This is a genomic window from Pseudoteredinibacter isoporae (assembly GCF_011602085.1).
GTDB classification, from domain to species: domain Bacteria; phylum Pseudomonadota; class Gammaproteobacteria; order Pseudomonadales; family Cellvibrionaceae; genus Pseudoteredinibacter; species Pseudoteredinibacter isoporae.
The window spans coordinates 690337-747206 of the sequence record NZ_JAAONY010000002.1 but is presented as its reverse complement, the minus strand read 5'-3'; the positions used below and the strand labels follow the sequence as shown (position 1 = coordinate 747206).

Genomic DNA, 56870 nt, shown 5'->3' with positions numbered 1-56870 from the left:
GGCGAGTGATCAATGTCGCAACGGTAATAGTGGCCGGAGTATTTAGTGACCAGTTCAAACTCACCTTCCAAATCTTCATAGGCCGCAGTCGGATACTGAAAATCGCGATCGTTGGCGTAGCCATTGGCACCCACCGGGCCACGTTCGGGCAGCTCCAGCAGGGAGCCGTAGTTCTCACAGATGTAACCGCGCGCCGAACCCTCGGGCAGTTCGACTTTGAATTTCATGCCCCGTGGAATCACTGCGATGTAACCACTGGGCACGTGCAGCTTTCCGCATTCGGTAAACAGCAGCAGTGCTCCTTGTTGTGGAACGATCAGCAATTCGCCATCGGCATTGCAGAAGTAGCGCTTGTCCATATTCTGATTGGCGCAATAGGTGTGTACGCCGACACCGGTTTGACCCGCGGCGCTGCCGTTGCCCGCCATGGTGACCCAGCCATCGATAAAATCGGTGGGCGCTTCCGGCATAGCAGCGGCGTCCCAGCGCATCATGCTTGGAGGCGTTACCACCTCATCAATGGGCGCGGTGCGGACCTGCTGCTGGGCTTTGCAATCCAGTGCCTGATACTCACCTTGGGCAACTGAAGGGCGAATGCGGTACATCCAGGTGCGACGATTGTGCGCGCGCGGTGCGGTAAAAGCGGTGCTGCTGAATTGCTCGGCGTATAAACCGTAGGCTACTTTTTGCGGGCTAAAGCGCCCCTGGGGCAGTGCACCTGGCAGTGCTTCGGTTTCGTGTTCGTTTCCGAAACCGTGCAGGTAATCGAATTCTTGTGTTTGGCTCATAGTTGGCTGTCCTGTATAAGTCTCGACTGCTCGAATCTAAATCTCGACTGCTCGAAGTTACTGCTCAAGCTGAGCAGCGATGTCCAGGGCTTCGAAGAGTACTTGCTTGTCACCGATGTGATTGGCAAGCAATAAAATCAAGCGGGCGTTCAGGCGCTCGCTGTCTTCCGGCGTCAATTCCCGGTGGGCATCGGTCAGGGAAGCGTAAAAGGCATCGGCATCGCTAAAATGATTGTCGGTAATGAGCTTGCTCATTGGGCTTTCTCCAAATTAAATCCGAGCGCGCGCTTCATGGCGGCGCTGACATCGCTGACATTGGCCTGCTTGAATTTGGCCGCGATATATTGATCTGGACGAACTAAATAGGCATGTCCGCCAAGCAGTGCATAGCGCTTGGCAAATAATCCTTCCGGGTCTTCCAGAGTGCGGGAGTCGATCACTTCCAGATCATCGCTGATGGCCGCCAGCTTGGTCAATTCATCATCCGCCAGAGTTTCAGGATTTACCAGCAACACAAAACGATTACCAAGTTGTTCCAGCAGCCAGCTGTTCCGGCCATCAATTTTAATGGGGGCGTCCTGACAGACAAAGCCCACCTCCAGGCCGCCCTGGAACCCACTGTCGATGCTATTGAGTGTTGAGTTGCGGTAATCACAGGGCATGGACAGGCGCCCGCTGTTGACCAGGCTGCGCGCAAAAGGGTAATGCTTGGCCAGGCGCAAAGTCTCGTCCCGGAACACTCGCGAGATGTCGTTCTTGGGCGTAATAAAATCGGTGGCGCGGGTGGAGTTTAAAATGTTTTCCGTTGCACCGTGTTGGCGCTCGCTGTTGTAGCTCTCCAAAAGCATGGGGGAGGCTTCACCTTTTAAAATGCGTGCCAGCTTCCAGGCCAGATTCTCAACACTTTGTACACCGCCGTTTGCACCTCGCGCGCCGAAAGGGGAAACCTGATGTGCTGCATCGCCCATGAAGACCACGCGATTGTGAATGTAGTCGTCCATCTTGCGACACTGGAAGGTATAAACACTGGCCCATTCCAGCTCGAATTCCACGTCTTTGCCGAGCATGGCTTCAATGCGAGGGCGAATGTTTTCTTCTTTCTTTTCTTCTTCCGGATCGGCATCCCAGCCGAGCTGGAAGTCAATACGCCAGACATTGTCGGCTTGTTTGTGAAGCAATACGGATTGATTGCGGTGAAACTCCGGGTCAAACCAGAACCAGCGCTCAGTGGGGAAATCCGCTTTCATCACCACATCGGCAATCAGGAAGCGATCCTGAAAAACCTGGCCCTTGCTTTCCAGGCCAAGACCGCTACGAATTTTTGAGTTGGCACCGTCGGCGACCAGTAAGTAGTCGCAGCTCAAGTCATAAACACCGTCTTCGGTTTCAACCTTCAGCTGATTGCCGTCACCCTGGCTATCAAGTTCAACCAGCTTGTTTTTCCAGCGCAGGTCAATCAGCGGTTCCTTGTCGATCAGGTTTACCATGTACTCTTCAAAATAGTACTGCTGCAGGTTTATAAAGGCGGGCAGTTTATGGCCGCTTTCTGGCAGCAGATCAAATTCATAAACCTGTTCTTCTTTAAAGAAGACTTTTCCTTTCTGCCAGGTGACGCCTTTTTCCACCATGGGGGTGGCGCAGCCGTAGCGGTCCATGATTTCCAGTGTGCGCTTGGAGAAGCAAATGGCTCGCGAGCCCACGCTGACGGTATTGTTGTCGTCCAGAATCACGGATGCCTGGCCCTGTTTGGCGAGGTCCAGCGCGGCCGCCATGCCGCAGGGGCCTGCACCGATAATGATCACAGGGTGGTGTACCGCGCTGGCAGCATCTTGATCCGGGCTTTTACGGTAAGGGTAAATGGGATTGCTATAGGTTTTTTGCATTGTCTCGGCCACTGTCGTTGGGCGCGCGCCCTTATTATGCGTATGAGGCGATTGGCTCGGATTCAAATTATCGCTTAAGTACAACTTGATTTCGATCAATAGTCTCAGTTGAGACGAATATATCTCCGAAGGACGTGTTTATCAAGGTTTTTGCGGTTAAAAAATAGCTAATATTGTATTTATTGGTTGTTATTGAAACTATTTGTGTTATCTTTCGAATCCTGAGCAAGGCTTTTGCTGTCCCTGGCGGCTCGCTTTGCCCGATCTCGAGCACTTGGCTTCTGCCAGCCAAGCTTGCTAAACCAGTGATAACCGCAACAACGACAATCGATAAGGTGCAGCCATGGCTAAAAAACCCTTTGCCTCATCCGCCGACCTCGGCGTGAAAACAGAAACCCTCGAAGTATTGGCCGATGGCGTCTATGCCCTGACTGCCGAAGGTGATCCCAATGTTGGTGCTATTGAAGCCGAAGACTTTCTGATCGCCTTTGAGGCCCGCGCAACTCCTAAAGCTGCCAACGATTGGTTGGAGCAGCTGCGCGAACATACGAATAAGCCGGTGAAGTATCTGGTTCTGTCTCACTATCATGCGGTACGCGTACTGGGAGCCAGTGCTTATGGTGCTGAATCGGTTATCGCCCATGAGAAAACCAAATTTTTGATTGAAGAGCGCGGCATGCAGGATTGGGCCAGTGAGTTCGGTCGTATGCCTCGTTTGTTCCGCGAGCCTGATGGCATTCCCGGTTTGACCCACCCGGATCTGGTATTTAACGATCGTATGGTGATTCCTTTGGGGGGTGACCGCGGTGATCTGGTTCTGGAATATTGCGGTCGCGGTCATACCGCAGGTGACATTGTGGCCTGGTTGCCAAAACAAAAAGTATTGTTTGCCGGTGATCTGGTTGAGGCTGCGGCGGCTCTGTATACCGGTGATGCTTTCCACTTTGATTGGGCCAATGAAACTCTGGACAAAGTGAAGTCTTACGAAGCGGAAGTGTTGATTGGCGGTCGCGGTGCAGTTGCCCATGGTCGCGAAGCGGTTGATGCTGCGATCGAGCAGACTCGTGGCTTCCTGAATGGCATGATCGAAAAAGTTGGTGAGGTTCACAAACGTGGTGGAACGTTGAAAGAAGCATTCCTGGCGACTCATGAACATCTGGCGCCGAAGTTTGGTATGTGGCCAATCTTCGAGCATTGCCTGCCATTTGATGTTCAGCGTTTGTGGGACGAGTTCGACGGTATCGACTGGCCGCGCATCTGGACCGATGAGCGCGATCAGGAAGTTTGGGATCAGCTGCAGGATTAAGAGTCGCTCAGCCGATTCTGTAAAACCCTGTAAGGCTGCAGGGCCAAACAGTGACATAAAAACCCGGTATTCGATGCCGGGTTTTTTTATGCTGATAATCTCGCTACTTTGCTGATTGTTTGACTGTGTTATGTCTGCCTTTCTTGCGCGTTCCTCGTTTTACGAATACGTGTTTTTCAATACTTCTGAATTTTCCACAGCCTTGTTTTCACCCGGCTCGTATTTTTCATCTGAACCAAGACTGAATCGTTGAAAATTAAAGTCGCTAAACACTGCGTGAAAATGGCTTTTCATTTTGTCTGGATTAAGGTTTCCCCTCGTTATAATTGTATTCCTTGATACACATATTCGTACAGGCTGTGGTGGATGCAGAAAACACTTTTAATCCTATCGGGGAAAGCTGTTTCGCTGAACGTTGTGGGAGTGTCTGTGCCGGTTGTCGATTTGAGTCAGTTTCCTGGGGCCACTCGTCGTCGTGGCATGGATTTAGACAATGCGCCGGTGAATAGCTGCTACTCTGAACATAATGTCGCGTTGAAGAGATTGCCTGAACAAGTCGCAGGCTCATTGAGCGTGGCTCGGGATACTCGAAATGAGATTCCCGCCCAACATAAGGATGTTAAAAAACCTGTTCTGACCAGGGAGGGTTCCTATGTCTGACACGATATGTGTGAGAAATCTTTTAGCAAAGATTCTTTATTAAACCGTTGATACGTTTTGTTGAATCCAGGTGTCGTTTTAATGCGGCAAGGTTCCTGTTTGTCTCAAATTCTGAACGTCGACTAATGAAGGTTTTCTCAAGGGGCGTAAAGAGGCTTTTCATAGGTTTGAAAAGTCTCTGGTCAGACACTGTGAGTGGGCGCTTTGGGAAGTCGGGGTTCGGTACTGAAAAAATTGTCGTTTTGATTGCGGTTTAACGATCGACATATCAAAAGTATTGGGTGTGTCTGCCAAGTAAGCTCCCAGTGGGTTCTGTGTTTTGGAGCCGTAGCTCTGGTCCTTTATGGCCAGAGCTTTTTATTTCTTGTTGTTTTCCTTTCCGCGCTGGTGAAATTTGACTCTGCGTGCAAGCTGCATTTCTGAATAAGCGTTTAATTTCAATATAAATCAACTGTTTAGCAGCATTTTTCAAACAACCGTTCGTCAAAAATGCACAAATTCACACGTCAATTTTTCCCTTAGCGTCAATTTTTCTTTTCACTCTGGTGCAAGAAATGCCGTCTTGTCAGGGATTAAACTGCCTGACATGGTTGGGAAAGGGCGTAAAACATAATATCCAGTGCCTGTAATCAACCGTGACAATTTGCGCTCAGCAGCTATAACAACATGTGAGCTATTGTCTTTAAGCCGAGTCCAGTCATTCAAGCTACCGCCTGTGTTCTTCCTGGATTTTGCGAACAATCATAACAACACTTTGGGATTTGTGAGGAAGCTATGTTGAAATCAATTACCGCCAGTAGAGGGCGTCAATTTTCATTATCATTGTTGACGCTTGCCATTGCTGCCAGCAACAGCTCTGCGGCTGTTCTGGAAGAAGTTACCGTAACCGCGCAGAAGCGTGAGCAGAACCTGCAAGATGTTGGTGTATCTGTATCGGCATTCAGTGGTGATCAGATGAAAGCGCTCGGAGTGACAAACACTACCGAGATTACCCAGCAAGTTCCGGGTTTGCAGGTGAATACCTGGTCACCCACCATCACCACCTTTAACCTGCGTGGTGTTTCTCAGAACAACTTTACCGACAACCTTGAAGCGCCAGTGGCGGTTTATTCTGACGATGTATACATCGGTTCAATGAATGCGATTTCCGGTCAGTTGTTCGACGTTGAGCGTGTAGAAGTATTGCGTGGCCCACAGGGTACTCTGTTTGGTCGAAATGCTACCGGCGGTTTGATTCACTACGTTAGCCGTGATGCTTCCGATGACGAAACCAACGGTTATGTAGATTTTTCCGTATCTGAATACAGCACGCGCTCTATCGAAGGTGCGGTAGGCGGTGCCTTGAGCGATAACGTTCGCGGCCGTTTTTCGGCTCGCTGGGAAGAAGGTGACGGTTATGTAGAAGCGACCCAGCCAGGTGTTCGAGCGTTAGGTGGTCGCGATGGTTACGCTTTGCGTGGTCAATTGCAGATTGATGTGGACGAAGCGACGACTCTGGATTTGAGCGTTAAATACACCAAAGACGATGACGTACCGACCGGCGGTTATGTCGTTTACTCGGCAGGCGGAGCATCGGTTGATCCGCAAACCGGTTTGGGTGTGCGTGACAATACTGTGGTACGTCCTTTCGAACACGATTCCGAATACGAAGGTTACTTTGACCGTGAGGCCACCAGCGTCACGGCCAAGTTGACCAAAGAAGTCGGTGATGGCTTGGAATTTGTTTCCATCACTAACTATACCGAGATGGATAAGTTCTATACCGAAGATGGTGATGGTGCGCCAATCCTGGCGGTAAACTTTACCACGATTGCCGATTACGAGCAGTTCTCTCAGGAGTTCCGTTTGTCCGGTGAAAACGATACCCAGCGTTGGCAGGTTGGTGCTTATTATCTGGATATGCAGCAGTTTAACCGTGCGATTACCGCCGGTATTCCTGGCGCGGTAGGCGGTTGTGCGGCGGGTGCCATTGCGCCTCCAGCGTTGCCTGATGGAACGGTATTGGGTTGTGCCGATTGGGCACCTCCAGGTGTAGGTGCGCCAGACAGCATTGTTGTGCCACTGAATGCTGCAACGGATTACAGTGTTAATCTGGATTCCCGTAACTGGTCTGTATTCGGTCAGTTGGAAACGGATCTGAGTGAAGACCTGACCTTGATTACCGGTCTGCGTTGGTCACAAGACGATAAAGACATCGATTTTGTAAACACCTACGGCGATATCAACACGCCGAGCCAGACCATCTCTGTTGTGCGTGGTTTGCCCCAGAACACCATTGATTACGGTGACTATGCGGCGCGCGTTCAGTTGGATTGGCGCGCCTCTGATGAAACGTTGGTTTTTGCCAGTTATAACCGCGGTATTAAAGGCGGTAACTGGTCTGTAAATGCCGGTGTTTTGCCAAGCACACCAAACTTCCAGCACAAAGAAGAAACGCTGCACTCATATGAATTGGGTATTAAAACCGAGCTGACCGATTACGCGCGCTTGAACGCTACCGTGTTCTACTACGATTATCAGGATTATCAGGCGTTTGCTTTGACCGGTTTGACGCCTCAAGTTGATAACTCTGACGCAACCGTTAAAGGTGGTGAAGTTGAATTGTTCCTGACGCCAGGAGACAACTGGGACTTTATCTTTGGTTTGGCTCTGAATGATTCCGAAGTGGATACCGTATTCGACGCTAACGGTGGCCCAATTTCAGGAAACGAACTGCCAAATGCCCCTGACTACAGCGCAAACTTCCTGGGTCGTTACAACTGGGATATGGCCGGTGGCAACATGGCGATTCAGTTAGACGGTGCTGCCTACGGTGATCAGTATCTGGAAGTGACGAACTCCGACGTGTCCTTCGAGGAATCCTATTCAGTTTGGAACGCCAACATCTCTTACACCTCGGGTGATGAGAGTTGGAAAGTTGCGCTGTGGGCGAAGAACATCACGGATGAAGAATATCGTATCTACAACCTGGATCTGGGTGCTCTGGGTGCGACATCTTTCTATGCGCCACCACGTTGGTTTGGTGCAACCTTCAGCTACAACTTCTAAGCAAAAACACTAGCCCCGGCACTGCCGGGGCCTAGCATGAGTCAGCGCGGTGAATAAAAATATAATAGCGACAATAATCAAACGGGGCTGGCAGAAAGGCGATGTCGGCACTCGTCTGTTTGCGCGCATTTTAATTGTATTTTTGGCTTTGGGAATGAGTTATCAGGCCCAGGCAAATTCACCGCGCCCTAACATCCTGCTTGTGGTGGTCGACGATTTGGGTTTTGCTGATCTGGGATATCTGGGCAGTGAAATCAAAACACCGAATATCGATCGTCTGGCTGAGCAGGGTGTGCAGTTTACCGATTTTCATACGGCATTTACCTGTTCTCCTACACGCGCGATGCTATTGACCGGTGTAGACAGTCATTTGGCTGGCCTTGGCAATATGGCCGAGGAAATGGCCGATAATCAACGCGGTCAACCAGGTTACGAAGGTTACCTGAATCAGCGTGTTGAAAGTCTGGCGACAATATTGAAGTCCGCCGGTTACAACACTTATATGACCGGCAAATGGCATTTGGGTAAAGGCGAAGGGCAGGGGCCGGAGTCCCACGGTTTTGACCGTTCCTTTGTACTATTACCTGGTGGTGCCAGTCACTATGCGGATATGAAACCCGCTTACGCCCAGCATGAAGGGCAAAAGGCCGGCTATCGTGAAGATGGCGTTCTGTTAAAAACACTGCCTGAGCGTTTTCAATACTCATCCCAGTTCTATGTGGATCAATTGCTTGACTACATCCAGTCAGGAAAACAGAAACAATCTCAAAAACCGTTCTTTGCCTATCTGGCGTTTACTGCGCCGCATTGGCCTTTGCAAGCCTCTGAGCAGGCCATCGCTGAATATCAGGGGCGATACGACAAGGGTTATGAGCAATTACACAAAGAGCGTGCCGCCAAGCAGCGTGCCCTCGGATTAATCAGCGGTGAGCCTGCCGTCATGCCCCCAGGTAGTCGAAAGTGGGAAAGTTTATCCAGCGAAGAGAAAAGCCAATCTTCCCGCGCCATGGAAATTTACGCCGCCATGGTCAGTGAAATGGATAAGCATTTCGGTCGTTTGCTGAAGAGTTTGGAGCAACAGGGGGATTTGGAAAATACCCTGGTGATCTTTATGTCCGATAACGGGGCCGAAGGCCACGATGTAGATGCAACCTGGCCGAAAGATCAGTTTCCCAAAGTGTACAACTGGGTGATGAACAATCACGATTTCAGCCTGCGCGCCATGGGCAAAGTCGACAGCTATGTTTTTTATGGGCCTGAGTGGGCCTGGGCAGGCGCGCCGGGTTTTTATGGTTACAAGGGTTTCAGCAGCGAAGGTGGTTCCCATGTACCGGCCTTCTTAACGTACCCGAAAACGATCAAGGCGGGACGTGTGGATCAATTGGTTCGCGTAAAAGATATTGTGCCCACCATTCTGGATATTACTGGCATTAAAGGCAGGGCTAGCAAGAGCCCGTCCTCCGAAGAAAAGACCGCTTACCATCCTATTAGCGGACGTTCAATTTTGCCGGCATTGCAGGGCAAGGCCATGGCGCCGGTGAATTTTATTACCGAGTTATTTGGTAAGCGGGTAGTGCGCTCGGGTGATTGGAAAGCCATTTTAATGCCGATTCCTATGGGGAACGGCCAGTGGCAGCTTTTCAATATTCGTGATGATCGCGCCGAGCGAAAAAATTTAGCCTTAAAAAACCCTGACAAACTCAAAGAACTCATCACTTTATGGGATGACTACGCGCGCAGAAATAATGTCATTCTGCCGAATTGGGTGTCGGGTTATTAATGGATTCGAACCGACTGCGAGTCGGACGAAATGTGCAGTACAACAGCTGCCTTAGGTAGCAAAATATGACAGCAGCGGGAGATAGACAGTGTCAGATTATTCTTTGATTATTAATGGTGAAAAAGTAGCGGGAGCGGGAAGCTTTGACGTTATTAATCCGGCCACCGAAACCGTGCTGGCCAAGGCGCCGGATACTTCTGTAGAGCAATTGGATCAAGCGGTAGCTGCTGCCAAAGCGGCCTTCCCGGCCTGGGCAGCCACTGACAATGAAACGCGCAAGCAGGCTTGCTTGCAGCTGGCGGATTTGCTGGAAGCCAATATCGATGATTTGGCTCAGTTGATCACTCAGGAACAAGGCCGTCCGCTTCAGGCCTTTGGTGGCCAGGGTGCTTACTTTGAAGTGGGTGGCGCTGCTGTGTGGTGTCGTTCCAATGCGGAGCTGGAATTGCCCGTGGAAGTTTTACAGGATGATGATGAGGTGCGTGCAGAAGTGCATCGCAAACCTTTAGGTGTTGTGGGTTCAATCACTCCCTGGAACTGGCCATTGTTAATTGCCATCTGGCATGTGATTCCGGCAATCCGTGCGGGTAATACCGTTGTCATCAAGCCTTCCAGCTACACCCCATTGTCCACGATTAAATTTGTTGAGCTGGCTCAAAGTGTTTTGCCAGCAGGCGTTTTGAATGTGGTGACGGGCGAAGGCGAGATCGGTTCTGCCATGAGCACTCATCCGGACATCAGCAAGATTGTTTTCACAGGCTCTTCAGCGACCGGCCGCAAAATTATGCAGAGTGCTTCCGTTAACCTGAAGCGTTTGACTCTCGAATTGGGCGGTAACGATGCGGGCATTATTTTGCCGGATGTTGATGTTAAAACCATGGCGCCTCGTATTTTTGCTTCCGCGTTTACCAACAGTGGCCAAACCTGTGCAGCACTGAAGCGCCTTTATGTTCACGAAAGCATTCACGATGAGTTGGCCAGTGAGCTGGTTGCCATCGCTAAATCAGCAAAACTGGGTAACGGCCTGGAAGAGGGTATGGATTACGGTCCGGTGAACAATCGCGATCAGTTGGATAAAGTGATCAGTCTTGCTGAAGATGCCAAGGCCCAGGGCGCAGAATTTCTGGTCGGGGGTGAGAACCATGAGGGGCCTGGATATTTTTACCCACTGACGGTGGTAACGAATGTAAAAGATGGTATGCGTCTGGTGGATGAAGAACCCTTCGGCCCGATTCTGCCCATCGTTAAGTACAGCGATATCGAAGAAGTGATCAAGCTAGCCAATGATAATGAGAATGGTTTAGGTGGCTCGGTTTGGTCCAGCGATATTGAGAAGGCAACCGAGCTTGCCATGCGTTTGGAATCCGGCACGGCCTGGATTAATAACCATGCGGCCATTCAGCCGAACGTGCCCTTTGGCGGCGTTAAGCAATCCGGTTTCGGTGTGGAGTTTTCCACCCATGGTCTGGAAGAGTACACCAGTATTCAGTCCGTGATTATCAATAAAGGGTAATCCGTTTTTAAAGGTAAGTTGTAAAAACTGTAAGGTCTCCAGTGAAACGTACTGTGTAGTCGCGCTTTTTGAGTGCGGTGAGTCAGTGCAGAGCTTGTTGTGTCTCATTATCTAATGTGACTTGGCGGGCCCTTATCTCTTCATCGATAATGGGCCCGCATTTTTTCGTTCAACGGGCGCTTTGCACAGTCAGACAAGTTTTTGCTTCGCTTACAGACTAGATCCGTTTATCCCATGCCGGTATGTTATGGGGTATGATGTTGTTGGTGGCATGTTGTTATCCAAGTTGCAATATGACCCCAGCGAATAATAAACGATAAAAATGCCGTGGAATCGATTATGAAATCTCTAAGGAGCGCGCTCCGTCTGGGCGCTTGCAGTGTTCTGGCATCTTCAGTTTTGCTGTCATCCCTGGCCTTTGCGGCTGCCAAACAGGCGCCAGAGAAAGCCCCGCGTCCTGATTTGCCCCCGTTACCGATTGAAGAAACCGGCGCTGTGCGAACGTTGCCAGCCAATTTCCCGGAATCCTGGATGTATGTGGATGAAGCCGCTTTCTTCAGTATGTTTGGCGGTAAGATCATTCTTCTTGATGTTGATGAGAAGAATCCGACCAAGCGCATTAAAGCGATTGCGGACAAAAACCTTTTGGGTAACTTTAAGGCAGCCCAAAATCGCAATGAGTTCTATATCATGGAATCTTTCCATGCACGTGGCTCACGCGGCCCTCGTGAAGATGTATTGGCGATTTACGATAAAAACACCTTTAAAATTTTAAAGGAAATCGTTTGGGAAGATGCCACTCGCTTGACCGCATTGCCCGAGCGTTATTCTATGGGTTTGTCAAAAGACGAACGCTTTTTATACGTGGCGAACTTCAGCCCTGCGGCGTCTTTTTCCGTGGTCGATCTGGATACCCGTGAAGTTGTCGATGTAATCGGTACTCCCGGTTGTGTATTGACCTACCCAACAGGGGAGCGCAGCGTAACCTCACTGTGCAGCAACGGTGGTTTGTTGACCACAGTGCTGGACAAATCCGGTAAGAAGGCTTCACAGCAGCGCATCAAGCCATTCTTTGACACCGACAAAACCCCGATCTTTGAACGTCCGGCTATTATTGATGGCATGGCGTACTTCCCGGGCTTTGCTGGCAAGATGCATACCGTGGATCTGCGCGGTGAAGTGGCCAAATTTGTTGAAACCTGGGAGTTGGTGACTGCGGAAGAGCGCAAGACGAATTGGCGTCCAGGCGGCTTGGTGCTGAATGATAAAGATGATCAGGGCCTGATGTATATCATCGCCCATGAAAACGGCGCGGATGGTACACAGACCCATGGCGGCAGCCACGTTTGGATTATTGACCCGAAAACCAAGAAGCGTCTCCGCAAAATCAAATTGCCAGGTTGGGGCATTTCTATTGCTGTGACCCGCGGAAAACAACCTAAGTTGGTCGTGACCAATGGTGATTTGAATCTGGACATTATCGACCCGAAAGACGGCAGTCTGATCCAGACGATTTCCGATTTTGGTAATGTCACGCCACTGCTCGTGAACAAGGCCTACTGATGTTGGTTTCACTGCTGGCACAAGCGGTAGCGCTGTTTTTCGTTTGGCTGCTTTTACACGCGGCACGACATAAGTTGATGTCGGATAATCAGCGTTATTATGAAAATCTGATGCTGGATTATGCCTACGTACCAAAGCCCCTACAGGGCATTGCCATGGTGCGTGCCATTGCAGTGGTGGAAATTCTGATAGCCGTGGGCCTGCTGCTGCCGATCAGCAAAACCGTTGCCGCAATTGCCTGTGCAATACTGATGCTGACATATGGAGCGCTGCTCAGTGCCCAGTGGTTACAGGGCAAGCGTGATATGGATTGTGGTTGTTCCGGCCCGGCAGTGGGTTTGAAGATCAGTCCGGCATTGTTGTGGCGCAATCTGGTTTTGGCTTTGCTGGCTTTATTTGCCGCCAGCGAGCCCTATGTCATGGCTGCCGAGATGTGGCTGTCCCTGGCATTAGCTATTGTATTTAGTTTGGCTTACAGCTGTTGGGAAGGTCTGTTGGCCAATGCCCAACGCATAGAAGCAATGAGGTCTCGTTAATGGAATTTCTCGTCGTATCCAATATCGCTTTGTGGATTGGTCTGATTGTCATGGCGATTATCAATTATGCCCTGATTCGCCAGATCGGTGTGCTTTATGAGCGCGTTGCACCAGCGGGTGCGCTGGCGATGAATCAGAAGCTCGAAGTCGGTCAAAAGGCACCAGAGCTTTCCTTGCAGGCGTTAGCAAACCAGTTGGTGAACATCGGTGGCAGCCGCGACAAATCCCAACTGATTTTCTGGGTGTCCCCGGATTGCCCGATTTGTAAAACCCTCTTGCCGGCTCTGCGTTCCGCAGCGGCGGCCGAATCCGAGTGGTTGGATCTGGTTCTGGCCAGTGACGGCAAGCAGCACGATCATCAAGCTTTTGCGAAGGCCCAGGATCTTGGTGGCTTTCCGTATATTGTGTCTGAGTTGCTGGGCAAAACCTATGGTGTAGCGAAGCTTCCTTACGCGGTACTGATTGATGAGCAGGGCAATGTTGCATCCATGGGCATCGTGAATTCCCGCGAGCACCTGGACAGTTTATTCGAAGCCAAAGAGCGTGACGTGGCTTCCATCCAAGAGTATATGGCAGGGCGGTAAGCGCTCTCATAAGAACAACAGAGTAGAGGCTTGATTCATGTCCATATTCGATAAGTTATTTGAAAAAACAGCTCGTTCTGCGGCCCAAAAAGGTTCCCGTCGTGGTTTTATTCGCGGCTTGGGGGCGGCATTGGTCGGCGCGGGTTCCATACCTTTATTGCCAGTGGCGCGAGCCGCCGATGGTGGCCAGAAGTTGCCCCAGGATAATCGCTTGCCCCAGGACAGCGAAGCCGGTGATCCGGCCAGTTGTGACTACTGGCGTTACTGCGCGGTTGATGGCTTTCTATGCGAGTGCTGTGGTGGTACCTACAACACTTGTCCACCGGGCACGGAAATGTCGCCCATTACCTGGATCGGTACCTGCCGTAACCCGGTCGATGGTCGCAACTATGTAATTTCCTACAACGACTGTTGTGGCACTACTCAATGTGGTAGCTGTCTGTGTCAGCGAGACGAGGGTGATCGTCCTTTGTACCGTGCGGACAAATCGAACGATGTAAACTGGTGCCTGGGTGCAAACAGTTCGGTTTACCATTGTTCAACGGCGATTGTCGTTGGTTTGGCTTTCGAACAGTAGGGTAAAAAACATGCGAGTAGCAATGATGAAAACGCTCGCGCCCCTGCTGATTGCTGTATTGCCCACATCTTCTCTTTGGGCTGCAGAAACCAAGCCGCCTCTCACGGCTGAGCAGCGGGAACAACGCGCCGAGTTCAATTACAAAATGTTTTGCCGCGGCTGTCATGGCCCGGCTGGCGAAGGCGAGAAAGCCGTGCCTCACATGAATGGCTTCGTGGGTCATTTTTTAAAATTTGAGGCCGGACGAAACTATTTGGTGCAAGTGCCAGGTTCAGCCAATGCGGCTTTAAACGATGAGCAGCTGACGGAAGCCCTGAACTGGATTGTGATGAACATTTCCGGTGACAGTCTGCCGGAAAACTTCAAGCCCTACACGGTGGAAGAAGTGGCCAAGCTTCGCCAGGAACCGCTTTTTGAAGCCTTCGAGTTTCGTAAGAAACTGCTCAATGACATGTTGCAGAAAGGCATCATCAAAGAGCTGCCGGCGCAACCGCTTAAGTAATTGGCTGTATAAAATAAATTGGCGTTTGAACGCCATAACCGATGATTGGCTATATAGAGAATCAAGCTATGATGTTTTCCCTCTTTAAGCAAACGTCTTTCAGCAATGTGCGCCGCACAGCGATGGCCGTGCTGCTTTCGTTTTTTGCTTTTGACGCACTGGCTGTTGATATAAAACCGCAACTTCAAATGTGCGCGACCTGTCATGGTATGAAAGGGCAATCCAGCAATGAAATCTGGCCAAACCTGGCTGGACAAAAAGCCGGTTATCTTGCTCAGGAAATACGCCATATTCGAGATGGTGTTCGAATTGAACCGACCATGAAGCCTTTCGTGCAGTCGTTGACGAATAAGCAGATTGATGCGCTGGCTGAATACTATGCGTCTCAGCCACGTGCCAAAGCGAAGGTTGCTAAAAACACTCTTGAAATGCCGGGCGCCCATGTTCGTGCCCGATGTGTATCCTGTCACGGTATGCAGGGTGAAACCGTTGATGAGTTGTGGCCAAATCTTGCGGGACAGAAAGCCACCTATCTGCTGAAACAGCTGCGTGACTATCGCAGTGGCAAGCGTAAGCACCCAATCATGAAAGTAATTGCGGGTGAATTGACTGACGAGCAAAGCAAGGCCGTCGCAGAATACTACGCAGCTCAGTAGGTTCGTCAGTTCCTTCGAAAACCCCCTTCGATACTACAGTGACCATTGATACATGGTCACTGTTTTTCCTTCCGGATGTTGTACATTTTCAAGCGCCGAAAACCCCAAAGCCTGATGAAAGTGGTGAGAGTTAGGATTGGGCGGTGATTGATTCACTTCGCAAACCAGATTCTGAATATCGTTTTTCCGGCACCAGCTGGCGGCGGCTTCATATAGACGCTTGCCGATACCCTGGCTTCGAGCCCAGGGCGCCACGATGATACGATCGATGTACAGAAAACTGGCGGCGTTTTTTTGAAACCACTGAAAGTTGAAGCCCTGATAATCCTCATTCTGATCTTTAAACGCGACAAGAAAACCAAATATTTCTTCGTCGTCATCCTGCAAGCATTCGCAATAGTCGGCGGATTCCAGCAGTTGATAAAACGCTTCGGTTTCCAAATGATTCACATGGGGCACTTCCACATTGTTAATGGCAGTCATTTGAGTATAAGGGTATTGCTCGGCGGATTTATTGCTGGACATAGAGATCGATACTGTTGAAATAAAAAGGGTTCCTGAACACGCTAGGCGTATTCAGGGTGTTGTTGATCAACGTAATAATGCACGCTTTCGCCGCTGTCGGGAAGGCAGATATCATCCAGGCGTTTAAAACCAAGCTTGAGTAATAAATTTCCCGATCGTTCATTGTGCGAAGCGGTGATGGCTACAATGGGCTTGATGCCAAGTTGTTCGACACCATACTGGTATACACAGCGGCAGGCTTCGATGGCGTAACCCTTTCCGAACGCTTTTGGCAAAAAGGCGTAGCCAATATCCACGTGTTCCAGTGTCGGGCGATCGATAAAACCTACACTGCCAATAGCATCGCCATCGGCATCGCAAATCACGTACATGCCGAAGCCATTGTCCTGATACGACTTCAGAATATTATTTTGAATGTGGGCTTCGGCGTCGGCGAGCTTATAGATACCGCGGTCGCCAATATTTTCAAGCCAACCCTCAGAGGTCATCAGTTCCAGATAAAAGGCGGCATCTTCAATGCTGGCCTGGCGAATGGTGGTGCGTTCTGTTGAAAGTGGAAAGTGTTTTAGTGCAATCATTCTCAGTGTTGCGCTCCTGCTGATTTATTCCGTGGGGTAGTAGGGTTCCTGAGTGAGTCGTTTTGATACCCACCAGTAATTGCCAAAAGGGTCTTTAATCCCTCCCTGGCGGTCACCGTAGGGCATATCTTCGGCGTCGAACAAGCGCTCAGCGCCGGCCGCACAGGCTTGCTCCATGGTTTGGTCAACATCATCCACATAGAGATATTGGCTTTGTTGAAGCGGGCCAATCCCCGTCGCTTCACTCACCATAAAAGTGCAATCCCTTATTCGAAGCTGGGCATTGCGGATCAGGCCTTCTTCTTCCATACGGCCGAGTTCTTCGGCTGCAAAGGCTTTTTGTGTAAACTCAATAAACGCTTGGGCATTCTGCACAAAAAAATACGCGCAGATTCTGGGAGTATCAGTAGGTAAGACCATGGGCAAACCTCAGGGATATAAATAGTATCCGCAAGTCTCTAATGGGCTAGCCGTTAAGGTCAAGTTAATATTTCTGATTTAGCGTTGACTCGCAGCTTTGCTGAAATACGTTGATATTTTCAGGGCTAAGGCCCGGGAGGCGATTATGCTAAAGCGATTATCGACAATCTCACTGGCCCTGGTGGCAATGGGGCTTTCCAGTCAGCTGATAGCCCATGGCTATCACCAGCAGCAATCTAAAAAGGTTTACCAGCATGCGCCCAAGGTAAAGCAATTTGCGATTAAGGGGCATAAAGGTGCCAAGCATTGGCGGCGAGGTCGAGGGCATCAACACCGGCCCCACCATCACCACGACCATGGCCACAGCTATGGGCATAAGCACGGGCATTATCACAACGATCATGGACACCGTTACTACGTAGAGCATGCTCACAGTTACTGCCCAACCTCTCGTTACCGTTATTCCTCGGTGTACGGTACCTATTTCATTGTGGGCACTGGCAGTTACACGACCAAGGTCTACGTTCACAATGGTCAGCGCTACAATTATCAGCCGTACAACCACCATCATTACAAGCACAAAAAATACAAGCACCGGCCGTCAGGCAAGCTGCAGGTGACACTGGGTTTTTGATCAGTTTTATAAGCCTGATAAATTAAGCAATCCTGACGAGTAAGTTTCCGTGATGGGGCCAAGAGGGGATTTTTGATTAGAATCTATTTCTTGTGGAATGTCTCTTGACCTCGGAAAAGTAGTGGCGCATAGTCGGCTACCCATTTGAGAATTCCTGTGGCAAATGGGCAAAAAAAGATCTGTTATGGAAGCGGACTATGCGTTTGATGCACACAATGTTGCGGGTCGCCAATCTTGAGCGCTCGATTGCCTTTTATACAAAGGTTATGCAAATGCAGTTACTGCGCCTGCAGGAGTATCCCGAGGGCGAGTTTACCCTGGCGTTCCTGGGCTATGGTGATGAGGCAAGCAACACCGTTCTTGAATTGACCTATAACTGGGCGTCCGGAAACTACGATCTCGGCAATGCCTACGGCCATATTGCCATTGAGGTTGAGGACGTCTATCAGGCCTGTGAGCAGATTCGTGCCGCTGGTGGGCAGGTAACCCGCGAGGCTGGCCCAATGAAGGCGGGAACCTCGATTCTGGCCTTCTGTGAAGACCCGGATGGCTATGCTATTCAGCTGCTGGGCAAACGCGGCTTGCAATAGCCACAACGGATTCCTTTCTGATTTCGCTTCGGCCGGGCTCTAGCCCGGACTGTTCATTGGTTGCGCCTGCAAAACCTGTTAGAATCCGGCCCCTTTTCAGCCTTGGTCTACACTTCACTATCGAATCCGTAATGTACGGGCCCTATGAGGGTTCGCCCAGGCAATAGCAATGCACTCTGATAATTTGAGGCTCACATGTTTAATCTGATTCACGAAAAAGCGAATCAATATAATGTTAAAAATGATGTCCTGTCGGGCACCACGGTAGCGTTGGCGCTGGTTCCCGAAGCGGTAGCCTTTGCCTTTGTTGCGGGTGTTGAGCCGATGGTGGGCTTGTACGCGGCCTTCATGATGGGCTTGCTGACCGCTATCTTCGGTGGCCGTCCCGGAATGATCTCCGGTGCGACGGGTGCCACGGCGGTGGTTATGGTCTCACTGGTTGCTCAGCATGGCGTGCAATATCTGTTCGCCGCAGTACTGCTGGCCGGTGTGATTCAGATTCTCGCAGGTGTGCTGAAGCTGGGTAAGTTTATTCGCATGGTGCCGCACCCGGTCATGCTGGGCTTTGTTAATGGTCTGGCGATTGTTATTTTCCTGGCTCAGCTAGGCCAGTTTAAAGTGCAGGGCGCAGGTGGCATGGAGTGGATGCAGGGTGAAGCGCTGATGATTATGGTGGGGCTGATCGCTCTGACTATGGCCATTGTTCACTTTCTTCCTAAGCTGACAACGGCTGTACCGGCGGGTTTGGTCGCAATTATTGCCGTAACGATGATTGTGATAGGTCTCGATCTGGAAGCTCGCTCGGTGATCGACTTCGTTCGTGACAGCCTGCCCGCAGAAGAAGCCGCCACTGCAACTCTGAAAGGTGAGCTGCCCAGTTTTGCGATTCCGGCTGTTCCCATGACGCTGGAAACTCTGTGGATCATCCTGCCGTACGCCGCCATTATCGCCGCTATCGGCTTGATTGAATCGTTGCTGACGCTGAGCCTGATCGACGAAATTACCGAAACCCGCGGTCAGGGTAACCGCGAGTGCGTTGGCCAGGGCATTGCCAACAGCGTTAATGGTGTCTTCGGTGGCATGGGCGGCTGCGCCATGATCGGTCAGAGTATGATCAATATTAACAACGGTGGCCGTGGTCGTTTGTCGGGCATTACCGCAGCGCTGGTATTGCTGGCCTTTATCCTGTTCGGCGCCCAATACATTGAAATGATTCCGCTGGCCGCGTTGGTTGGCATCATGTTTATGGTGGTACTGGGTACTTTCGAATGGTCTTCTCTTCGCATCATACGCAAGATTCCACCATCCGATGCCTTTATCTTGATTCTGGTTTCCGGTGTCACTGTGATGTACGACCTGGCGATTGCCGTGATTATCGGTGTGATCGTTTCAGCCCTGGTGTTTGCCTGGAAGCACGCCAAACACATTATGGTGGATACCTATGTCGACGAGAACGGTTACAAGGTGTATGACCTGCGTGGTCCGATTTTCTTCGGTTCGGTGAGCCACTTCCGTGAGTTATTTGATCCAAAGAATGACCCTGAGCATGTGGTTATTGAATTCAAGCGCTCACGTGTCAGTGACCATTCCGGCATCGAAGCATTGGATGCACTGGCTCTGCGTTATCAGAAAGAAGGCAAGACGCTGCATCTGCGTCACTTGAGCCCTGAGTGCCGTAAACTATTGAAGAATGCGGGTGATCTTTGCGAAGTGAATGTACTGGAAGATCCAAACTACCGTGTTGCTACCGACGTTCTGGCCTAAGGCGGGAGCGTTCAATCAGGAGGTGGAAATCAATCACCTCCTGATATTCTTTTCTCATTTTCCCTTTTGATCGTTCTCAGAGCCTATGGTTCTGCGCGTGGTATTCAGCTGCAATCGCGGCTAACCAGCTTGTCTTGTCGAGCGATTGAGCGCTGCAAATAATCCAGAGTCTGCTCAGGAGCACCTTCCAGCTTGCGTTGCTGAAATTGGGTTTGCAGTTTGCTCATCCGCGTTCGACTGCTGGCGCAACGGCGGTGTTTTCGGCTGAGCTCCTTGAGGCGGGCCTGATCACTTTCACTCATGCTGCTACTGACTTCTTTTGGCTGCACGGTGGACTGTGGTGCTGGCTGAACGCTGACAATGTCACTGTCGTCTTCTGACTTACTGGCGATATCTTGCTGCAGTGCTTCCTTACCTTCGCCCTGGACAATATCGGTTTGCTGCTCCTGTTGCTGGGCGGGCAGGGCTTCCAGAACTTCGGCCGGTTTTTCCTCCGCTTCCTTGATCAGGGTAGCGCCGGGACGAGGTTTATCACTGTATTGAAACTTGCCGGATTCGTCCTGCCAGCGATATATCTGCGCCTGGGTTTCGAGGCTGGCGATAAACAAACTCAGGGCGCAAATGATATGGCCAAAGGGTCTGTGAAAGAATGCGGGGCTGGGGTGTTGCAGGGTTGCTGGGTTCATCCTGGTAAACCTTCGGATCTGACACTTTGTAGCCGGACTCACCACACCGGTTGATCAGATCATATTAGCATTATTGGGGAATGGAAACCTGTTAACCCCACCTCAAATCCATGGGCACTTAAAACCGTTCAATCGGTAGATTGAACCGTTCAGGTGCACATTCGGGAAACATTATTTTTCTATTGGGCTGAAGAGGCGCTGAATATGGCGTTGCAGGGTGCTCTCGGCGAGTTGCCAGTTCTCGGGACAGTTCTCGACCACGAGCAGGTATTCCAGCCACTGGATAATGCCATGCAGTGAATGGGCATCGGCTTCGGGAGCATCGTTACCCAGCAGTTCGAGAAATTGCTGAATGGCCTGTAAGATTTCTCCGCGCAGTACCTGATACTTCTCTTCCAGACTGCGGTTGTGGAGGGTTTCGTTGAGAAAAGCATGTTCCAGGCGGCGGGACTGAACATCGTCCACCTGACGGCGAATATGCTCCAGCACCAGAGTGGACGCATCGATAGACAAGCTTTCAAGCAGTTCGGGGGACAGCGTGTTTTCGCCCCGGGTTGCCAGCTTGTTCTGGTAGAGAGCGAAGGTTTGTTCTTTTAGCCAGGCATTGCGTACCTGGCTCTCTTCAATAAAGAGACCGAAGGCATCGTTAATCAGATCTTTGATGTCTTTGAAGTAGTAGGTCGTCGCCGAAAGGGGGACTTCAGCTTCTTTGGCAATGGCGCGATGGCGAACAGAACGAATACCATCGCGGGCGATGATCCGCAGAGTCGCTTCGAGAATTTCCCGGCGACGATGTCGACTGTTTGCCCGTCGAGGCTGGCGGCCTTTGATCTCAATCGCCAGATCTTGTTTTTCGCTGTCTTTTTCACCTGCCATGATGAGTGAGTCCGCCTTCACTGAGCTATATGTATTTTCGCTAATAAGTTTAGCTAATATGCCCGGTGGTGCGAACCCGTCGGCTGCCTGTAGTTTTGGGTGCTTGCTTGGCTTTGGCCTTTTCTTGCTGGTAGTGATCTACCGCGTTTTTGGCGGCAATCAAAAAGCCAGTCACAATAAAGGCACCGGGTGGCAGCAAGGCGACGAGTAAGCCAGGGTATTCCTGGCCAAACACCGAGATTTCCCAATCCGCTGCGAGCGGGCCCAAGAGAAGGTCCATGCCCGCAAACAAGGTACCGGACCCGAGTAATTCGCGAGCCGCGCCCAAAAGCAGCAAAACAATCAGAAAACCCAGGCCCATCATAATGGCATCGACGGTTGAGGCGAGCACACCGTTTTTACTGGCGAAGGCGTCAGCGCGACCTAGAATGGTGCAATTGGTAACGATCAGTGGAATAAAAATCCCCAGAATCTGATACAGCTCGTAGGTGAACGCCTGCATCAGTAGCTCGGTAGCGGTGGTGAAAGAGGCGATAATCATCACGAAGGCCGGCAATCGCACGGCATCGCTCACTGCGTGGCGAATCAGGGACACGCTGATATTGGAACCAAGCAATACCAGTAGGGTTGCCAGCCCCAGGCCAAGAGCATTCACCACTGAGCCGGTAACAGCAAGCAGCGGGCACAAGCCCAGTAGCTGGACCAGTGCAGGGTTATTGGTCCAGAGGCCGTTCTTGCTGATGTCAGCGTAGTTTACGGTTTTATCACTCATGGCTCGATTCTACTTTGGCGATGGAATGTTCGCGTTGATCGTCAGCGTCTTTGGTTTTCAGCCACTGGCTGAATGCCTGTACCGAAGCTTTAACCTGATTTACCACAGCGCGGGGGGTAATGGTTGCTCCCGTAAACTGGTCGAAATCACCACCATCTTTTTTCACGGCCCAGGTGCTTTCGTTCTCAGGTGTCAAGCTGCGACCGGTGAAGCTTAAAATCCAGTCACTCTTCTTCAGTTCGACTTTGTCACCCAGGCCAGGTGTTTCTTTGTGGGCCAGAACTCGCACACCGGTGACAAGGCCGTTGGGCGTAATGCCGATCAGAATTTTAATGTCGCCACTGTATCCATCCGGTGCAATGGCTGGAACAAGGTAGGCCAAAACCTGCTCGCCTTTTTTGGCGATATACACTTTTTCAGCGTCTCGCCAGGACAAGCTTTCCTGCAGGCTTTTGGGAATGTCGAGAGATTCGGCCAGCATATCGTTGTCGTGTTTTTCCGGCAGGCTGGAGATAATTTCCAGCAGAGCTTGCTCGGCGGCTTTACGCTGTTCCGCGGCAATGCGATCTTTGGTCAACAATTGAGTCCCAGCCAGCACGGCTGCGGTCAGCAGGGCAAAGGCGCCGAGAATAATGGCGTTTCTTCCAATGGAATTGCCTAAGGTCATGGCTCTTGCTTCTCCGTCGCCCGGCGCGCTTTATCGTGACCGTAGCTGCGCGGTACGGTGTAGTAATCAATAAACGGTGCGGCGAAATTCATCAGCAGAACGGCGAAGGCAACCGCATCCGGATAGTTGCCCAACACGCGAATGATATAGACCAGTACGCCAATGGCGGCACCAAAAATAATGCGCCCGCGAGTCGATACCGTTGAGCTGACCGGGTCTGTAATAATAAAGAATGCCCCGAGCATAGTGGCGCCACTGAACAAATGCAGAGCCAGTGAGCCTCCGGATTGGGAACTGCCGGAATCGTAACCGAGCAATGCGCAAAGGCTGAGTGCGGCGAGCATGCTGAGCGGCGCATGCCAGGTAAATACTTTTTTATAGAGCAGGTATAAACCACCCATTAAAAAGCCGAGGTTGACCCATTCCCAGCCGGCGCCTGCGAGGGCACCCTCTCGAAGCAAGGCATTGTCCGCGTAAACCTGATTCATCAGCTGGCTATTGTTTTGCTTCACGATGTCCAATGCGGTGGCGCTGGTGTAGGCATCAAGGCCTTCACTGCTAAAGACTTGTTGCAGGGCAGCACCCACTGACGGCAGTTGTTCGGCCAGCGGGAGCGGAGTAGGCCATTGACTCATTTGCAGCGGGAATGAAATCAATACCACCACATAGCCCACCATGGCGGGGTTAAAGGGGTTGTAACCCATGCCGCCATAAAGCTGTTTGGCGAGAACGATGGCGCTCAAACTGGCGACCATGACCACCCACCAGGGGCAATAGGGGGGCAGCGCCAAGCCAAGCAGTACGGCGGTGACCGCAGCGCTGTAATCGCGCAGGTAAAAGCCAAGAGGGCGCTTGCGCAGTTTTAAAATGGCAGCCTCAGCACCCAGGCAAAAAATAAGTGCCAGGGTGATGTTGATTAAACTGCCGATACCAAAGAAGTAAGTCAGTGCCGCAAGCCCGGGTAGAGTTCCCAGAATAACGGTACGCATAACCGATTGAGTATCCACTCGGCCGTGGGCATGTGGCGAACTGGCGCGCAGGAAAGACATTATTCGGCCTCCAATTCGGCAAGTTTGTTTTGCAGCTTTTCAAGCCCCAGCTTGAACGCATCAATATTATCACTGTTTTCGGCAAGCGCATTATCCAGACGAAGCTGGGCTTTATCGATTCGCTGTTTCAGAGAATCTATCTGCGCCTGCTGTTTTTCTTCCGGGCTCATGTTGGCCTGGGCAGCAGCCTTTTCTTTCGCCTTGGCGATTGCGGCTGCAGCGGCATCTTCCACAGCTGAGACCACTTCGGGTTCCGGCGTGTTTTCTTTGCCAGCATTTTCAGCCGACTCTGCTTCGCTGATTTCCTGTTTTACGGTAGCAATCTTGTCCTGCAACTTGGCGACGGCCGCTTCCAGTGCAGAACGTTGATCATCGGTCGCAGCGGCCAGCTTTTCTTCGCTTTTGCTCAAGCGGGCTTCCAGGGATTTCAGGCTGCTCTGCAGTTTTTCAGTTGGCGACATCGTCAGGCGCTGCATGGCCTTGGCTTTCGCCCGCTCAATAGGGTCTTCAATGCTGTCAGGATCAACGGCAGACTGTTTTTCAGGGGCAGGGGCAGGGGCAGGGGCAGGGGCAGGGGCAGGGGCAGGGGCAGGGGCCGCTGCTTGCAGCTCATTGATTTCCTGTTCCAGATCGCAGATTTTCTGCTTGAGTTTATCAACCACTGAATCCATTGCTGCTTTTTTGTCTTCGTCGGCTTCCGCAGCTTTTTGTTCCGCTTTTTTCAAGCGCTCGCCCATGGCTTCCAGATTTTTCCGGGCTTTCTCCAGTGGCGACATACTCAGTCGTTGCTGGGCTTTTGCTTTTGCCCGTTCGATTGGATCTTCGATGCTGTCCGGGTCGACGGCATTTGCCTCCGGCACGGTGGTGCTGGCTTGCAGGTCTTTGAGTTCTTGTTCGGCGGCTTCAATTTTCTGCTTCAGCTTATCGCTTGCTGCATTCAAGGCATCGCGTTTGTCATCGTCGGCTTCAGCGGCTTTTTGTTCCGCTTTTTTCAGGCGTTCTTGCAGGGTTTCCAGATTCTTCCGGGCTTTTTCCAATGGCGACATACTCAGGCGCTGCTGAGCTTTTGCTTTGGCGCGTTCGATCGGATCATCGCTGTCTACAGACGCACTTGTCGATTGTTGCTTCTGTTTGAATTCGGTCAGTTTGGCTTCGGCATCTTTCATGCGCACTTGAGCCTGCTTGAAGCGAGCCTCAAGCTTGGCTTTCTGGTCGTCTGCCTCGGCTTGCTGCCATTTTTCTTCAGCGCTTTTGGCACGATTGGTGGCGTTGTTGAAGGCGCGTTCCAGTTTTGCCAATTGCTCGGCCGGATCATCCTGCTGGGCTTGTACGCGGGCCATCGCGGCGGCCACTGGGTCGGAAGGGGCGGTTCCCGGAGCCGGTTTGGCCGCGGCTTTGGCCGCTTCGGCGGCTTTTTTGCGAGCCAGGCGCTTGGCTTCTTTTTCGGCCTCGGCGGCTTCAATACGTTTTTGACGGAACTCAAAACGCTGACGGGAGCGATCTGATTTTTCTTTATCAATGGCGGCCTGGCGAATTTCGCCTTTTGAAGCGCGGTAATATTGCACCAGAGGAATACTGCTTGGGCAAACATAGGCGCAGGCACCGCATTCGATACAATCCATCAGGTTGTGGGCTTGCAGGCGATCGTGATCTTTAGCTTGCGCATACCAGTACAACTGCTGGGGCAGAAGACTTGCCGGGCAGGCTTCTGCGCAATGGCCACAACGAATGCAGGCTTGCGCCGGTTCCGGGTCAGGCATTTCCTGATGGCTTGGGGCCAGCAGACAGTTGCTGGTTTTGACAATCGGAGCGTTGATGTCGGGCAGGCTAAAGCCCATCATCGGTCCGCCGGCAATCAGGCGAGCGCAATCTTGTTCACTGAAACCAAACTGTTTGAGTACAAAGTCGCTGGGGGTGCCGATTCGCACCAGGGTATTGCCTTGTTGCTGCAGACTTTCGCCGACCACGGTGGTGATTCGTTCGGTGAGTGGCTTGCCAAATTTGATGGCTTCCCAGATTGCAACAGTGGTGCCGACATTTTGCAGCACAATGCCAATGTGAGCTGGCAGGCCGCCACTGGGCACTTCCTTGCCTGTTAGGATTTGAATCAATTGCTTTTCGCCACCGGAAGGGTATTTGGTGGGAAAGCTGACCACTTGAATGTGATCGATGCCGGGAACTTCACTGGCATCCAGATTCTTCAGCGATTGTTCCAGCGCAGCAATGGCCTTGGGCTTGTTGTCTTCAACACCAATCAGGATATTGTCCGGCTCACCAAGAATGTGGGCGAGGAGTGCACAGCCACGAATTATATCGTCGCTACGTTCTTGCATCAGAACATCGTCGGCGGTGATGTAAGGCTCGCACTCGGTGCCATTAATAATCAACGTATCGATTGGGCTGGTGGCTGGTGGTCGCAGTTTTACGGCAGTAGGAAAACCTGCACCGCCCATACCGGCGATTCCAGCCAGGCGAATGCGGTGCAATAAATCATCGGCTTCCAGCGCGTATGGGTTTTCGGTTTCCTGTAATGGAACCCAGCGATCTTCGCCATCGCAGCGAATCACGATGCAGTCGCCCCACAATCCCGAGCTGTGTGGAATCGGGCGCGGTTCGATGGCAATAACTTCGCCGGAACTGCTGGCGTGTATCGCCGCGCTGAACGGGCCGTTCGGCTCAGCGATCATTTGTCCGCGCAGCACCTTGTCACCTACCTCGACAATGGCTTCGGCCGGTGCACCGATATGTTGGCCCAGAGGCAAAACCAGTTCCTCGGGAATAGCACTGTGTTGCAGTTCAATTTGCAGGGACTGGGCTTTATTTTCCGGTGGGTGAACACCGCCACGCAATGGGTAAATTAACTGGCTCATGCGGCATCGCCCTCAACTTTGGGAGAACGATCGGTGGCGATAATACCTTGCTGGCTTACGCCATCCAGAGGGGAGGGCAGCTGCCACTTCCAACTGCTCAAAGTAACTTCTACATCGCGCATTTCAATACAATCTACCGGACAGGGTTCAACGCATAAGTCACAGCCGGTGCATTCGTCGACAATCACCGTGTGCATATGTTTGGCAGAACCAAGGATGGCATCCATCGGACATGCCTGAATGCACTTGGTGCAACCGATGCACTCGTCCTCTCGAATATAGGCCACTTGGGGAACATCGGATTCGGCGCCGTGCTCAGCATCCAGCTCGGGGGCATCAACGCCGAGTAAATCGGCGATGGCATTAATGGTTTCCTGGCCGCCGGGAGGGCATTTATTAATTTCCTCGCCGTTGGCAATGCCTTCGGCGTAGGGGCGACAACCGGGATGACCACACTGACCGCACTGCGTTTGCGGTAGCAGATTATCAACCTGATCAACAATCGGATTGCCTTCGATTTTATAGCGCACTGCGGCGAAGCCGAGAATAGCACCAAACACAATGGCCAGACCGCCAAGTACCAATAATGCTAATAACAGAGGGTGTAAATTACTCAGATCCATGGGCTAATTCGGTTTAAACCAATCCTCCAAAACCCATGAACGCCAGCGACATTAAACCGGCCGTTACCATGCCAATGGCGGCGCCTTGAAAGGGCGCGGGCACATCGGCCACGGCCAGGCGTTCGCGCATTGCAGAAAACAAAACCAGCACCAGAGAAAATCCAATCGCGGCGCCAAAGCCGTAAAATGTAGATTCCATAAAGTTGTGGTTTTTATTGGTGTTCTGCAAAGCCACACCAAGTACGGCGCAGTTGGTGGTGATCAGTGGCAGGAAAATACCCAGCACCCGGTAAAGCAGCGGGCTGGTTTTTTCGATAAACATTTTTGCGAACTGTACCACTACTGCAATCACCAGAATAAAAGCGATGGTGCGGAGGTAATCCAGTCCGAGGGGCGCCAATAAATAATTATTCACAAGGTAGCTACAGATGCTGGCCAGGGTCAGCACAAAAGTGGTTGCGCCACCCATGCCAATTGCGGTCTCGAGTTTATTGGATACGCCCATAAAGGGGCACAGTCCGAGAAACTGTACCAGAACAAAATTGTTCACCAGTATGGTGCTGATCAAAATAATGGCAAAGTCAGCCATCGTCGCTCCACTATCTGTAATCACTCCGATTCCTGAGAATCGGTATTGCTATAGGTTGCTCAATATCATTGCGGTACGCCGTATACGATATGAGCTGGCGAGCTTTTTTCTTGGGAGGGGCAGCTCGCCTGATCTTTTTACATCACCCTTTGGCCTGGTTTGGCACCGCTGTGGGGCTCAAGCAGGTAAATTTCTTTGTCGCCTGGCCCGGCGGCCAGCACCATACCTTCGGACATGCCGAACTTCATTTTACGAGGCGCCAGATTGGCCACCATGACGGTGAGCTTGCCTTGCAGGTCTTCAGGCGCGTAGGCGCTTTTGATGCCGGAGAATACCTGACGTGTTTCGCCACCGAGATCCAGTGTCAGCTTCAAAAGCTTTTTGGCACCATCAACATGTTCAGCCTGTTTGATCAGGGCAACACGTAAATCAACTTTCGCAAAATCATCAAAGTTAATTTCCTCGGCGATGGGCTCTTCGGCCAGGGGGCCACTGGCGGCAGGTGTTGCAGCAGCCTGCATGGCTTCGGCAGCGGCTTGTTTGCTGTCTTCTACCATAGCGGCAACCTTGTCCGATTCAATGCGCATCATGAGAGGTTTAAACTTGTTGATGGCACCCGCGCGATAATTCAGCTTGTCTTCCCAGCTCAGTGTTTCACCCAAAAAGATTTCCGCTTTTTCGGCGGTTGCAGGCAAAACCGGCTTCAGGAAACGCATCAGGGCGCGGAACATATTCACACCCAGGCTGCAGATGTCGAGAACCTTCTGTTCGTTGCCTTCTTCTTTCGCCAAACTCCAGGGCGCCTGTGCGGCAATATACTCATTGGCGGCGTCGGCCAGCGCCATGATTTCGCGCATGGCTTTGCTGTATTCACGCTGTTCATAGAGTTCAGCGATGTTGTCTTCAGCATCGATGAACTTCTGCCACAGTTCGGTATCGGCGACATCACTGGACAATTCACCACCGGCTTTTTGAACAAACTTGGCGGTGCGACTGGCAATGTTTACCACTTTGCCGACCAGATCGGAGTTCACGCGTTGTACAAAATCTTCCAAATTCAAATCCAGATCGTCGACGCTGGCTGTCAGTTTGGCAGCGAAATAATAGCGCAGATATTCCGGATCGAGATGACTCAGGTAAGCCGCGGCATTGATAAAGGTGCCGCGTGACTTGGACATCTTTTTTCCATCGACGGTCAGAAAACCGTGAACGTTAACGGCGGTCGGTTTGCGATAACCTGCCGAATGCAACATGGAGGGCCAGAACAGGGCGTGGAAGTTGACGATGTCCTTGCCGATAAAGTGGTAAAGCTCGGCTTCGCTGTCCGCTTTCCAGTATTCGTCCCAGTCCAGGTTTTCCCGGTCACAGAGGTTTTTAAAACTGGCCATGTAGCCGATAGGTGCGTCCAGCCATACGTAAAAATATTTTCCACTCTGGCCGGGAATTTCAAAACCAAAATAGGGCGCGTCGCGAGAGATGTCCCATTCCTGCAAACCGGCATCCAACCATTCGGCCAGCTTGTTCGCGACCTCGGGTTGCAGGGTTCCGCTGCGAGTCCAGTCTTTCAGAAAATCGGTAAATTCCGGCAGTTTGAAGAAAAAGTGTTCGGAATCTTTAGATATTGGTGTGGCACCGGAAATGGCTGACTTCGGGTTAATCAGCTCTGTGGGCGAATAGGTGGCGGAACACACTTCACAGTTGTCGCCGTACTGGTCTTCCGCCTTGCATTTGGGGCAAGTGCCTTTGATGTAACGATCGGCCAGAAACAGTTCTTTTTCCGGGTCATAGGCCTGGGTGATCGTGCGGCTGGCAATGTGGCCGTTTTCCTGCAACCGTTTGTAAATCATTTCGGAGTACTGACGATTTTCTTCCGAATGGGTAGAGCCGTAGTTATCAAATGCGATATGGAAACCGGCAAAATCTTTTTCGTGATCCGCTTTAACATTGGCAATCTGCTCTTCGGCGGTGATGCCAAGCTGTTCCGCTTTTAACATGATAGCGGTGCCGTGAGCGTCGTCGGCGCAAACATAGTGACAGTCGTGGCCACGCAGTTTTTGGAAGCGCACCCAAATATCGGTTTGAATATATTCGACCAGGTGGCCAAGGTGGATAGGACCATTGGCATAGGGCAGTGCGCTGGTGACCAAAATTTTACGGCGCTGACTCATTGACAGAAACTCGCTCTCATTAACGTGCCCACGGTGGGCGGTTCAAACAGGATAATCTTGTGTGCATGTTCTCCAACAGGTATTGAACCAGTTGCAGGGCAGCAAAACCCGCCGATTATAGCACCCTAATTTGTTGCTAAATACTCCGAAGCCCCTTTTATTTAGGCATAAGCTTAGTCTTTGCCACCTATCAAAGCGCTTGCGAATCGAGCTGGATTCCCAGAGGTTGATTATTTCCTGAGCGATCCGTGGCTCAAGGCGTCTTGTAAGTGTCTTGCCGTTAGATTGAAAGGGGATATTTACCGAGTGAATGCCGGCAATTTGCGCGCCCAAGCATTGTCATTTGCACTGGCCGTCCCCATCATGGAAATACATTCCAAACGATCCCCAAGAGAAAGATTATGAATCCCGAGCTGAGTCAACTGAGCGAAGAGTTATTAACGCGAGTACTGGACCCCGTGCTTCATAAGGAACTTAGCGCCTTAAATTGTTTGCAGTCACAGCTTGTTGAGGGAGAGCGTTTAACGCTTAAGCTGCATTTCCCTTATCCGATTAAGGCTTATCAATGGTCATTGGAGCAGCAATTACAGCAGGCTTTTAGTTTGCTTATTCAGGAAGATCCCCAAATCCCGGTAAAAGAGTTGAAGGTTGATTTCACTTGGTCTGCATTGCGTTGCCTGCCTGAAGGTATTGAAGGTCTGGAAAGCGTTGCCAACGTGATCGCTGTCGCGTCGGGCAAGGGTGGGGTAGGGAAATCCAGCACCACTGTGAACCTGGCTTTGGCTTTGGCTTCAGCCGGTGCCAGGGTCGGCATTCTTGATGCCGATATTTATGGTCCCAGTCAAAGCCATATGTTGGGGCTCGACGGCCAGAGGCCCCGAGTCAAAGCCGAAAAGCAAATGTATCCGCTGGAAGCGTATGGCATGGCGGTGATGTCCATGGCGAATCTGGTGACGGATAAAACCCCCATGGTTTGGCGTGGTCCGATGGCCGCCGGTGCCTTGCAGCAACTGCTGCTGCAAACCGCCTGGCCTGAGCTCGATTATCTTTTGATCGATATGCCCCCGGGTACGGGCGATATTCAGTTAAGCCTGTCCCAGAAAATCCCGCTCAGCGGCGCGTTGATTGTAACTACGCCCCAGGATATTGCTCTGATCGATGCCCTGAAGGGTATTGAGATGTTTAATAAGGTGAATGTGCCGATCCTGGGAGTGCTTGAGAACATGAGCAGTCATGTGTGCAGCAATTGCGGCCATAAAGAGGCCATTTTCGGTGAGGGTGGTGGCGAACGCATTGCTCGCCAATATGGCATCGAAGTACTGGCTCAGCTGCCGATCGACAAACAGCTGCGTGAGGATCTGGATTCTGGAACGCCCACGGTTGTTAAATCGCCCACTTCCCCTCTGGCTATGGCCTACAGTGAGGCGGGCTCCAAGCTGGCTGCGCAACTGTATTTGCAGGCCCAGCAGAGCAGTGGTGGCCCGGAGCTGGTCTTCAGCGACGATTAACCACGGTGTAATGCTGGCGGGCTCGGGATTCTTTATTGGCTCCTCGACTCGGCTTCCGGGGGCCATTTCCCAAACCCCTTCAAGCCCTTGAAAACGGTTCGCTTTTCCCCGTGCCTAAAACACTATATGATTCGGCCCACTTTTTCGCCCGGTGAAGGCCGGGCCGTTGAACGTTAACAGGAAATAGGAAAGAGGCAGTTTATGTCCATCAAGTCTGACAAATGGATGTGCCGTATGGCTGAAGAGCACGGCATGATCGAACCGTTTGAGCGCGAGCAAGTGCGTTACAACAGTCAAGGGCAGCGCCTGGTTTCCTACGGTACTTCGAGCTATGGCTACGATGTACGCTGTGCGGATGAGTTCAAGATCTTCACCAATGTGCACTCTACCATTGTGGATCCGAAGAACTTTGATGAAAACAGCTTCGTGGACATCAAAAGCGATGTCTGTGTGATTCCACCGAATTCTTTTGCCCTGGCGCGTACTGTGGAGTACTTCCGTATTCCCCGTAATGTGTTGACGGTGTGCCTGGGTAAATCCACTTATGCACGCTGTGGCATTATCGTGAATGTGACGCCCCTGGAACCTGAATGGGAAGGGCATGTGACTTTGGAATTCTCGAATACCACGCCGTTGCCTGCGAAGATCTATGCCAACGAAGGTGTGGCGCAGATGTTGTTTTTCGAATCGGATGAAATTTGCGAAACCTCCTATAAAGATCGTGGCGGAAAGTACCAGGGGCAACGTGGTGTGACTCTGCCACGCACCTGATTCACCGCTCCCAAATTCCAAATTTGTACATAATTTGCTCACTCGCCGGCTGGCGGGTGAGGCGATCCTCCGAAAATCATACTTTTTATTCCATAAATCCCGCCTTTCTGCTTCCTTTAAAACTATACAGTCCTACACAAAACTGCTTATTCATCATATAGTTAGCGGCGACTGTTGATATTATTTGTACTTTATCTGCATCTGGTACAGTCAAATACTGGACGATTTTCCTATCCCTCTACTATGATTGTTGTTGGGTGCCGGTAAATCGGAGCTGTCTGGTGACTGTGTGAAGAAAATGGCAGTCGAATTCTGAAAATGAGAGTACGTTCGGACAGTATTAAGTTTAGCGAGCTACAATGTCAGCGGTGAACAACTGATAAGATCGCTGGCAGCTTTGGTATCTAGCCGCCAATAAGCACCTTACCCACGTTGAAAGGTCCGTATTAAGGACTGCAAGTTGAGAAGAATAAATCAACGTTTTGGGTTAGGGCAGAGATATAGCCCAGTGCAATATGATGCTGGGAGTGAGCAGTTTTTCGGGGAATAGAAAGTGAAACGACGGGATTTATTGCTGGGTTTTGTTGCGGGTGCAGGTGTAACTGGAACAGGCTCTTACTTATTGCAATCACTGACCAAAGAGGCCGTGGATGAGTTCCCGGCGCAGGCGCAGTTAGGCGACATCGATCCAATTCCTCTCGATCCTCCGAGCGATGCCGAATTTGTCATGCCGCACCCTGCGGATGAAATTTCCCCATTAGCCAAATCATCAAGTCCGATTCCCCAGAATGCGGCTACTCAAAGCCCGCTCGAAGGTGACTTGTTCGGTGGTCAATCACTGACAGGAACCGTTATTCGCGATCAGAAGGTTGAGCAAGCGCCGGTACAACTTGATGCGAAAAGCGCCGAGCTGGAAAGAGCAATTGAGGCCCCGACTGAGACCCAGCCTGTTCAGGCTCAGGTGAGTCAGGATCGTGAACAGATTATCGTCCTGGATCCGAATGCCGAAGAGCAGGGTGTAAACCTGGAAAAGGTTCGCCTGTTTGAAAACGACTTCCATGATGATGTATTTCTACCGCCCGAGCAGCGACGCACATTGCTGTCTGTGGCATTGCGTTTGGGGCGTGTACAGAAGATTGTTGGCCACGGTAACTTTAATGTGTTGGGCTTTGATGAGGCGATTCGCTTCAGCAAAAAATACAGCAAGATTGGCCGCTTCACCGATGAAGAGCTGGCCTTTATGGAAATGATTTTTGAAACCCAAGCCAGTGAGTATGGCTTTTTTGGTGAAAAGGTTTCTGAAAGTCTGAGCGATCGTATCGCCAAAAAAGATATCGTCAAAGTACCGTATTCCGGGCACTACCTGTTCGCTGGCGATTCACTGAATTACTACAACAAATTGACGAAAGACGTTGGCAAAAACATTATCCTCACATCTGGTATTCGCAGCAATGTGAAGCAAATGATGCTGTTTTTGAACAAGGCTGTTGAATCCGAGTTTAACCTTTCCAAGGCATCCCGTTCCCTTGCGCCTCCGGGCCACTCTTTCCATGGAATTGGTGACTTTGATGTGGGCCGCATTGGTTGGGGCGCAAAAAACTTCACGGATCAATTTGCCGAAACCCGTGAATTCAAAAAAATGGAAGATCTGGGTTATGTACAAATCCGCTACACCTCTGACAATCGTCTGGGTGTCCGTTATGAGCCTTGGCACATCAAGGTCGTATAAAAGCTTGTATCACGTATAGCATGGGCGACGTCCTACCATTCAAACGCAAAACCGCTGCTGAAAAGCACAAGGGCAAAAGCCTGTGCCGCAGCGGATTCCACAAGTGGAAAATTTGTTCAGCCAAGCAATTCGATGTGAAGCAGGGTAAATTAGTTACCCGCTATCGCTGCGAACGTTGTGGTGCCGAGAAGGTTGAGGCCCATTAAGCTTCTCAAATGCCTGTTCAAGCTGACTATTTCACCCTTTCCCCAGGCCGCTGTTTATATCACTGTCATTTAAAGCTGGTATAGTGTCCTATTGAACAAAAACCGATTTACCTATTAGGGAGTTATCTGTGAGTACCATCCGCCGTACCAAAATCGTTGCCACCCTCGGTCCATCTACCGACGCCCCAGGCGTACTGGAGCGAATTATTAAGGCCGGAGTCAATGTTGTGCGGATGAACTTTTCTCACGGTAGCCATGATGATCATCGCTTGCGTGCTCAGCAGGTTCGTAAAATTGCGCGCAAGCTGCATCGTACCGTTGCGATTCTGGGAGATTTACAAGGCCCCAAAATCCGAATTGCCCGTTTCAGTGATGGCCCTATCGAGTTGGCTTTAGGTGACGCTTTTGCGCTTGACTCCAGTCTTGAGCGTGACGCAGGGAATCAACAGGAAGTTGGCATCGACTATTCCGATTTGCCAAAAGATGTTTCTGCGGGTGATCGCCTGTTATTAGACGATGGGCGCGTGGTGCTCGAAGTCACCGGCGTTGATGGCACCCGAATCGAAACCAAAACCGTGGTTGCCGGAAAGCTGTCGAACAACAAGGGTATCAATCGTGAGGGTGGCGGCTTGTCCGCTGAAGCGCTGACAGAAAAAGACCGTGCCGATATTAAATTGGCCACTGAAATCAAAGTCGATTATCTGGCCGTTTCTTTTGTACGCAGTGCCGATGATATGAATCTTGCGCGCCGTTTAATGACTGAGGCCGGTGGCGAAGCCAGCTTGGTCGCCAAAGTTGAGCGAGCCGAAGCCGTTGCTGACAAAGAAGTGCTTGATGGCATTATTCAGGCATCCGAATGTGTGATGGTTGCGCGTGGTGACCTGGGTGTGGAAATTGGCGATGCTGAATTGATCGGCGTGCAAAAAGACTTGATCAGTCGCACTCGCAAACAAAATCGTTTGGTGATTACTGCGACTCAAATGATGGAGTCCATGATCGACAGTCAGTTGCCCACTCGCGCAGAAGTGTTTGATGTGGCTAACGCGGTGTTGGATGGTACCGATGCGGTCATGCTGTCGGGTGAGACCGCCGCAGGGCAGTTTCCGGTTGAGACCGTGGAGGCCATGGCTCGCATCATTATTGGTGCTGAACGTAGTCCGGAGATTCAGCAGTCCCATCACCGTTTGCATCAGCAGTTTGATGCCGTGGATGAATCGATTGCGATGGCGGTTATGTATACCGCGAATCACCTGGAAGGTGTGAAAGCCATTATCAGTCTGACCGAAACGGGCAAGACACCACTCTGGATGTCCCGTATCAGCTCCAGCCTTCCGATTTTCGCGTTCACGGCGCAACAGGATGCCGAAAATCGTATGGCCATGTTCCGTGGCGTGGTGCCGGTCACCTTCAATACCTTAATTGTGCCGCCGGAAGAAATGAATCAAGCCGTGGTGAATGAATTGCATCGTCGTGCTGTGGTTGAAGTAGGTGATTTGGTGATTCTTTCAAAAGGCGACTACATCAATGTTCATGGTGGCACCAATACCATGAAGATTGTTCGTGTTGGCGATGCGATTGCCTAGTTCGTTTGCCATTGAAACAAGCAGCGCCTGCCCGGGAAATGGACAGGCGTCATGCTGAAAATTTCGAATAATGTTTTCCTTGCGGATGAAGAGATTGAACTCAAGGCCATCCGCAGTCAGGGCAGTGGTGGTCAGAACGTCAATAAGGTGTCTTCGGCCATCCATTTGCGCTTTGATATTCATAAATCCAGTTTGCCGGAATTCTACCGGGAGCGCTTGTTAACACTTCAAGACCAGCGTATCAGCAAAGACGGGATTATTGTGATCAAGGCGCAGGAGTACCGCAGCCAGGATAAGAACCGAGTGGCCGCGCTGGAACGTTTACAGAGTTTAATTCGCTCGGTTTCCTATACCCAAAAGAAGCGCCGGGCCACTCAGCCCAGTCGCGCGGCAAAAAAGAGACGTCTGGATAGCAAAAACAAGCGCGGACAGATTAAAGCCAACCGCGCCAAGCCAACGTTTTAGGCCAGTACCAATCGATAGTTGTTGAATGCTACGGGCTTCGAAATGGTCAAATCCAGTGGATTCTGCCCCTCATTGAAGTTTGCCAGATACGCCCCAAGCTGATGTTGTTCAGTGTCGCTCATGGACTGATAATGCTGCAGAATTCTTTGCAGCATCCATTGGCCATAGCTCAAGCTCATCTGCTGTTCGTTCACATCGCCAATGGTAAAATCTTGCATGCCTAGCATACGAGGCACCGCTTCTCCCGGCGTTTTATCCGCCGCCCATTTACCGAGGTTTTGGCTGCTGCGCAGCAGAGAAGGCCAAAATTCCTTAAACAATCGATTCAGAATACGTTCAAGTATTTCAGGAATCTCATCATTCGCCAGAAACTCACCTTCGACAGTGGCGGATTGATTCATGCGTTCTACCCACTCGGCAACTTTGGGAGCTTTGGTACGCATCAATTTGCCAGGATAGGGGTCACGATACAGGTGAGCATACAAAGGCCCCATCAAACCGAAGTCCCCCAGGCTGGGGCAGCTGCCCAGCAGAAAGTCCTGTTGGCTGAACAGTTCATTTAACTGCCCAAGAAATTCTTCGTACCAGGCTTCGATTTCGGGAATGCTCTTTTCGGTAATACCCAGGGGTGCAACATAGCCGGAAAATTTTTCGACGACCTTTTTGCCCAGCCAGCGTTGGATAAACTTGGGCCAGCCGGGTGCGACGCTGGAGCCGAATTCACCTTTGATGAATTCCAGATTGTCATCGGGAAAATTCCAGCGATAATGCATGGCGGGCAGTCTCAGCCATTCGTCACCATACAACTCAAAGAGCAGGGCAACCATCTTCTGTTTAGGAGACTGCGGCAGGATAGCTTTTGCTGGAAATCGCTGCTCGCAATAATCCAGAATCAGGCTACTGTCCTGCCAGTATTCATTTTCCGGTGTTTTCACAACAGGAATCATGCCGACGCCGGTTTGGGGCAGAATAATTTTCTTATACACCTTCATTGACGAAATTTCTTCCTGATAGGGGATGCCTTTGTAATTCAGGTAGGCGCGCACTTTGCCGGTGTACAGGGATGCCGGGGAGCCATACAAGGTGTAGTGTTCGGTCATTTGGATATCCAGGTGGCTGTGTTATTGCTTTTATCTAGCGTAATGCCAGCCATTATAGGGGCAGAACACGGATTTTCCGATGGTCAAAGTTGCCCTGGCTTGGGTAGAAATTAACGCTTTGAAATATTCAGTAACCAAGGAACATCAGATTTTCTACTGAAGTAAGCGGAAAGTTTTTGAAAGAAGGCGAAGGACTAAAAATTGCCAGGCCTTGCGGCCTGGCACTCGGCAGGGTTGCGTTTACACGCTAATTCGAATGGTGTTGTCGACAAAGCTTAGCAGCTTGCCGGAATCGATCAGTTCGGCGGCTTGTTCGATGTCTGGGGCGAAATAACGATCTTTATCGTAAAAGGAAACCAAAGCACGCAATTCGGTTTTGGCCTGCTCCAGAGTTTTGGAACTCTTCAGTGGTGCGCGGAAATCCAGGCCCTGACAGGCCGCCAGGAATTCCACTGCCAGAATGCCGGCACAGTTTTCGGTCATATCCTGCAAGCGGCGTGCGGCGAAGGTGGCCATGGAAACATGATCTTCCTGGTTGGCGGAGGTTGGCAAGCTGTCAACCGATGCCGGATGGGCGAGGGTTTTGTTTTCGCTCGCCAGAGCAGCCGAAGTTACCTGGGCAATCATGAAGCCGGAGTTTACGCCGCCGTTGTTAACCAGAAACGGTGGCAGGCCACTCAGTTTGGAATCAATCAACAAGGCCATACGACGCTCGGACAGGGCACCGATTTCAGCGATTGCGATGGCCAGATTATCGGCCGCCATGGCAATCGGTTCGGCGTGGAAGTTGCCACCGGAGATAATGTCATCGTCGGCCTGGAAAACCAGAGGGTTATCAGAAACCGCATTACATTCGGTCAGAATAATGTCCGCTGAATTGCGAATTTGCTGCAAACAAGCGCCCATCACCTGGGGCTGGCAGCGCAAGGAGTATGGGTCTTGTACTTTCTCGCAGTTTTCGTGGCTCTCTTCAATCTCGGAATGATCCAACAGCGCACGATAAGCCATGGCCATATCGATTTGGGTTTGATGGCCGCGTACAGCGTGGATGCGATGATCGAAAGGTTTGCGAGAACCCTGTGCTGCGTCAACACACAACGCGCCGATAACCGTGCCTGCAGCCAACATGTTTTCAGCAGCAAACAAACCTTGCAGTGCCAGTGCGGTAGACGCCTGGGTGCCGTTCAGCAGCGCCAGGCCTTCTTTTGGAGCGAGAACCAGTGGCTCAAGGCCGGCCAGTTCCAAAGCCACCTTGGAAGAAATCACCTGGCCTTGATAAAGCGCTTCGCCTTCGCCCAGCAGTACACAACTCATGTGGGCAAGCGGAGCCAAATCACCACTGGCACCAACGGACCCTTTTACCGGGATACAAGGATAAATTTCCTTGTTCAGCAGGGTGATCAAGGCTTGAATCACTTCCAGACGAATGCCTGAAAAGCCGCGTGCCAGAGAGTTAATTTTCAATACCATCAGCAAGCGTACGGTGGCTTCACTCATGAAGTCGCCTATACCGGCGGCGTGGGAAAGTACGATACTTTTTTGCAGCACTTCCAACTCTGAAGCGTCGATGCGCGTGTTAGCCAGCAAACCGAAACCGGTATTAATTCCGTAAACCACGCGATCTTCCTCAATCACTTTGGCAACGGTGGCGGCCGATTTTTCGATGTCGGCAAAACAGCTTGGGTCCAACACGATATTGTGTGGTACCAGATCCAGTTTCTTCAGTTGGGTCAAATTTAATTGGCCCGGTACGATACGTAATTCTTGCATGCTCGTTTCTTACCTCGCTTTATTGATCCAACATGGGAAGATTCAGGCCGTTTTCTTTGGCGCAATTAATGGCAATGTCGTAACCGGCATCGGCGTGACGCATCACACCGGTAGCGGGATCGTTCCACAGCACCCGGCCAAGGCGTTGCTCCGCAGCATCGGTTCCATCGGCAACAATGACAACACCTGCGTGCTGGCTGAAGCCCATGCCAACACCGCCACCGTGGTGCAAGCTTACCCAGGTTGCGCCACCAGCCGTGCTCAACAAAGCGTTCAGCAGTGGCCAATCGGATACGGCATCGGAGCCATCTTTCATGCTTTCGGTTTCGCGGTTTGGGGACGCAACGGAGCCGGAATCCAGATGATCACGGCCGATCACGATAGGCGCTTTCAGTTCGCCGTTTTTCACCATCTCATTAAAAGCTTTTGCCAAACGAGCGCGATCTTTTAAACCCACCCAGCAAATACGCGCCGGTAAGCCCTGGAATTCAATGCGTTCGCGAGCCATGTCCAGCCAGTTGTGCAGATGGGCGTCATCTGGAATCAATTCTTTCACTTTGGCGTCGGTTTTATAAATGTCTTCCGGGTCGCCGCTCAAGGCTGCCCAGCGGAAGGGGCCAATACCTTCGCAGAACAGGGGACGAATGTAGGCCGGCACAAAACCCGGGAAATCAAAAGCGTTTTCCACGCCGACTTCCTTGGCCATCTGGCGAATGTTGTTGCCGTAATCCAGTGTGGCGGCACCGCGCTCTTGCAAAGTCAGCATGGCTTGAACTTGTACAGCCATGGATTCTTTTGCGGCTTGTACCACGGCCGCTTCGTCTTGCCTGCGCATCTCGGCGGCTTTTTCCATGCTCCAGTTTTGGGGCAGGTAGCCATTGAGAGGGTCGTGTGCACTGGTCTGATCGGTAACAACGTCTGGAGTGATATTGCGCTCTACCAGTTCAGGGAAAATGTCAGCAGCGTTGCCCAACAAACCAATCGAGATCGCCTGGCCGTCTTGCTTGGCTTCTTCGATCATGGCCAGCGCTTCGTCGAGGCTGCGGGCTTTTTTATCGAGGTAACGGTTGGACAGACGAAAATCGATGCGACTCTCATCGCACTCAACAGCGATCATGGAAAAGCCGGCCATGGTTGCGGCCAATGGCTGAGCGCCACCCATGCCGCCCAAGCCGCCAGTCAACACCCACTTGCCACTGGCATCGCCATCAAAGTGTTGGCGAGCAACCGCACCAAAAGTTTCATAAGTGCCCTGAACAATGCCCTGGGAACCGATGTAAATCCAGGAGCCGGCGGTCATTTGGCCGTACATCATCAGGCCTTTTTTATCCAACTCGTTGAAGTGTTCCCAGTTGCCCCAGTGAGGAACCAGGTTGGAGTTGGCGATCAATACGCGAGGCGCATCGGCGTGGGTTTTGAAAACACCAACAGGCTTACCGCTCTGAACCAACAACGATTCGTCGTCTTCCAAATTAGTCAGTACTTCGACAATTTTATCGTAGCAAGCCCAATCGCGGGCCGCGCGGCCAATGCCACCGTACACCACCAAATTGGCGGGGTGCTCGGCCACTTCCGGGTCGAGGTTATTCATCAACATGCGCAGGGCGGCTTCGGTCAACCAGCTTTTGGCGGTTTTTTCGCTACCGGTCGCGGCTTTAATTACGCGCTTTGGATCATGACGAGAGTCAGTGTTCATAAATCACCTATTATCTGCATGGCCGTCGCCGGCCAAATGTCATCGGGCTTGTGACCCGCTTGTATCAATTTTTTGTGTTAAAGAGCGGTGGTTGAGCTACCGCAGGAGCCAAGAGAAATTGTTTACTGTTTTACGTGACCGCCCAGGCAATAACGATCGCCGGGATGAATCAAACCTGCCAGGCTGACCACGCCTTTGGCAGACCAGGTACGGCGACTGACCTTTAAGCAGGGCGCGGTTAAATCAATGCCGAGTGCAGACGCCACCTGCGCATCCACCAAAACTGCTTCGATTTTGTGGCTGGCTTCAGTCAGCGGCGCAACCTGGCTGAGATAGGCATTGGGTGTGCTCTGGCTGAAATCCTGCTGCAAGTATTCCGGAGCCATTGCCGGATTCACCAGGCGGTCTTCCCATTGCAGGGGCACATCGTCTTCATAATGCACAATCACACTGTGAAAGAGTTTGCTGCCGGGCGCCACGTTCAACAGCCAGGCCTGTTGGTCATCGGCCTCGCAGCTTTCCATTTTCAGAATTTCGGCACGGTAGCGATGACCGCGCTGCTGAACTTCATCGGCAATATTGCGAACTTCCATCATGGAAGCGATTGGGCGCTGCTCAGCAACAAAGCTGCCCAGGCCTGGGGTGCGCACAAGCAAACCGGCTTCTGTCAGGGCCTGCAGGGCTCGGCGAGCGGTCATACGGCTGACATCAAACTGCTCACAGAGCTGATTCTCCGAAGGCACACGGTCACCTGGGCGAAGGTCGCCCTGGTTAATACGAGATTCGATATGTGCCTTGATGGTTTCAAACCGCGGTGTTGCCATAAATATTCCCTGCGCAGCAGCTTTTACAAGGCTGCGCTTTGCGTTCAATCGTTCTGTAATCCAGCTTAGGATTAGCTTGTCTATGGTTGTATATACAACTAGAATGCCATTAACTTGTCAATGCTGGCAAGACATAATGTGAATAATCTTCGTGCGGTCTCCTTGGCCGGCGACCGTAAAAGGCCTGAATATGCTGGAACAGCTGATTGAAAATGTTCATTTGATTACCCTGGACCCCGAGCGAGAAGGGGCCTATGGCCTGTTGCCGAATGCCTGGTTGGGCATTCAAGAGGGCAAAATCCACAGCCTCGGTCAGGGCGACGCGCCTGAGGCCGAGATGACGGTGGATGGCCAGGGGCAGTTTCTGAGCCCGGGACTGATCGACTGTCATAACCACCTGATCTGGGGAGGCAATCGGGCTGAAGAATTCGAATGGCGTTTGCAGGGACGCAGCTATCAGGAAATTGCCCAGGCGGGCGGTGGCATTGCCAGTACTGTAAAAGCGACCCGTGACGCCAGTGATGAAGAGCTTTATCAAGGCGCCGCTGAGCGTTTACAGACCTTGCTGGACGAAGGTGTAACCACCGTTGAAGTGAAGTCCGGTTATGGGCTCAGCCTTGAACATGAACTGAGAGTGTTGCGAATTGCCAAACAGCTGGGCGAGGCGTTTCCAGTGCAGATCAGTACCACCTTACTGGCTGCCCACGCGCTGCCACCGGAATTCAAGGATAACAGCGACGCTTATATCGATCTTGTTTGTGAGGAAATCATTCCCGCTGCGGCCGGTGAAAATCTGGCAGATTGCGTGGATGTGTTTTGTGAGGGGGTAGGGTTTTCTCCGGAGCAGTGCCGACGTGTTTTTGAAAGCGCAAGGGCTCACCGCCTGCCTGTGAAGGGACACGTTGAGCAGCTCAGCGATTTGGGTGGTGCCAAACTGGTGGCGGAGTTTCATGGTTGGTCGGTAGACCATATCGAATATTTGCGTCCGGAGGACGTGCCCAGTCTCAAGCCATCGGGAACGGTTGCGGTATTGTTGCCTGGCGCCTTTTATTCGTTAAAAGAGACACAGATGCCGCCTATCCAAGCGTTGCGCGAGGCAGGTGTGCCAATGGCCGTTGCGACCGATTTGAATCCGGGCACATCGCCTCTGGCCTCCTTGCGTTTGGCTATGAACCAGGCGTGTGTGTTATTTGGTTTGACGCCGGAAGAAAGTTTGCGTGGCGTGAGCCAATATGCCGCTCAGGCTTTGGGTTTGGGTAAACAAAAGGGAATATTGCGCATTGGTTTTGACGCTGATCTGGTGCTGTGGAACATCAAGCATCCGAGCGAACTCAGCTACGGTTTCAATCTGGTGAAGCCTGCGGCCGTTCTGCGAAACGGTGCCTGGATATAAGCGTCGCAGAAACCGACATAAAACCATGAGAACGAACACAGGTGATTTAAAAGAGGTGCTCGATGTACACGCCTTTTCAGTCTGAATTATGGCAAGGCCGAACCGATACAGAAGAAGATCGCCCGGCTCCGCGCTGGCATGAAGTGGTCAAAGCATTTGATGAAGATCTTAAGGGGTTGCAACAGGCGCCGGTGGTGCTGGGCTTTTCCTGTGATGAGGGCGTACGCCGTAACAAAGGCCGTACGGGTGCCGCTGATGGCCCCGACGCTTTGCGCAAGGCCCTGGCCGGATTGAGTTGGCAGCCCATTACTTATCTGGGCGCGGAACTGCATGATCACTTGTACGATGCCGGCACAGTGAACTGTGTTGCTGAAGATATGGAAGCGGCGCAACTGGAATATGCTCACCGTCTGGCTCATATCGTTCAGCGAGGTGGCTTGCCAATTGGATTGGGCGGAGGTCATGAAATTGCTTGGGCGAGTTACAGTGGATTGGAAGCGGCCCTGCGTCAACAGGGCAAAGACGTTGCAAACCTGGCCGTATTGAATATTGATGCCCATCTGGATTTGCGCAAACCCGCAGAGCAGGGTTCTTCCGGTACGCCGTTCCGCCAAATCGCCGAGCATCGTGAGTCTCACGGTTGGGAAGTGAACTATGGTTGTTTGGGAGTGAACCCAAGCGCCAATACTCGTGCCTTGTTTGATTTCGCAGCAGACAAAGATGTGTATTGGCGAGCGGATCTGGACTGCACCGAATTGGATTTGCCGGCTATCGATCTGGCTTTACGCGATTTCTTGAGTGATAAATCCGGCTTGTACCTGACGATCTGCCTGGACGCCATTTCCGCGCCTTTTGCACCAGGAGTGAGTGCACCGTCTGCATTGGGCCTATCGCCGAATGTGGTGCTGCGAATCATTCACCAGCTGCGCCAAATGTGCGATGAATTATCTGTGCCGCTGTATCTGGTGGATGTGGCAGAAATGAATCCACGTTTTGATATTGATGGTCGCACCGCCAAATTGGCCGCGCGATTGATTCAGGCCTGTGTAGAGTAAAGAGCAAATCGCTTTAAACGGGAGTTTGCTGCTCGTCAGCGAACTCCTGATTATTCATTCCTTTTTTGACTATTCATTCTCGTCTTCTGGGTAGTCTTCTTCTTCGTCCTCTTCATCATCATCACCATCGGGAATGGCAGCATCAACTACCGCAACTGTACCTTTTACCGCGACTTTACCCACACCAACGACGGTGGAGGCCGCGGCATCGGCAATGGCGACAACGGTACAGCCCTGTATCAGAGAAATGTGAACGAAGAATAAAATAAGCAATAAAAATCGGGAGCGAGTAAACATCATTAAAAGCGCGTAAACCGGTGCAAAAATAGGCCGCTAATACTGGCAGCAACGCAAAGGAAAAACAATGGCCAGATATTAACCTGGCTGTTGCTATCGGCCATTAACTGGCCAATAAAAAAAGTACCCAGACCACCACCAAGAATCATTGCTGTTCCATTGAATATTCCCGAGCCCTGGGCGACCAGATGTTGGGGGAAGAGCGTTTGAACAATCGGGTGTTCACAGGCGGTAAACGCCGTAATGCAGCATACACCCAGTGTAAACCCCATCATCGTGACAAACAGAGAGGCCTGATTAAAAGACAGGAAGAGCGTTAGCCCCCCGAGAAAAAAGCAGATGGCGGCATTGCGTGAACGGCGGCTGGTGCGATCACCGAGCCAGGAAAAGAACAGCAAAGCCAGCAGGGAAAAGACATAAGGAATCGTATTCAAATAGGCCAGATCAGAATACTCCACATCCTGTCGGCTGGAAAGGTAACTGGGCATCCAGTTGCTGATTCCGACGGCAAGCATATTATTGAAAATGCCCATGCATTGTGCCGCGATATAGGCCGGGCTGCGAATTACCTGCCAGAGGGCCTGGCGCTGTTGTGCGCCGGTATTGTCGAAGGCATTTTGCTCCGCTTGCTTTGGCGGATGATCCTGTACGATGAAATACACCAGAGGCAAGCTGAGTACCAATCCTGCAATGGCCAACAGATGAAAACCGCTGCGCCAACCCAATTGGTGCATGACCGGCACGAGCAGGAGTGGGCCGGTCAGAATTGCCATAAACAATCCGGCCATCCAAATTCCTGTCGCGCGACTGCGTTCACGATCCTCGAACCAGTTTTTGGTCAGCTGATTCATCATCGGCACATGAGTACCCTCAGACACGCCCAACAAAATTCGACTGGCAACAAATAACAACAGAATATGACTGAATATTGCGCCGAGAGAGGTAAAAATTGACCATAAAACAATAATGATCAATAAGCTTCGACGAGGACCGAGTTTGGCCGCGAATGGCGTCAGGAATAAATTGGCGAGCCCATAGGCCAGATAAAAACAACTCATCAACAAGCCGCCATAGTACTGCTTGTCGCTCAGGCTCCACTGCATTTCTTCAGCGATCAGGGGCAGAGCCAAACTGATGTTCATACGGTCGAGATAACCGATGTACATCGTAATCATTAAAACAAGAGGAATCCGCCAACGCCCTGGGGATACTGCCTGGGTGGGCAGGGCTGTGCAATTATCTGTAGGGGGAATCTGGGGTGCAGGCATAATGCAGCATCTCAATCGGCAATCCCGCCGGATTTATTGTTATAGGTATTCTATCGACACGCTCTGTTTCTGATCGTTCAAAAGCCCGAGAAATTTACCGAAGTAAATCTCTCAAGCAATTGCGAAGGGCTAAACTGTAATCTTTATCCCGCCAAATGTTAAGTGCTAAACATGCGGTTTACGAATTCGGTGATCAGTTGATCACGAATCTGATGGGGCATCGCATTGAGAAGATTATTGACCTCGTCCATATTTTCCGGTGCCTCAGTGCCATCACCGCCAAACATGGCGGCCAGGTCGCTGAACAACTGCGGACTGGGGTTTTCGAACAGAGCTGCGATTTCTTCGGGCAAATCCACCATCGCCGTTTGCGCATCGTCGGTGTCCAGCTCGGCAACGCAGGCCCGCAGATCCGAAAGGAATTCCCGGAAGCCTGCTAAATTCCCGTGACTGATGGTCAGATGAATATTCGCTGGCGACGCACCAAAGGCAAACTGAGGTTGAATATACCAATTGCGTTTCTTCATTCGTTCGGCAAGCTTGAAGACATCAATTTTATCTGAACTGAACGCCAGCAGATTCATTTTCGAATCCCCCAGTAATTTCAGTTGCGGGATATCGGCAATGGCGCTGCGAATTTCCTCAGAGGCTGACTGGGTTTTCTGCACCAGATCCAGATACCCTTGCTTGCCCAGCTTATTCATAATGGCCCAGCAGGCGGCCACTGGACCGGCGCTCTTGGTCGACATGACGGTCGGGTTAATCACCGAATAGCCACTCCATCCCGACCAGGCGAAATATTGATGGCGGCGCATTAACTGACCGTGCTTATACAAAATGGCCGATGCGCCCTTCGCGGCATACCCGAGCTTGTGAAAGTCCATGGAAATTTGCGTAACGCCGGGAACCGACAAATCAAAGTCACCGGTATCAAAACCCAGCTCATTGGCGAAAGGCAGATACATCCCTCCAACACAGCAGTCAACATGGAAAAGCAGATCATGCTTTAAGGCAATTTCGCCCAACTCACGTATTGGGTCGATGACCCCGTGGGCGTATGAAGGGGCTGACGCGACCATCATAATCGTATTCGCAGTAACGGCTTCTGCCATCGCAACGGGATCGGCTGTAAAACTCACCGGGTCGACCGGGATGACTACGGGTTTAACATCGAAATAATGGCAGGCTTTAAAGAACGAGGCATGCGCCGTCTCAGGAAGCAGCAACTCTGGCAGGCTAATCTCAGGTTTATTTTCACGGGCATAGTCACGCGCGGTCTTCACCGACAGCAGCAGACTTTCTGTACCGCCACTGGTAAATGTCCCTTCGGCTTCTTCACCACCGTTCATGAGCTCAATGGCCATGCGCAGAACATCTTTCTCCAGCTCCATGGCAGACGGGAAGGTGGTTGGGTCCAGACCATTTTCGGTCAGGTACATATTGAAAGCGTCCTTGAGCAACGCCATCGCTTCTGGTCCGGCATCATAGACATAGGAGAACACCCGGCCCTCACGCCAATTCAAATCCTTATTCTGACGTTCCTTCAGTTCTGCGAGAAGATCGTCGCTGTCACGGCCCTGTTGGGGAAATGCTGATGTATCGCTCATTGGGTCAGTCCCATATTATTCACCCTGTTGGTACCATGGTACCAACAGGGTGAATAATAAGACAAGTCAAATGGGGGAAGTGATCATTGGTTTGTGATGGATTTCTGTCGGGCTTTTGAATTGGAGGTCTTGGCGTTTGCAGAGCCGGGTGTTGGGGCCTGAATTCGAGGGCTTCGGAGGCAGGACGCCGGAGTAGAGCTACAGGGACGTACTTGTGCGTCCCTCGAATTCAGGCCCCAACACCCGGCTCGGTCTCAGTGCCACCAATTTTCTTCATTGGGTTGTTGCTTATCCCTTGACCAGCACCCGCACCCCCGTTAGTATGGCGGCACTTTCATCCAGAGAGTGGCATTTCGCCATCGCCAACCTGCCAACTTGGGCAAGGTGGTTGCTGAGAAGGAACGACATACGAGCGTTCCCAGCGATGAGGCTAGCCGATAAGCAAGAACAAAATTGTTCTGCAATCGCTAGCAACAAAGCAAGGCTACAGGCATAACGAATATCGAGCCCTCACTGGACGTGTTAACAACACCCAACCATTGAGGGCTTTTTTGTGGCTGACTGTTTGAACAACGCGTTCAACCCGAAACGTAACTCCGACCAATACGCCGAACCGCGAATGTGAAGCTCCATGAGAGAACTTTACCGGGCCGTAGCGGCCCATCGCGACGCGTATTATCAGGAGACAAGCCATGACAAAGGCAATCGATTTTTGGGTTCGACCCAACAGCCCCTATTTGGGCATATCCCCCGAACGATGTGTGCAACAACTGCATCGCCAGAACTGTTTCAAAACCGGCGTGTTGATACATGACAAACTGTATCTGTACCTAACCGACGGAAAAATTCCAGGACGCAAAGGGACCATCTACGCCGTGATCGCGTATAATCCCCAGAGCAAAGAAACCCTTTGGCAAAATAACTACCCATGCTTGGAAGAGGCCCTGGAGCAATGCCAACAGCAAGTGAATGCACTGAGCTTGCAGACTCCCTGTCAACAAAACGAGGCCCAAGGCAACGCGGCTTAACACAGATACCGCAACGTGGCGTAAAACAAACGCAAGCGCACAACACGGGTCGCCCGCAATGAACACCATGCAGCGTTACCTGGGGGTTGTCGGCAGTGCCTCTTTTGCCAATGGAGTGCAAGTGGTGCTGTTGCCCTGGCTGGCACTGCTGAGCCTGAATTCCTCTGCACAGGAACTGGGCTGGGTTCAAGCAAGCGTACTGTTGCCCAGCTTGTTACTGATGCTGGTCGGAGGCGTGCTCGCCGATCGTTACCCCAGCGTAAAATATCTCGCCGGATTGTATGCCGCGCTTGCCTTAGCGCATTTTTCCCTGCTCGGATTATTGCACGCCAAAAACCTGCAACTGCCCGCATTGATCATCTACGGCATGGTGATAGGCGCCATCAATGCTTTTATTCAACCACTGCGCGAACGCTTACTGGCTAATGTCTCCAACACCAGCGTACAACGTTCCGTAAGTTGGGCGAGTTTTTTTCAATACAGCCTGCAAGCCAGCGGCGTACTATTGGCCGGGCAACTCGATCAAATTGGCATTGGCCCTGTGCTGGCGTTGCAGGTATTGGCATTACTCGTCGCAGCGGCATTGTGTTTAAGTCTGGGCGAAGTCAAAGCCAAGCGTTTTGAACTGGCAGCCTGGTCCTATGGATTAGCTTACTGCTGGCGCAATAAAATCACCCGCAACCTGACGGTACTGGTCGCCTTTAATGGCTTCCTGCACATCGGAGCGTTTGTTGTTGTATTGCCCTTGCTGGTTCGGGATGTGTATCAACGCAGCGCCGATTTTTATGCCTGGCTGCAACTCAGTTTTGTTTTGGGCACCATTATTGCCACCATGGGATTGATACGTCGGGCGGAAGTACAGCGACCCGGCCGAGCCTTGTACCTTTGTGTGTTCTACGCCGCCTTAATCATGTTGGCCATCAGCGCGGGGCCATTATTAAGAGGCCTGTTTATTCTGGTCTTTCTTTGGGGGCTTCTGACGGGAGTGTCCGCAAGTCTCGGCCGAAGTTTAATGCAAAGCCAGGCTCCACAATCCTTGCGTGGACGTTTGCTGTCGATTTACCAACTGGCCCTGTTTGGTTCAGCGCCATTGGGCGCGATTGCCGCCGGTTATGGCGCCGAGCACTTTGGTTTGCAAATTGTTTTACAGGTATCTGCAGGCGCGAGCATTTTGTTGTTTGTATCCGCGTATTTTCTGAAAAGTTTGTGGGCCGTTGAGCAAAGTACGAATAAAAATCCAGACCCCGAGAATTCGGCGCCTTAAGCTCAGTAACTTCTTAAAAAGAATTAAATCTGCCCACGAAACGCAATCAAGCTCGCCGTCACGGCGACGTTTAGAGATTCCACCTGATTGTTCATTGGAATGGCCAACATCTTATTGCAGCGTTCGCTGACTACATCACTCACGCCATGGGTTTCATTCCCCAAGACAAAAATATTGGCGGTGTCGCTAGGTACATCTTTCAGTTGAGCGTTGGCGTGGGATGAAAGTCCGTAGACATCGGCGGGATGCTGGTCATTCTGTCGGAAATCTTCCAGGCAGCGGTGCAACTGTTTGCAGCGCAAAATTCGCGTGCGGAACAGGGTGCCGGTGCTGGCCTTGATGACAAGCGCATCGAGTTTGGCGCAGCCTTTTTCAGGAATGATCAAACCGTCGACAAAACCCGCGCAGACCGAACGAATAATCATGCCCAGGTTTTGCGGGTTGGTGATGCTGTCGACCGCAAGCAGTTGATAATTCGATCTGGGAGGATTGGCCAAGAAGTCTTTGTAGTTGCCATAGGCCTGGCAAATCAGATCGGCTGCAACCCCCTGATCCTGCTTGGCGTTTTTCGAGATGCGCGAGAGGCCCTGGCGATCGTGATAAACAATTTCGGCTCCACGAGCATTGGCCAGCTGAATAATCTCTTCCACAATGCCGTCATTGCGATTGCTTTTTGCCAGATGCAAACGATGCAAATCGACGCTGTTGTCTTGCAAAGCCTCCAGAACTGGCTTGCGTCCAAAGATGGTCAGCAGGCTATCGAAGAAGCGTTTACGTTCGAGATACTCAGGGCTGTCGTTTTGATTCATAACATCGAAAAGCATGTGCGGTTTTGGAAAGGGCGCAGTATACCGGCATTGCGGTTAAAACTGACAGTTTCTTGGCCCTTGCCGATGATTTTCTGATTTTGAGCTGGAACGGGGTGCAGCCGCCGTAAAAAGCCGGTATGTTTGCTCTTCACATAATTTATTACTGTCCATTGCCACCATTCATAAAATTTATAAGGGGCTATTTCATATGAACATTATCAAGCGGGAAGATATCGAATCGGTTGTCGGTCAGGTTTCCGAGCCCAGCCCATGGCACACCATCACCCAGGATCAAATCAATGTCTTCGCTGACTGCACTCTGGATCACCAGTTTATTCACGTCGATCCGGAAAAGGCCAAGCAAACCCCATTTGGTACCACCATCGCCCACGGCTTTTTAAGCTTGTCCATGTTGTCGCATTTTGCCGAGAGTTGTGGCTTCGTGATGGAAGGCACACAGATGGGTGTGAACTACGGCTGTGATAAAGTGCGTTTTCTGGCCCCGGTAAAGGTGAACAGCCGAATTCGTGGTGTGGCGAAACTGCAATCCATCGAAGAGAAGCACCCCGGCCAGTTTATGATTAAATCCGAGTACACGGTTGAGATTGAGGGCGAAGATAAACCCGCCTTGATTGCCGAGTGGATTGCCATGGTATTTGTTGCCTAAAGGCAGTAGAGAAAACAGTTTTGACAATTGCTGGAACGAGGAAGAGCAATGAGTGTTGATTTTAGCGGCCGCGTGGCCATCGTAACGGGTGCTGGCAACGGCTTGGGTCGCAGCCATGCATTGGAACTGGCCAAGCGCGGCGCCAAGGTCGTTGTCAATGATTTGGGTGGCGCACGTGATGGCACTGGCGCGTCCAGTGCTGCGGCCGATGAAGTGGTGAATCTGATCACCGAAGCGGGTGGTGAGGCTTTTGCCCACGGTGCCAATGTCGCCAAGTTTGATGAAGTGGAAGATATGGTCAAACAGGCCATGGAGCGTTGGGGTCGTGTTGATATTCTGATCAACAACGCGGGTATTCTGCGTGACAAATCCTTCAGCAAAATGGCGCTGGCTGACTTTCAGCTGGTGATGGATGTCCATCTGATGGGCACAGTGAACTGCTGTAAAGCGGTTTGGGAAATCATGAAAGAGCAGCAGTACGGCCGCATTGTTATGACCACTTCATCGAGCGGCCTCTATGGTAACTTTGGTCAGACCAACTACGGCGCGGCCAAGATGGCGGTCATCGGTTTGATGAATACGCTGGTACTTGAAGGTCAGAAATACGATATTCGCGTGAATGCTCTGGCACCAACCGCCGGAACTCGCATGACCGAAGACCTGATGCCGGAAGAAATCCTGGCTATGTTGAAACCGGAATCGGTTACCGCAGGTGCACTGACACTGGTGACAGACGATGCGCCGAACAAGTTTATTCTGTGCGCCGGTGCTGGCGGTTATGCCGCTTCCAAGATTGTCGAAACTGAGGGTATCTTCCTGCCGGAATCCGAGCAGAATCCTGAGGCCGTATTGGCCCAGTGGGATGCCGTGGTTGCCAGTGACGGAGACCGTGAACTGGAGAGCGGCGCCAAACAAAGTGAGAAGTTCCTCACAAAAGCCATGCAGGCTTTACAGGGGGCCTAAGTCCAAAATACAGCTAAGTGTTTGACCCCTCTCGAAAAACCGGCGGAAGTGCATTTCGCCGGTTTTTTTATTAAGGTTTTTCCTGTGTAACTTAACCCGCTATTCTTTCGTCTAATCGTAGGTAATAACCCATTTGGCTCATAGGGGCTTCGGGTCATGCTATGGTTAATCTCCAAATTCATATTGTGGGGGCAGTATGCGAATAACAGGAAGCAAGGTTGCTCGTTGGAAGCAGCCCATAATGATCAGTGCCGTATTACTCATGGGTACGGCTGGTATTGCACATTCCAAAGCCTTGGACAGTGGCAGCGATGCCCCCAACGCGTTGGCGATGACGCATGTTGAAACCCAGTGGCAACAGCAAGTCGGCCCGCAGTTCTGGCAGACAGGTTCTATCATGGGCGGAAGTGCCTATGCGGAGCGCAGCAAGCCAATGTCGCTGTCCATGTTTTCAGTCAGCAACGCCACCCAAAGTCAGGCTATGGCCTACAGTGCATCGGCACTCAGTATTGCCTTTGATTTTGCGCCAAAGCGTTGTGAAGATCGCCGTTTGATCCAGTGGCCAGCACCTGGGCATTGGGGCGACCTGGCGCTCATCCGCAATGCGGCATTTTCCGGAGACTGGGCGGAAGTGTTGAGTTTGTCGCTGGCGCAGATCAGAGCGATTCCAAATTATTCCTCGGTTTTGGCTGAGCACATTAACCTGATTGCCAATCGCCATCTTGAGTTTCTGGTGGACTACAAACGTCGGCTGTTGAGTTTTGTCTGGCCATAAACAACTGAGTTAGGACGCAAACCTCAGCGCAACACATACTGGCCCATATACAAAAAAGCCCGACGATAATGTCGGGCTTTTTTGTTAAGAGCGTTAGCAAAATACGCTTAAGGGTTTACTCCCTGTTTTTGCGCTTCCAGCTTGCGGCGATACTTGGACTGAATCACGTCCACAATCACCAGCACCGTTACCGAGAAGTAGAAGGTTGCTTTGGACATTGGCTCAACAGCGTGACCAAAGAGCTTCAGATGCGCTTCATGGCCACCTTCACCCAGCAGCACAACACCAACAATCAACAAAATAAATAAACCCAGCACTTCGTACTTGCGATTCTTTTGAATAAATTCAGTTACCCGATCCGCGAGCAGGTACATGGCGGCACCGGAAACCAGAATCGCGACCGCCAATACCGCAAAGACATCGGTAATCGCCAGGGCAGAAAGAATCGAATCGAAGCTGAAGATCAGGTTCATAAAGACGATCATGGCCGTCACTTTCATGGCTGAGCTGGCGGTACGTTCGCTGTGCTCGCTGGCTAAATCGTCAATGGACAACAAATGGAAAATCTCTTTGACCGCCGTATACATAATAAAGGCGCCGCCAAAGAGAAATACAATCGTGGCGAAATTAAAGGACCCTTCAATCACACCGGTCCATTGAATATCAAAGAAGGGTTCGGTCAGTGAGGAGATCAGTTTGATCATCACAAACAGCAATATGACTCGCAAGGCAACCGCGATAATAATGCCCCAACGTCTTACAGCCGCTTGTTGAGCTGCTGGTGCGCGTTGGGATTCAATGGAAATGTACAAAAGATTGTCAAAGCCCAGTACGGCTTGGAGAAAGATCAATACCGCCAGATTGGCGAAATTTTCGACGCTTAGAAGTTCGGCCATGAAAACATCCTGATGTTTTACGGTTTATTGTGGGGAGCTATTGTAAATAGCCTAATGCATGCTGGCTATACATTGGCTTAACCGATTGGGCTTGCCAGGTATTTGCCTTGATAACTGGCGCTGGGGCTTTGTTGATCCAGCTTGTTTACGGGATAGATATCGACGCTGACGGTCACTTTGGCTTTGGGCTCCTGCGACAGGGTGTTGCAAAAAGTTTGGTAATCCTGTGCGTCAATTCGAGCCACACTGTAAAAATCCTGCTCAATGGAGGCGGTGAAACGTTGCTCACTGTGGTAGACCACGACCTGAGCGGGCCTGCCCAGATGCCGGCTCAACAGTGTCACCAAACTCCAGCCCGAGAGGGTGGCCAGAGTCGCAATGCTGCCACCAAAGGCGGTTTGCTTGTCATTAATATTGGGTGCGAGAGGCAGGTCGGTAATGAGTTCAGCGCCGAGTTCCGGTGCGCAATTGAAGTGTCGGAATGCGAATCCCATGTGTTGGCTTAGGGGAATGTCCCGATGAATTTCGCGGGTGAAGGCATCTAATGGCATTACTTTTTAACTCGATAGGGGTCTCGGTCGCCAAAAACCGGCAGGCCCCAATGCCAGTATATGGCGGCCAGCCGCAGACAGAAAATAAAACTCATGGAGGCTGCCATACTGAGTAACTGACTGAGCCCCAGTATCTGCAACACAATGTAGGCGGCACTGCCCAGAATGCACACCGTGGCGTAAAGCTCTTGCTTCAAGATCATCGGTGTATCCTGCACCAGAACGTCACGCAACATACCACCGGCGACGCCGGTAAAGGTTCCCATGATAACGGCAATTAAATAGCTGACCCCGACATCCAGTGCTTTTTGCGTGCCGACAATAACAAAAAATGCGAGGCCCAATGCATCTGCGGTTAACAGCACCCGCTTGGGCAGGTCGCCATAGATGCGCAATACAATAACGGTAAAAAAGGCGGCAGCAGCGATGGTGTAAAACACGCTGTTGTCCTGAATCCAGAATACCGGAACGTCCAACAAAATATCTCTTAGGGTTCCGCCACCAATGGCGGTTAATGAGGCGAGCACCAAAACCCCGAAACCATCAAGTTGTTTACGATGCGCCAATAGTGTTCCAGAAGCGGCAAACACGGCAATGCCCAGAAAATCGAATATTGCGAACCAGAGTTGGCTTGTCATTCTTCAAATATTCCACGTAACTTTTGAAGTTTAGCGTTTAGCTCTTCGCTGTTGTCCCGTTGCAACGCCAGACGAGTAGTGTACTTTGCCATATCACGGTAAAGCTCTGCCAGTTCCGAGTCGGTATCGTTCAGAGCTTGCCATTGAGCACTGACAAAATCATGATCACCACGCGCAATTGGGCCGGTGAGGGCGGTGGCCGGGCCCTGTTGGCGAATGTTTTCCAGAGTACCTGACAGCAGTGGTTGCAACAGAGTGTCCGCCAGCTTTTGATCGATACCTGCAGCGGCAAACGCCTGATAACTGGCCTCCATCAGCGGGGCAAGATAATTGCAGGCAATGACTGAGCCAGCATGATAGAGCCACTTATTGCCCTCAATCCTAAAACATTGTCCGCCAATATTTTCAAAAGCGGGTCGCAAGATGTTAAGTGCATTCTCATCACCCTCACAGGCACAATGGCTGCCAGCAAATTGAGTGACGGATTGTGCGGGGCGGGCAAAACTGTGTAAGGGGTGAATGCTGGCCGTGAATGCGCCTTGCTGTTTTAAAAGGGTGAGTTCGTCACTGGACAAAGCCCCACTGCAATGAAAAACAATATCGCCTGGGCGAATCGTATGTTTGAGTTTTTCACAGGTATTGGCGAAGGCGCTGTCCGGTGTCGCAATTAACCAGATATCGCAGGGATGTAACTCTTCAAATGTGTTCGCGCATATTGCGGATTCGGCACCAATAAAGTCCCTGGCTTCCAGGCAAGACTTTGCGCTGCGGCGATAAATTTGCTCAAGCTTGAAACAGGCCTGATCGTGCCACAGTTTTGCAAGTGTTTGCCCAAGGCGGCCGGCACCGATAATTGAAAGGGAGGCGGGCATAGAAAAGGGATCTCTTTGACGATCAATAAATGACGCCATTATAGAGTGCCCGAGAGTAGGCGTCAGCCGGGGCCGCCCAGTTGTGCCTGGAAATGGCCCGGCTCAGTGTCTGTTTTGAGTCAAAACACTCGAAAACAATCAGTGGCTTTCAAGTAAGGCTTTCAGCACATGTTTACGACTGATCAAACCGATCAGTTTGCCGTTTTTAACGACGGGGTAGTTTTTGGGCTTGCCGCTCATCATCACTTCAGCCAATTCGATGATGCTCGTGCCCGGGTCTACGGTAACCGGGTTGCTGAACATCACGCTGGTGACGCGGAGGGGGGCCTCCTGATAGAAGGAACCGTTCAGCATATCTTTCATACAGTCGTGCTCGGAAACAAAACCCACAACCTGTTGTTGCTCATCCACCACCGGGGCGCCTAACACTCCGGCAGACAGCAAGCTGTCCACGGCTTCGCGAATGTTCGCGGTATGGGGAATCGCATGTGGATCGTGGTCCATAAAATCGGCGATGGTTAAGCTTTTGACGGCCAATTCCATAATCAGCTCCTTTTGCCGGAAATGGGAAACGAGCCGGGCCTTCACTGTCTGCAGTTGGCTACAGGCTGGGCTCTAAGTCCATATTAGACCTCGCCAGCACAGTCTACAAGTCTATATTAGAGGGTTCTGATTTGTATCAGGTGAAGCGTCGACAGAGATTTAACGGGTTGGAAGTAGAGGGTTCAGGAGTAGAGCGCTCAAGAAAAGCTATGGCCAGCGACGGAAGTCGCTGGCGAGAATATCGAGCAAGCCATTAGTGGCTAAAGACCTTTGGCCTAAGAGGCTTCTCCCTGACAAATGTCGCGATAGCGTGATACCACATGGGCCATGCCCATGGTCAGGGATTCAACGGTTAAACCATGGCCGATAGAGACTTCCTGTAAAC

56 protein-coding genes and 1 riboswitch (2 of these 57 only partly in view) are annotated in these 56870 nt (G+C 51.3%); of the genes, 27 read left to right on the top strand and 29 right to left on the bottom strand.

Annotated elements, in window-relative coordinates; all coding sequences use genetic code 11:
* The 3 genes in view from hmgA to G8768_RS11800 are tightly spaced (at most 57 nt apart) and all read right to left on the bottom strand, a layout consistent with a single transcriptional unit that may run on beyond the window.
* On the bottom strand, positions 1 to 788 hold the 5' portion of the coding sequence (hmgA, locus tag G8768_RS11810; RefSeq protein WP_166846747.1) for a homogentisate 1,2-dioxygenase. It extends 541 nt beyond the left edge of the window; the window shows 788 of its 1329 coding nt (coding positions 1–788); its start codon is at positions 786 to 788; its stop codon lies off the left edge, out of view.
* Positions 789 to 845: 57 nt separating this feature from the next.
* Positions 846 to 1043, bottom strand: a complete 198-nt coding sequence (locus G8768_RS11805) for a DUF2783 domain-containing protein (protein WP_166846750.1) — start codon at positions 1041 to 1043, stop codon at positions 846 to 848.
* Positions 1040 to 2671 (bottom strand): FAD-dependent oxidoreductase, encoded by a 1632-nt coding sequence (locus G8768_RS11800; protein WP_166846753.1) that lies wholly within the window; start codon positions 2669 to 2671, stop codon positions 1040 to 1042. The genes G8768_RS11805 and G8768_RS11800 overlap by 4 nt, the downstream gene beginning before the upstream one ends.
* A gap of 343 nt (positions 2672 to 3014) precedes the next feature.
* On the opposite strand from G8768_RS11800, the gene G8768_RS11795 reads away from it, so the two are divergent.
* The 11 genes from G8768_RS11795 (at position 3015) to G8768_RS11745 (ending at position 15396) form a co-directional block, all read left to right on the top strand.
* Positions 3015 to 3977, top strand: a complete 963-nt coding sequence (locus G8768_RS11795) for an MBL fold metallo-hydrolase (RefSeq protein ID WP_166846756.1) — start codon at positions 3015 to 3017, stop codon at positions 3975 to 3977.
* Positions 3978 to 4406: 429 nt separating this feature from the next.
* A complete protein-coding gene (locus G8768_RS11790) occupies positions 4407 to 4637 on the top strand; it encodes a hypothetical protein (protein WP_166846760.1) in 231 nt (76 codons plus the stop codon).
* 774 nt (positions 4638 to 5411) lie between these two features.
* Positions 5412 to 7685: a TonB-dependent receptor gene (locus tag G8768_RS11785; RefSeq protein ID WP_166846764.1), complete on the top strand. Its 2274-nt coding sequence runs from the start codon at positions 5412 to 5414 to the stop codon at positions 7683 to 7685.
* 49 nt (positions 7686 to 7734) lie between these two features.
* On the top strand, positions 7735 to 9465 hold the full coding sequence (locus G8768_RS11780) for an arylsulfatase (RefSeq protein ID WP_341801003.1): 1731 nt from the start codon (positions 7735 to 7737) through the stop codon (positions 9463 to 9465).
* 88 nt (positions 9466 to 9553) lie between these two features.
* Positions 9554 to 10978 carry an aldehyde dehydrogenase family protein gene (locus tag G8768_RS11775; protein ID WP_166846767.1) on the top strand — a complete coding sequence of 475 codons (1425 nt, stop codon included), beginning with the start codon at positions 9554 to 9556 and terminating at the stop codon, positions 10976 to 10978.
* Between the two features lie 339 nt (positions 10979 to 11317).
* Positions 11318 to 12541 carry an amine dehydrogenase large subunit gene (locus G8768_RS11770; protein ID WP_166846770.1) on the top strand — a complete coding sequence of 408 codons (1224 nt, stop codon included), beginning with the start codon at positions 11318 to 11320 and terminating at the stop codon, positions 12539 to 12541.
* Positions 12541 to 13077, top strand: a complete 537-nt coding sequence (locus G8768_RS11765; protein ID WP_166846773.1) for a MauE/DoxX family redox-associated membrane protein — start codon at positions 12541 to 12543, stop codon at positions 13075 to 13077. Before G8768_RS11770 ends, G8768_RS11765 begins: the two co-directional genes overlap by 1 nt.
* Positions 13077 to 13661: a redoxin domain-containing protein gene (locus tag G8768_RS11760; protein WP_166846781.1), complete on the top strand. Its 585-nt coding sequence runs from the start codon at positions 13077 to 13079 to the stop codon at positions 13659 to 13661. Before G8768_RS11765 ends, G8768_RS11760 begins: the two co-directional genes overlap by 1 nt.
* Positions 13662 to 13698: 37 nt before the next feature.
* Entirely contained in the window at positions 13699 to 14238 is a 540-nt protein-coding gene (locus G8768_RS11755) for a methylamine dehydrogenase light chain (protein ID WP_166846788.1), read from the top strand.
* A 22-nt stretch (positions 14239 to 14260) separates the two neighbouring features.
* Positions 14261 to 14740 (top strand): cytochrome c, class I, encoded by a 480-nt coding sequence (locus G8768_RS11750; protein ID WP_243749491.1) that lies wholly within the window; start codon positions 14261 to 14263, stop codon positions 14738 to 14740.
* Between the two features lie 68 nt (positions 14741 to 14808).
* The gene (locus G8768_RS11745) at positions 14809 to 15396 is read left to right on the top strand and encodes a c-type cytochrome (RefSeq protein ID WP_166846794.1); all 588 of its coding nucleotides are present in this window, start codon (positions 14809 to 14811) and stop codon (positions 15394 to 15396) included.
* 33 nt (positions 15397 to 15429) lie between these two features.
* Here G8768_RS11745 and G8768_RS11740 read toward each other — a convergent pair whose 3' ends face one another.
* The 3 genes from G8768_RS11740 to G8768_RS11730 are packed head-to-tail and all read right to left on the bottom strand — an operon-like array spanning position 15430 to position 16919.
* The gene (locus G8768_RS11740) at positions 15430 to 15921 is read right to left on the bottom strand and encodes a GNAT family N-acetyltransferase (protein WP_166846801.1); all 492 of its coding nucleotides are present in this window, start codon (positions 15919 to 15921) and stop codon (positions 15430 to 15432) included.
* Positions 15922 to 15962: 41 nt separating this feature from the next.
* Positions 15963 to 16499 carry a GNAT family N-acetyltransferase gene (locus G8768_RS11735; protein WP_166846807.1) on the bottom strand — a complete coding sequence of 179 codons (537 nt, stop codon included), beginning with the start codon at positions 16497 to 16499 and terminating at the stop codon, positions 15963 to 15965.
* 24 nt (positions 16500 to 16523) lie between these two features.
* Positions 16524 to 16919: a VOC family protein gene (locus tag G8768_RS11730; RefSeq protein WP_166846814.1), complete on the bottom strand. Its 396-nt coding sequence runs from the start codon at positions 16917 to 16919 to the stop codon at positions 16524 to 16526.
* A 145-nt stretch (positions 16920 to 17064) separates the two neighbouring features.
* Here G8768_RS11730 and G8768_RS11725 point away from each other — a divergent pair, with 145 nt between their 5' ends.
* The 3 genes from G8768_RS11725 to G8768_RS11715 all read left to right on the top strand — a co-directional run bounded on the left by G8768_RS11725 (position 17065) and on the right by G8768_RS11715 (position 19907).
* Complete coding sequence (locus tag G8768_RS11725; RefSeq protein ID WP_166846821.1) at positions 17065 to 17553, top strand: hypothetical protein; 489 nt, start codon at positions 17065 to 17067, stop codon at positions 17551 to 17553.
* A 197-nt stretch (positions 17554 to 17750) separates the two neighbouring features.
* Entirely contained in the window at positions 17751 to 18143 is a 393-nt protein-coding gene (gene gloA, locus G8768_RS11720) for a lactoylglutathione lyase (protein WP_166846829.1), read from the top strand.
* A 195-nt stretch (positions 18144 to 18338) separates the two neighbouring features.
* Positions 18339 to 19907 (top strand): SulP family inorganic anion transporter, encoded by a 1569-nt coding sequence (locus G8768_RS11715; protein WP_166846832.1) that lies wholly within the window; start codon positions 18339 to 18341, stop codon positions 19905 to 19907.
* A 104-nt stretch (positions 19908 to 20011) separates the two neighbouring features.
* Here G8768_RS11715 and G8768_RS11710 read toward each other — a convergent pair whose 3' ends face one another.
* The 9 genes from G8768_RS11710 to metG form a co-directional block, all read right to left on the bottom strand.
* On the bottom strand, positions 20012 to 20593 hold the full coding sequence (locus G8768_RS11710; RefSeq protein WP_166846834.1) for a DUF4124 domain-containing protein: 582 nt from the start codon (positions 20591 to 20593) through the stop codon (positions 20012 to 20014).
* A gap of 171 nt (positions 20594 to 20764) precedes the next feature.
* Positions 20765 to 21469: a TetR/AcrR family transcriptional regulator gene (locus G8768_RS11705; RefSeq protein ID WP_166846837.1), complete on the bottom strand. Its 705-nt coding sequence runs from the start codon at positions 21467 to 21469 to the stop codon at positions 20765 to 20767.
* Between the two features lie 49 nt (positions 21470 to 21518).
* Complete coding sequence (locus G8768_RS11700; protein WP_166846840.1) at positions 21519 to 22241, bottom strand: electron transport complex subunit E; 723 nt, start codon at positions 22239 to 22241, stop codon at positions 21519 to 21521.
* On the bottom strand, positions 22234 to 22908 hold the full coding sequence (gene rsxG, locus G8768_RS11695; RefSeq protein WP_166846843.1) for an electron transport complex subunit RsxG: 675 nt from the start codon (positions 22906 to 22908) through the stop codon (positions 22234 to 22236). Before rsxG ends, G8768_RS11700 begins: the two co-directional genes overlap by 8 nt.
* Positions 22905 to 23957, bottom strand: a complete 1053-nt coding sequence (rsxD, locus tag G8768_RS11690) for an electron transport complex subunit RsxD (protein ID WP_166846846.1) — start codon at positions 23955 to 23957, stop codon at positions 22905 to 22907. The genes rsxG and rsxD overlap by 4 nt, the downstream gene beginning before the upstream one ends.
* Positions 23957 to 26827: an electron transport complex subunit RsxC gene (gene rsxC / locus G8768_RS11685; RefSeq protein WP_167202770.1), complete on the bottom strand. Its 2871-nt coding sequence runs from the start codon at positions 26825 to 26827 to the stop codon at positions 23957 to 23959. Before rsxC ends, rsxD begins: the two co-directional genes overlap by 1 nt.
* Positions 26824 to 27450: an electron transport complex subunit RsxB gene (gene rsxB, locus G8768_RS11680; protein WP_166846852.1), complete on the bottom strand. Its 627-nt coding sequence runs from the start codon at positions 27448 to 27450 to the stop codon at positions 26824 to 26826. The genes rsxC and rsxB overlap by 4 nt, the downstream gene beginning before the upstream one ends.
* 13 nt (positions 27451 to 27463) lie before the next feature.
* Entirely contained in the window at positions 27464 to 28039 is a 576-nt protein-coding gene (gene rsxA, locus G8768_RS11675) for an electron transport complex subunit RsxA (protein WP_166847558.1), read from the bottom strand.
* 137 nt (positions 28040 to 28176) lie between these two features.
* Complete coding sequence (gene metG, locus G8768_RS11670) at positions 28177 to 30207, bottom strand: methionine--tRNA ligase (RefSeq protein ID WP_166846855.1); 2031 nt, start codon at positions 30205 to 30207, stop codon at positions 28177 to 28179.
* A 401-nt stretch (positions 30208 to 30608) separates the two neighbouring features.
* Here metG and apbC point away from each other — a divergent pair, with 401 nt between their 5' ends.
* From apbC to arfB, 6 genes are all read left to right on the top strand, one after another.
* A complete protein-coding gene (gene apbC, locus G8768_RS11665; protein WP_166846858.1) occupies positions 30609 to 31715 on the top strand; it encodes an iron-sulfur cluster carrier protein ApbC in 1107 nt (368 codons plus the stop codon).
* Positions 31716 to 31916: 201 nt separating this feature from the next.
* Positions 31917 to 32486, top strand: a complete 570-nt coding sequence (gene dcd / locus G8768_RS11660; RefSeq protein ID WP_166846861.1) for a dCTP deaminase — start codon at positions 31917 to 31919, stop codon at positions 32484 to 32486.
* Positions 32487 to 33039: 553 nt separating this feature from the next.
* The gene (locus tag G8768_RS21290) at positions 33040 to 34215 is read left to right on the top strand and encodes a D-alanyl-D-alanine carboxypeptidase family protein (RefSeq protein WP_166846864.1); all 1176 of its coding nucleotides are present in this window, start codon (positions 33040 to 33042) and stop codon (positions 34213 to 34215) included.
* A 20-nt stretch (positions 34216 to 34235) separates the two neighbouring features.
* Entirely contained in the window at positions 34236 to 34421 is a 186-nt protein-coding gene (locus tag G8768_RS11650) for a hypothetical protein (RefSeq protein ID WP_166846866.1), read from the top strand.
* 128 nt (positions 34422 to 34549) lie between these two features.
* Entirely contained in the window at positions 34550 to 36004 is a 1455-nt protein-coding gene (pyk, locus tag G8768_RS11645; RefSeq protein WP_341801002.1) for a pyruvate kinase, read from the top strand.
* A gap of 51 nt (positions 36005 to 36055) precedes the next feature.
* Positions 36056 to 36469: an alternative ribosome rescue aminoacyl-tRNA hydrolase ArfB gene (gene arfB, locus G8768_RS11640; protein WP_166846869.1), complete on the top strand. Its 414-nt coding sequence runs from the start codon at positions 36056 to 36058 to the stop codon at positions 36467 to 36469.
* On the opposite strand, the gene G8768_RS11635 is transcribed toward arfB, so the two are convergent.
* The 4 genes from G8768_RS11635 to hutC all read right to left on the bottom strand — a co-directional run bounded on the left by G8768_RS11635 (position 36466) and on the right by hutC (position 41859).
* Positions 36466 to 37569: a glutathione S-transferase family protein gene (locus tag G8768_RS11635; RefSeq protein ID WP_166846871.1), complete on the bottom strand. Its 1104-nt coding sequence runs from the start codon at positions 37567 to 37569 to the stop codon at positions 36466 to 36468. The two genes, arfB and G8768_RS11635, sit on opposite strands and share 4 nt — an antisense overlap.
* A gap of 240 nt (positions 37570 to 37809) precedes the next feature.
* Complete coding sequence (gene hutH / locus G8768_RS11630) at positions 37810 to 39339, bottom strand: histidine ammonia-lyase (protein WP_166846875.1); 1530 nt, start codon at positions 39337 to 39339, stop codon at positions 37810 to 37812.
* A gap of 19 nt (positions 39340 to 39358) precedes the next feature.
* Complete coding sequence (hutU, locus tag G8768_RS11625; RefSeq protein ID WP_166846880.1) at positions 39359 to 41035, bottom strand: urocanate hydratase; 1677 nt, start codon at positions 41033 to 41035, stop codon at positions 39359 to 39361.
* Positions 41036 to 41157: 122 nt separating this feature from the next.
* Positions 41158 to 41859, bottom strand: a complete 702-nt coding sequence (gene hutC, locus G8768_RS11620) for a histidine utilization repressor (RefSeq protein ID WP_166846883.1) — start codon at positions 41857 to 41859, stop codon at positions 41158 to 41160.
* Between the two features lie 151 nt (positions 41860 to 42010).
* Here hutC and hutI point away from each other — a divergent pair, with 151 nt between their 5' ends.
* Together hutI and hutG are read left to right on the top strand one after the other, a co-directional pair.
* Positions 42011 to 43252: an imidazolonepropionase gene (gene hutI, locus G8768_RS11615; RefSeq protein WP_341801001.1), complete on the top strand. Its 1242-nt coding sequence runs from the start codon at positions 42011 to 42013 to the stop codon at positions 43250 to 43252.
* 62 nt (positions 43253 to 43314) lie between these two features.
* Positions 43315 to 44307 (top strand): formimidoylglutamase, encoded by a 993-nt coding sequence (hutG, locus tag G8768_RS11610; RefSeq protein WP_166846886.1) that lies wholly within the window; start codon positions 43315 to 43317, stop codon positions 44305 to 44307.
* Between the two features lie 69 nt (positions 44308 to 44376).
* Here hutG and G8768_RS11605 read toward each other — a convergent pair whose 3' ends face one another.
* From G8768_RS11605 to G8768_RS11595, 3 genes are all read right to left on the bottom strand, one after another.
* Entirely contained in the window at positions 44377 to 44607 is a 231-nt protein-coding gene (locus tag G8768_RS11605; RefSeq protein WP_208020162.1) for an NF038104 family lipoprotein, read from the bottom strand.
* Positions 44607 to 45872, bottom strand: coding sequence for an MFS transporter (locus tag G8768_RS11600; protein WP_166846889.1), 1266 nt, complete (start codon positions 45870 to 45872; stop codon positions 44607 to 44609). The genes G8768_RS11605 and G8768_RS11600 overlap by 1 nt, the downstream gene beginning before the upstream one ends.
* 158 nt (positions 45873 to 46030) lie before the next feature.
* Positions 46031 to 47479 (bottom strand): pyridoxal phosphate-dependent decarboxylase family protein, encoded by a 1449-nt coding sequence (locus tag G8768_RS11595; RefSeq protein ID WP_166846892.1) that lies wholly within the window; start codon positions 47477 to 47479, stop codon positions 46031 to 46033.
* Between the two features lie 329 nt (positions 47480 to 47808).
* A riboswitch (SAM-I-IV-variant riboswitch) is annotated at positions 47809 to 47938 on the top strand.
* Positions 47939 to 48171: 233 nt separating this feature from the next.
* Here G8768_RS11595 and G8768_RS11590 point away from each other — a divergent pair.
* Both G8768_RS11590 and G8768_RS11585 read left to right on the top strand, forming a co-directional pair.
* Positions 48172 to 48507 carry a hypothetical protein gene (locus G8768_RS11590; RefSeq protein ID WP_166846895.1) on the top strand — a complete coding sequence of 112 codons (336 nt, stop codon included), beginning with the start codon at positions 48172 to 48174 and terminating at the stop codon, positions 48505 to 48507.
* Between the two features lie 58 nt (positions 48508 to 48565).
* Entirely contained in the window at positions 48566 to 49771 is a 1206-nt protein-coding gene (locus G8768_RS11585; RefSeq protein WP_166846898.1) for an MFS transporter, read from the top strand.
* A gap of 23 nt (positions 49772 to 49794) precedes the next feature.
* On the opposite strand, the gene G8768_RS11580 is transcribed toward G8768_RS11585, so the two are convergent.
* Positions 49795 to 50595 carry a TrmH family RNA methyltransferase gene (locus G8768_RS11580; RefSeq protein ID WP_243749490.1) on the bottom strand — a complete coding sequence of 267 codons (801 nt, stop codon included), beginning with the start codon at positions 50593 to 50595 and terminating at the stop codon, positions 49795 to 49797.
* 193 nt (positions 50596 to 50788) lie between these two features.
* Here G8768_RS11580 and G8768_RS11575 point away from each other — a divergent pair, with 193 nt between their 5' ends.
* From G8768_RS11575 to G8768_RS11565, 3 genes are all read left to right on the top strand, one after another.
* The gene (locus G8768_RS11575; RefSeq protein ID WP_166846901.1) at positions 50789 to 51247 is read left to right on the top strand and encodes a MaoC family dehydratase; all 459 of its coding nucleotides are present in this window, start codon (positions 50789 to 50791) and stop codon (positions 51245 to 51247) included.
* A 48-nt stretch (positions 51248 to 51295) separates the two neighbouring features.
* Complete coding sequence (locus tag G8768_RS11570) at positions 51296 to 52210, top strand: SDR family NAD(P)-dependent oxidoreductase (protein ID WP_166846905.1); 915 nt, start codon at positions 51296 to 51298, stop codon at positions 52208 to 52210.
* Positions 52211 to 52406: 196 nt separating this feature from the next.
* A complete protein-coding gene (locus G8768_RS11565) occupies positions 52407 to 52985 on the top strand; it encodes a hypothetical protein (protein WP_166846908.1) in 579 nt (192 codons plus the stop codon).
* A 107-nt stretch (positions 52986 to 53092) separates the two neighbouring features.
* Here G8768_RS11565 and G8768_RS11560 read toward each other — a convergent pair whose 3' ends face one another.
* The 6 genes from G8768_RS11560 to G8768_RS11535 all read right to left on the bottom strand — a co-directional run.
* Positions 53093 to 53881, bottom strand: coding sequence for a TerC family protein (locus G8768_RS11560; protein ID WP_166846910.1), 789 nt, complete (start codon positions 53879 to 53881; stop codon positions 53093 to 53095).
* A gap of 77 nt (positions 53882 to 53958) precedes the next feature.
* Positions 53959 to 54432 carry a YiiD C-terminal domain-containing protein gene (locus tag G8768_RS11555; RefSeq protein ID WP_166846911.1) on the bottom strand — a complete coding sequence of 158 codons (474 nt, stop codon included), beginning with the start codon at positions 54430 to 54432 and terminating at the stop codon, positions 53959 to 53961.
* Positions 54432 to 55070, bottom strand: coding sequence for a trimeric intracellular cation channel family protein (locus tag G8768_RS11550; RefSeq protein WP_166846912.1), 639 nt, complete (start codon positions 55068 to 55070; stop codon positions 54432 to 54434). Before G8768_RS11550 ends, G8768_RS11555 begins: the two co-directional genes overlap by 1 nt.
* Complete coding sequence (locus G8768_RS11545) at positions 55067 to 55942, bottom strand: Rossmann-like and DUF2520 domain-containing protein (RefSeq protein ID WP_166846913.1); 876 nt, start codon at positions 55940 to 55942, stop codon at positions 55067 to 55069. The genes G8768_RS11550 and G8768_RS11545 overlap by 4 nt, the downstream gene beginning before the upstream one ends.
* A 138-nt stretch (positions 55943 to 56080) precedes the next feature.
* On the bottom strand, positions 56081 to 56485 hold the full coding sequence (locus tag G8768_RS11540; protein WP_166846914.1) for a CBS domain-containing protein: 405 nt from the start codon (positions 56483 to 56485) through the stop codon (positions 56081 to 56083).
* Between the two features lie 275 nt (positions 56486 to 56760).
* Positions 56761 to 56870, bottom strand: partial view of a pyridoxine 5'-phosphate synthase gene (locus G8768_RS11535; RefSeq protein ID WP_184679375.1) — the final stretch only. 658 nt of this gene lie beyond the right edge of the window; 110 of the gene's 768 nt are visible here — the last part of the coding sequence; its start codon lies off the right edge, out of view — the gene reads right to left on this strand; it ends in the stop codon at positions 56761 to 56763.

What these genes read in the sequence shown, in the direction of transcription:
- G8768_RS11805 (WP_166846750.1), bottom strand. Translation starts at nt 1,043, where the DNA reads ATGAGCAAGCTCATTACCGACAATCATTTTAGCGATGCCGATGCCTTT.
- G8768_RS11800 (WP_166846753.1), bottom strand. Translation starts at nt 2,671, where the DNA reads ATGCAAAAAACCTATAGCAATCCCATTTACCCTTACCGTAAAAGCCCG.
- G8768_RS11795 (WP_166846756.1), top strand. Translation starts at nt 3,015, where the DNA reads ATGGCTAAAAAACCCTTTGCCTCATCCGCCGACCTCGGCGTGAAAACA.
- G8768_RS11785 (WP_166846764.1), top strand. Translation starts at nt 5,412, where the DNA reads ATGTTGAAATCAATTACCGCCAGTAGAGGGCGTCAATTTTCATTATCA.
- G8768_RS11770 (WP_166846770.1), top strand. Translation starts at nt 11,318, where the DNA reads ATGAAATCTCTAAGGAGCGCGCTCCGTCTGGGCGCTTGCAGTGTTCTG.
- G8768_RS11765 (WP_166846773.1), top strand. Translation starts at nt 12,541, where the DNA reads ATGTTGGTTTCACTGCTGGCACAAGCGGTAGCGCTGTTTTTCGTTTGG.
- G8768_RS11760 (WP_166846781.1), top strand. Translation starts at nt 13,077, where the DNA reads ATGGAATTTCTCGTCGTATCCAATATCGCTTTGTGGATTGGTCTGATT.
- G8768_RS11755 (WP_166846788.1), top strand. Translation starts at nt 13,699, where the DNA reads ATGTCCATATTCGATAAGTTATTTGAAAAAACAGCTCGTTCTGCGGCC.
- G8768_RS11750 (WP_243749491.1), top strand. Translation starts at nt 14,261, where the DNA reads ATGATGAAAACGCTCGCGCCCCTGCTGATTGCTGTATTGCCCACATCT.
- G8768_RS11745 (WP_166846794.1), top strand. Translation starts at nt 14,809, where the DNA reads ATGATGTTTTCCCTCTTTAAGCAAACGTCTTTCAGCAATGTGCGCCGC.
- G8768_RS11740 (WP_166846801.1), bottom strand. Translation starts at nt 15,921, where the DNA reads ATGTCCAGCAATAAATCCGCCGAGCAATACCCTTATACTCAAATGACT.
- G8768_RS11735 (WP_166846807.1), bottom strand. Translation starts at nt 16,499, where the DNA reads ATGATTGCACTAAAACACTTTCCACTTTCAACAGAACGCACCACCATT.
- G8768_RS11730 (WP_166846814.1), bottom strand. Translation starts at nt 16,919, where the DNA reads ATGGTCTTACCTACTGATACTCCCAGAATCTGCGCGTATTTTTTTGTG.
- G8768_RS11725 (WP_166846821.1), top strand. Translation starts at nt 17,065, where the DNA reads ATGCTAAAGCGATTATCGACAATCTCACTGGCCCTGGTGGCAATGGGG.
- gloA (WP_166846829.1), top strand. Translation starts at nt 17,751, where the DNA reads ATGCGTTTGATGCACACAATGTTGCGGGTCGCCAATCTTGAGCGCTCG.
- G8768_RS11715 (WP_166846832.1), top strand. Translation starts at nt 18,339, where the DNA reads ATGTTTAATCTGATTCACGAAAAAGCGAATCAATATAATGTTAAAAAT.
- G8768_RS11710 (WP_166846834.1), bottom strand. Translation starts at nt 20,593, where the DNA reads ATGAACCCAGCAACCCTGCAACACCCCAGCCCCGCATTCTTTCACAGA.
- G8768_RS11705 (WP_166846837.1), bottom strand. Translation starts at nt 21,469, where the DNA reads ATGGCAGGTGAAAAAGACAGCGAAAAACAAGATCTGGCGATTGAGATC.
- G8768_RS11700 (WP_166846840.1), bottom strand. Translation starts at nt 22,241, where the DNA reads ATGAGTGATAAAACCGTAAACTACGCTGACATCAGCAAGAACGGCCTC.
- rsxG (WP_166846843.1), bottom strand. Translation starts at nt 22,908, where the DNA reads ATGACCTTAGGCAATTCCATTGGAAGAAACGCCATTATTCTCGGCGCC.
- rsxD (WP_166846846.1), bottom strand. Translation starts at nt 23,957, where the DNA reads ATGTCTTTCCTGCGCGCCAGTTCGCCACATGCCCACGGCCGAGTGGAT.
- rsxC (WP_167202770.1), bottom strand. Translation starts at nt 26,827, where the DNA reads ATGAGCCAGTTAATTTACCCATTGCGTGGCGGTGTTCACCCACCGGAA.
- rsxB (WP_166846852.1), bottom strand. Translation starts at nt 27,450, where the DNA reads ATGGATCTGAGTAATTTACACCCTCTGTTATTAGCATTATTGGTACTT.
- rsxA (WP_166847558.1), bottom strand. Translation starts at nt 28,039, where the DNA reads ATGGCTGACTTTGCCATTATTTTGATCAGCACCATACTGGTGAACAAT.
- metG (WP_166846855.1), bottom strand. Translation starts at nt 30,207, where the DNA reads ATGAGTCAGCGCCGTAAAATTTTGGTCACCAGCGCACTGCCCTATGCC.
- apbC (WP_166846858.1), top strand. Translation starts at nt 30,609, where the DNA reads ATGAATCCCGAGCTGAGTCAACTGAGCGAAGAGTTATTAACGCGAGTA.
- dcd (WP_166846861.1), top strand. Translation starts at nt 31,917, where the DNA reads ATGTCCATCAAGTCTGACAAATGGATGTGCCGTATGGCTGAAGAGCAC.
- G8768_RS11650 (WP_166846866.1), top strand. Translation starts at nt 34,236, where the DNA reads ATGGGCGACGTCCTACCATTCAAACGCAAAACCGCTGCTGAAAAGCAC.
- arfB (WP_166846869.1), top strand. Translation starts at nt 36,056, where the DNA reads ATGCTGAAAATTTCGAATAATGTTTTCCTTGCGGATGAAGAGATTGAA.
- G8768_RS11635 (WP_166846871.1), bottom strand. Translation starts at nt 37,569, where the DNA reads ATGACCGAACACTACACCTTGTATGGCTCCCCGGCATCCCTGTACACC.
- hutH (WP_166846875.1), bottom strand. Translation starts at nt 39,339, where the DNA reads ATGCAAGAATTACGTATCGTACCGGGCCAATTAAATTTGACCCAACTG.
- hutU (WP_166846880.1), bottom strand. Translation starts at nt 41,035, where the DNA reads ATGAACACTGACTCTCGTCATGATCCAAAGCGCGTAATTAAAGCCGCG.
- hutC (WP_166846883.1), bottom strand. Translation starts at nt 41,859, where the DNA reads ATGGCAACACCGCGGTTTGAAACCATCAAGGCACATATCGAATCTCGT.
- hutG (WP_166846886.1), top strand. Translation starts at nt 43,315, where the DNA reads ATGTACACGCCTTTTCAGTCTGAATTATGGCAAGGCCGAACCGATACA.
- G8768_RS11605 (WP_208020162.1), bottom strand. Translation starts at nt 44,607, where the DNA reads ATGATGTTTACTCGCTCCCGATTTTTATTGCTTATTTTATTCTTCGTT.
- G8768_RS11600 (WP_166846889.1), bottom strand. Translation starts at nt 45,872, where the DNA reads ATGCCTGCACCCCAGATTCCCCCTACAGATAATTGCACAGCCCTGCCC.
- G8768_RS11595 (WP_166846892.1), bottom strand. Translation starts at nt 47,479, where the DNA reads ATGAGCGATACATCAGCATTTCCCCAACAGGGCCGTGACAGCGACGAT.
- G8768_RS11590 (WP_166846895.1), top strand. Translation starts at nt 48,172, where the DNA reads ATGACAAAGGCAATCGATTTTTGGGTTCGACCCAACAGCCCCTATTTG.
- G8768_RS11585 (WP_166846898.1), top strand. Translation starts at nt 48,566, where the DNA reads ATGAACACCATGCAGCGTTACCTGGGGGTTGTCGGCAGTGCCTCTTTT.
- G8768_RS11580 (WP_243749490.1), bottom strand. Translation starts at nt 50,595, where the DNA reads ATGCTTTTCGATGTTATGAATCAAAACGACAGCCCTGAGTATCTCGAA.
- G8768_RS11575 (WP_166846901.1), top strand. Translation starts at nt 50,789, where the DNA reads ATGAACATTATCAAGCGGGAAGATATCGAATCGGTTGTCGGTCAGGTT.
- G8768_RS11570 (WP_166846905.1), top strand. Translation starts at nt 51,296, where the DNA reads ATGAGTGTTGATTTTAGCGGCCGCGTGGCCATCGTAACGGGTGCTGGC.
- G8768_RS11565 (WP_166846908.1), top strand. Translation starts at nt 52,407, where the DNA reads ATGCGAATAACAGGAAGCAAGGTTGCTCGTTGGAAGCAGCCCATAATG.
- G8768_RS11560 (WP_166846910.1), bottom strand. Translation starts at nt 53,881, where the DNA reads ATGGCCGAACTTCTAAGCGTCGAAAATTTCGCCAATCTGGCGGTATTG.
- G8768_RS11555 (WP_166846911.1), bottom strand. Translation starts at nt 54,432, where the DNA reads ATGCCATTAGATGCCTTCACCCGCGAAATTCATCGGGACATTCCCCTA.
- G8768_RS11550 (WP_166846912.1), bottom strand. Translation starts at nt 55,070, where the DNA reads ATGACAAGCCAACTCTGGTTCGCAATATTCGATTTTCTGGGCATTGCC.
- G8768_RS11545 (WP_166846913.1), bottom strand. Translation starts at nt 55,942, where the DNA reads ATGCCCGCCTCCCTTTCAATTATCGGTGCCGGCCGCCTTGGGCAAACA.
- G8768_RS11540 (WP_166846914.1), bottom strand. Translation starts at nt 56,485, where the DNA reads ATGGAATTGGCCGTCAAAAGCTTAACCATCGCCGATTTTATGGACCAC.